General features: G+C 64.6%; 55 protein-coding genes (2 of these 55 only partly in view). 33 read left to right on the plus strand and 22 right to left on the minus strand.

What is annotated here, in order from left to right:
* The 3 genes from O0879_RS02735 to O0879_RS02745 all read right to left on the minus strand — a co-directional run.
* Positions 1–386, minus strand: partial view of a DUF411 domain-containing protein gene (locus tag O0879_RS02735; protein WP_099667723.1) — the 5' portion only. It extends 58 nt beyond the left edge of the window; only the first 386 of its 444 coding nucleotides appear in the window; it begins with the start codon at positions 384–386; its stop codon lies off the left edge, out of view.
* A 68-nt stretch (positions 387–454) separates the two neighbouring features.
* A complete protein-coding gene (locus tag O0879_RS02740; RefSeq protein ID WP_289914509.1) occupies positions 455–841 on the minus strand; it encodes a hypothetical protein in 387 nt (128 codons plus the stop codon).
* A gap of 49 nt (positions 842–890) precedes the next feature.
* On the minus strand, positions 891–2234 hold the full coding sequence (locus O0879_RS02745; RefSeq protein WP_099667725.1) for a diguanylate cyclase: 1344 nt from the start codon (positions 2232–2234) through the stop codon (positions 891–893).
* Between the two features lie 257 nt (positions 2235–2491).
* Between O0879_RS02745 and O0879_RS02750 the strand changes: the two genes are divergently transcribed.
* Positions 2492–4105, plus strand: coding sequence for a hypothetical protein (locus tag O0879_RS02750; protein ID WP_289914510.1), 1614 nt, complete (start codon positions 2492–2494; stop codon positions 4103–4105).
* 76 nt (positions 4106–4181) lie between these two features.
* Here O0879_RS02750 and O0879_RS02755 read toward each other — a convergent pair whose 3' ends face one another.
* Together O0879_RS02755 and O0879_RS02760 are read right to left on the minus strand one after the other, a co-directional pair.
* Entirely contained in the window at positions 4182–5546 is a 1365-nt protein-coding gene (locus O0879_RS02755) for an amino acid permease (protein ID WP_289914511.1), read from the minus strand.
* Positions 5547–5699: 153 nt separating this feature from the next.
* The gene (locus tag O0879_RS02760; RefSeq protein ID WP_289914513.1) at positions 5700–6140 is read right to left on the minus strand and encodes a thioesterase family protein; all 441 of its coding nucleotides are present in this window, start codon (positions 6138–6140) and stop codon (positions 5700–5702) included.
* Between the two features lie 136 nt (positions 6141–6276).
* Here O0879_RS02760 and O0879_RS02765 point away from each other — a divergent pair, with 136 nt between their 5' ends.
* Genes O0879_RS02765 through O0879_RS02775 form a run of 3 tightly spaced genes read left to right on the plus strand, consistent with a single transcriptional unit; the run spans position 6277 to position 8457 of the window.
* Positions 6277–7005 (plus strand): GntR family transcriptional regulator, encoded by a 729-nt coding sequence (locus O0879_RS02765; protein WP_289914514.1) that lies wholly within the window; start codon positions 6277–6279, stop codon positions 7003–7005.
* A complete protein-coding gene (locus O0879_RS02770) occupies positions 6980–7747 on the plus strand; it encodes an SDR family oxidoreductase (protein ID WP_251348468.1) in 768 nt (255 codons plus the stop codon). The genes O0879_RS02765 and O0879_RS02770 overlap by 26 nt, the downstream gene beginning before the upstream one ends.
* A 17-nt stretch (positions 7748–7764) precedes the next feature.
* Positions 7765–8457, plus strand: a complete 693-nt coding sequence (locus O0879_RS02775) for an amino acid racemase (RefSeq protein ID WP_289907111.1) — start codon at positions 7765–7767, stop codon at positions 8455–8457.
* Here O0879_RS02775 and O0879_RS02780 read toward each other — a convergent pair.
* Entirely contained in the window at positions 8454–8924 is a 471-nt protein-coding gene (locus tag O0879_RS02780) for a heme-degrading domain-containing protein (RefSeq protein WP_034786432.1), read from the minus strand. The two genes, O0879_RS02775 and O0879_RS02780, sit on opposite strands and share 4 nt — an antisense overlap.
* A gap of 94 nt (positions 8925–9018) precedes the next feature.
* Here O0879_RS02780 and alkB point away from each other — a divergent pair, with 94 nt between their 5' ends.
* From alkB to O0879_RS02815, 7 genes are all read left to right on the plus strand, one after another.
* Complete coding sequence (gene alkB, locus O0879_RS02785) at positions 9019–9681, plus strand: DNA oxidative demethylase AlkB (RefSeq protein ID WP_289914515.1); 663 nt, start codon at positions 9019–9021, stop codon at positions 9679–9681.
* 91 nt (positions 9682–9772) lie between these two features.
* The gene (gene folE2 / locus O0879_RS02790) at positions 9773–10702 is read left to right on the plus strand and encodes a GTP cyclohydrolase FolE2 (RefSeq protein ID WP_289914516.1); all 930 of its coding nucleotides are present in this window, start codon (positions 9773–9775) and stop codon (positions 10700–10702) included.
* Positions 10703–10726: 24 nt separating this feature from the next.
* Positions 10727–10894: a hypothetical protein gene (locus O0879_RS02795; RefSeq protein ID WP_289897666.1), complete on the plus strand. Its 168-nt coding sequence runs from the start codon at positions 10727–10729 to the stop codon at positions 10892–10894.
* A gap of 100 nt (positions 10895–10994) precedes the next feature.
* Positions 10995–11813, plus strand: a complete 819-nt coding sequence (gene blaOXA, locus O0879_RS02800; protein WP_289914517.1) for a class D beta-lactamase — start codon at positions 10995–10997, stop codon at positions 11811–11813.
* Positions 11810–12205, plus strand: coding sequence for a hypothetical protein (locus O0879_RS02805; protein ID WP_289914518.1), 396 nt, complete (start codon positions 11810–11812; stop codon positions 12203–12205). The genes blaOXA and O0879_RS02805 overlap by 4 nt, the downstream gene beginning before the upstream one ends.
* Positions 12206–12291: 86 nt before the next feature.
* Positions 12292–14739 (plus strand): transglycosylase domain-containing protein, encoded by a 2448-nt coding sequence (locus O0879_RS02810; protein ID WP_289914519.1) that lies wholly within the window; start codon positions 12292–12294, stop codon positions 14737–14739.
* A gap of 21 nt (positions 14740–14760) precedes the next feature.
* Positions 14761–15459, plus strand: a complete 699-nt coding sequence (locus tag O0879_RS02815) for a hypothetical protein (protein ID WP_289914520.1) — start codon at positions 14761–14763, stop codon at positions 15457–15459.
* Positions 15460–15489: 30 nt separating this feature from the next.
* Here the strand turns inward: O0879_RS02815 and O0879_RS02820 are convergent, their stop codons facing one another.
* The 4 genes from O0879_RS02820 to O0879_RS02835 all read right to left on the minus strand — a co-directional run bounded on the left by O0879_RS02820 (position 15490) and on the right by O0879_RS02835 (position 17848).
* Positions 15490–16221 carry a hypothetical protein gene (locus O0879_RS02820; protein WP_289914521.1) on the minus strand — a complete coding sequence of 244 codons (732 nt, stop codon included), beginning with the start codon at positions 16219–16221 and terminating at the stop codon, positions 15490–15492.
* Positions 16221–16787 carry a hypothetical protein gene (locus O0879_RS02825; protein ID WP_289914522.1) on the minus strand — a complete coding sequence of 189 codons (567 nt, stop codon included), beginning with the start codon at positions 16785–16787 and terminating at the stop codon, positions 16221–16223. The genes O0879_RS02820 and O0879_RS02825 overlap by 1 nt, the downstream gene beginning before the upstream one ends.
* A gap of 79 nt (positions 16788–16866) precedes the next feature.
* Positions 16867–17154, minus strand: a complete 288-nt coding sequence (locus O0879_RS02830) for a putative quinol monooxygenase (protein WP_289914523.1) — start codon at positions 17152–17154, stop codon at positions 16867–16869.
* A 121-nt stretch (positions 17155–17275) separates the two neighbouring features.
* The gene (locus tag O0879_RS02835) at positions 17276–17848 is read right to left on the minus strand and encodes an NAD(P)H-dependent oxidoreductase (RefSeq protein ID WP_289914524.1); all 573 of its coding nucleotides are present in this window, start codon (positions 17846–17848) and stop codon (positions 17276–17278) included.
* 162 nt (positions 17849–18010) lie between these two features.
* Between O0879_RS02835 and O0879_RS02840 the strand changes: the two genes are divergently transcribed.
* Entirely contained in the window at positions 18011–18406 is a 396-nt protein-coding gene (locus O0879_RS02840) for a helix-turn-helix domain-containing protein (protein ID WP_289916133.1), read from the plus strand.
* 6 nt (positions 18407–18412) lie between these two features.
* On the opposite strand, the gene O0879_RS02845 is transcribed toward O0879_RS02840, so the two are convergent.
* Positions 18413–19456, minus strand: coding sequence for an AraC family transcriptional regulator (locus O0879_RS02845; RefSeq protein ID WP_289914525.1), 1044 nt, complete (start codon positions 19454–19456; stop codon positions 18413–18415).
* Between the two features lie 222 nt (positions 19457–19678).
* On the opposite strand from O0879_RS02845, the gene O0879_RS02850 reads away from it, so the two are divergent.
* Entirely contained in the window at positions 19679–21673 is a 1995-nt protein-coding gene (locus tag O0879_RS02850) for a glycoside hydrolase family 3 N-terminal domain-containing protein (RefSeq protein ID WP_289914526.1), read from the plus strand.
* Between the two features lie 369 nt (positions 21674–22042).
* Positions 22043–22795: an EcsC family protein gene (locus O0879_RS02855; protein WP_289916135.1), complete on the plus strand. Its 753-nt coding sequence runs from the start codon at positions 22043–22045 to the stop codon at positions 22793–22795.
* 130 nt (positions 22796–22925) lie between these two features.
* Here the strand turns inward: O0879_RS02855 and O0879_RS02860 are convergent, their stop codons facing one another.
* Complete coding sequence (locus tag O0879_RS02860; RefSeq protein WP_289914527.1) at positions 22926–24044, minus strand: Gfo/Idh/MocA family oxidoreductase; 1119 nt, start codon at positions 24042–24044, stop codon at positions 22926–22928.
* Between the two features lie 31 nt (positions 24045–24075).
* A complete protein-coding gene (locus O0879_RS02865; protein WP_289914528.1) occupies positions 24076–25269 on the minus strand; it encodes a phytanoyl-CoA dioxygenase family protein in 1194 nt (397 codons plus the stop codon).
* A 106-nt stretch (positions 25270–25375) separates the two neighbouring features.
* Between O0879_RS02865 and O0879_RS02870 the strand changes: the two genes are divergently transcribed.
* The 10 genes from O0879_RS02870 (at position 25376) to O0879_RS02915 (ending at position 36523) form a co-directional block, all read left to right on the plus strand.
* Entirely contained in the window at positions 25376–26419 is a 1044-nt protein-coding gene (locus tag O0879_RS02870) for a LacI family DNA-binding transcriptional regulator (RefSeq protein WP_289914529.1), read from the plus strand.
* A 65-nt stretch (positions 26420–26484) separates the two neighbouring features.
* On the plus strand, positions 26485–28293 hold the full coding sequence (locus O0879_RS02875; protein WP_289914530.1) for a DUF885 domain-containing protein: 1809 nt from the start codon (positions 26485–26487) through the stop codon (positions 28291–28293).
* Positions 28294–28353: 60 nt separating this feature from the next.
* The gene (locus tag O0879_RS02880) at positions 28354–29313 is read left to right on the plus strand and encodes a DMT family transporter (RefSeq protein WP_289914531.1); all 960 of its coding nucleotides are present in this window, start codon (positions 28354–28356) and stop codon (positions 29311–29313) included.
* Between the two features lie 86 nt (positions 29314–29399).
* A complete protein-coding gene (gene hpaR / locus O0879_RS02885; protein ID WP_251348489.1) occupies positions 29400–29855 on the plus strand; it encodes a homoprotocatechuate degradation operon regulator HpaR in 456 nt (151 codons plus the stop codon).
* Between the two features lie 380 nt (positions 29856–30235).
* Positions 30236–31414 (plus strand): porin, encoded by a 1179-nt coding sequence (locus O0879_RS02890; protein ID WP_289911448.1) that lies wholly within the window; start codon positions 30236–30238, stop codon positions 31412–31414.
* Positions 31415–31442: 28 nt separating this feature from the next.
* Positions 31443–31967 (plus strand): sorbitol dehydrogenase family protein, encoded by a 525-nt coding sequence (locus tag O0879_RS02895; protein WP_251348491.1) that lies wholly within the window; start codon positions 31443–31445, stop codon positions 31965–31967.
* A gap of 9 nt (positions 31968–31976) precedes the next feature.
* A complete protein-coding gene (locus tag O0879_RS02900) occupies positions 31977–33587 on the plus strand; it encodes a GMC family oxidoreductase (RefSeq protein WP_289914532.1) in 1611 nt (536 codons plus the stop codon).
* Positions 33584–34987, plus strand: a complete 1404-nt coding sequence (locus O0879_RS02905) for a cytochrome c (protein WP_289914533.1) — start codon at positions 33584–33586, stop codon at positions 34985–34987. The genes O0879_RS02900 and O0879_RS02905 overlap by 4 nt, the downstream gene beginning before the upstream one ends.
* A gap of 140 nt (positions 34988–35127) precedes the next feature.
* Entirely contained in the window at positions 35128–35580 is a 453-nt protein-coding gene (locus tag O0879_RS02910; RefSeq protein WP_289914534.1) for an Rrf2 family transcriptional regulator, read from the plus strand.
* Positions 35567–36523 carry an NAD(P)/FAD-dependent oxidoreductase gene (locus O0879_RS02915; RefSeq protein WP_289914535.1) on the plus strand — a complete coding sequence of 319 codons (957 nt, stop codon included), beginning with the start codon at positions 35567–35569 and terminating at the stop codon, positions 36521–36523. Before O0879_RS02910 ends, O0879_RS02915 begins: the two co-directional genes overlap by 14 nt.
* Before the next feature lie 27 nt (positions 36524–36550).
* Here the strand turns inward: O0879_RS02915 and O0879_RS02920 are convergent, their stop codons facing one another.
* Positions 36551–37318 (minus strand): SDR family oxidoreductase, encoded by a 768-nt coding sequence (locus O0879_RS02920; protein ID WP_289914536.1) that lies wholly within the window; start codon positions 37316–37318, stop codon positions 36551–36553.
* 123 nt (positions 37319–37441) lie between these two features.
* On the opposite strand from O0879_RS02920, the gene O0879_RS02925 reads away from it, so the two are divergent.
* A complete protein-coding gene (locus O0879_RS02925) occupies positions 37442–38365 on the plus strand; it encodes a LysR family transcriptional regulator (RefSeq protein WP_289914537.1) in 924 nt (307 codons plus the stop codon).
* Between the two features lie 16 nt (positions 38366–38381).
* Entirely contained in the window at positions 38382–39134 is a 753-nt protein-coding gene (locus O0879_RS02930) for a DUF4303 domain-containing protein (protein ID WP_289914538.1), read from the plus strand.
* A 3-nt stretch (positions 39135–39137) separates the two neighbouring features.
* On the opposite strand, the gene O0879_RS02935 is transcribed toward O0879_RS02930, so the two are convergent.
* From O0879_RS02935 to O0879_RS02965, 7 genes are all read right to left on the minus strand, one after another.
* Complete coding sequence (locus tag O0879_RS02935) at positions 39138–40259, minus strand: metallophosphoesterase (protein WP_289914539.1); 1122 nt, start codon at positions 40257–40259, stop codon at positions 39138–39140.
* Positions 40260–40330: 71 nt separating this feature from the next.
* Positions 40331–41845: a response regulator gene (locus O0879_RS02940; protein WP_289914540.1), complete on the minus strand. Its 1515-nt coding sequence runs from the start codon at positions 41843–41845 to the stop codon at positions 40331–40333.
* Positions 41832–43655 carry an ATP-binding protein gene (locus O0879_RS02945; RefSeq protein ID WP_289914541.1) on the minus strand — a complete coding sequence of 608 codons (1824 nt, stop codon included), beginning with the start codon at positions 43653–43655 and terminating at the stop codon, positions 41832–41834. Before O0879_RS02945 ends, O0879_RS02940 begins: the two co-directional genes overlap by 14 nt.
* Positions 43652–44737 carry an ATP-binding SpoIIE family protein phosphatase gene (locus O0879_RS02950; protein ID WP_289914542.1) on the minus strand — a complete coding sequence of 362 codons (1086 nt, stop codon included), beginning with the start codon at positions 44735–44737 and terminating at the stop codon, positions 43652–43654. Before O0879_RS02950 ends, O0879_RS02945 begins: the two co-directional genes overlap by 4 nt.
* Complete coding sequence (locus O0879_RS02955; protein WP_289914543.1) at positions 44734–45171, minus strand: ATP-binding protein; 438 nt, start codon at positions 45169–45171, stop codon at positions 44734–44736. The genes O0879_RS02950 and O0879_RS02955 overlap by 4 nt, the downstream gene beginning before the upstream one ends.
* Positions 45172–45181: 10 nt before the next feature.
* Entirely contained in the window at positions 45182–45544 is a 363-nt protein-coding gene (locus tag O0879_RS02960) for an STAS domain-containing protein (RefSeq protein WP_099667758.1), read from the minus strand.
* Positions 45545–45551: 7 nt separating this feature from the next.
* Positions 45552–46445 carry an STAS domain-containing protein gene (locus O0879_RS02965; RefSeq protein WP_289914544.1) on the minus strand — a complete coding sequence of 298 codons (894 nt, stop codon included), beginning with the start codon at positions 46443–46445 and terminating at the stop codon, positions 45552–45554.
* Between the two features lie 227 nt (positions 46446–46672).
* On the opposite strand from O0879_RS02965, the gene O0879_RS02970 reads away from it, so the two are divergent.
* The 4 genes from O0879_RS02970 to O0879_RS02985 all read left to right on the plus strand — a co-directional run bounded on the left by O0879_RS02970 (position 46673) and on the right by O0879_RS02985 (position 50448).
* Positions 46673–47086 (plus strand): hemerythrin domain-containing protein, encoded by a 414-nt coding sequence (locus O0879_RS02970; protein ID WP_099667760.1) that lies wholly within the window; start codon positions 46673–46675, stop codon positions 47084–47086.
* Between the two features lie 45 nt (positions 47087–47131).
* On the plus strand, positions 47132–48328 hold the full coding sequence (hmpA, locus tag O0879_RS02975) for an NO-inducible flavohemoprotein (protein WP_289914545.1): 1197 nt from the start codon (positions 47132–47134) through the stop codon (positions 48326–48328).
* Between the two features lie 129 nt (positions 48329–48457).
* Positions 48458–48766, plus strand: coding sequence for a DUF485 domain-containing protein (locus O0879_RS02980; RefSeq protein WP_099667762.1), 309 nt, complete (start codon positions 48458–48460; stop codon positions 48764–48766).
* Complete coding sequence (locus tag O0879_RS02985) at positions 48763–50448, plus strand: cation acetate symporter (protein ID WP_289914546.1); 1686 nt, start codon at positions 48763–48765, stop codon at positions 50446–50448. Before O0879_RS02980 ends, O0879_RS02985 begins: the two co-directional genes overlap by 4 nt.
* 64 nt (positions 50449–50512) lie before the next feature.
* Here O0879_RS02985 and O0879_RS02990 read toward each other — a convergent pair whose 3' ends face one another.
* Positions 50513–50968 carry an Rrf2 family transcriptional regulator gene (locus O0879_RS02990; RefSeq protein ID WP_251348507.1) on the minus strand — a complete coding sequence of 152 codons (456 nt, stop codon included), beginning with the start codon at positions 50966–50968 and terminating at the stop codon, positions 50513–50515.
* A 465-nt stretch (positions 50969–51433) separates the two neighbouring features.
* On the opposite strand from O0879_RS02990, the gene ppc reads away from it, so the two are divergent.
* The 3 genes from ppc to pyk form a co-directional block, all read left to right on the plus strand.
* Entirely contained in the window at positions 51434–54187 is a 2754-nt protein-coding gene (gene ppc / locus O0879_RS02995; protein WP_289914547.1) for a phosphoenolpyruvate carboxylase, read from the plus strand.
* A 32-nt stretch (positions 54188–54219) separates the two neighbouring features.
* Positions 54220–55230 (plus strand): type I glyceraldehyde-3-phosphate dehydrogenase, encoded by a 1011-nt coding sequence (gap, locus tag O0879_RS03000; protein WP_099667765.1) that lies wholly within the window; start codon positions 54220–54222, stop codon positions 55228–55230.
* 91 nt (positions 55231–55321) lie between these two features.
* Positions 55322–56253: the 5' portion of a pyruvate kinase gene (gene pyk, locus O0879_RS03005; protein ID WP_083292642.1), read on the plus strand. Its footprint extends 529 nt past the window's final position; 932 of the gene's 1461 nt are visible here — the first part of the coding sequence; the start codon lies at positions 55322–55324; its stop codon lies beyond the right edge, outside the window.

Genomic DNA, 56253 nt, shown 5'->3' on the forward strand with positions numbered 1-56253 from the left:
TACGCATCCTTGCGCGGTCCTTCCATGCCTGGCGAGCCCATCGGCATTGCCGGCACGGCCAGGCCTTTCGCCTTGGGTTTGTCACGCAGCAACTGCTTGATCTCGCTGGCCGGTACATGGCCTTCGATGGCGTAGCCGTTGACGAGGCCAGTGTGGCAGGAGCCGAGCGCGTCGGGAATGCCGGCCAGCTTGCGGTATTGCGCCGGCATCTCGACATTTTTCGCACGGACCGTAAAGCCGTTCGCTTCCAGGTGCTTGATCCAGTCGGCACAGCAGCCGCACGAGGCGCTCTTGTAGACTTCGATGACGGGCAGGGCCGCCATGGCGAACGTGGGCAGGCCCAGCATGGCGGCGAAGGCGCCGCGCAATAAGAAATGTTTGATCATGTGTTGCTTTCAGACGGAATAGGGCTATCGTGGCCACCTTGGTGGCTTGCTTGGGACGAGCTTGGAATTTAAGCGGAAAGCGGCCGCGGCGGCCGGCGCGGGCCGTCGGGAATGAATCCCGTCAGCAAGGTGGCCGTTGCGATGGTGACTTGTTGTGCGCCGCTGCAGGCGGCGGCAGGCAGGGCGAGGCCAGGCGGCATCAGCGCGCCCAGGCAAAAGCTGGCGCAGGCGCCGCACGCGGGGTGCTTGGCAGGGGGCTTGTCGTTTTCCGGCGTGCCGGCGCTGTCCGCGACAGCGGATGAGCGCGCAGCGTGATGCTGGCAAGCCGCTGTCATCGCGACGGCAGGCTCGTCAGCGAGCGGCGCGCATAGCCGCGTGGCGCCCGCAGCGGCCGCTTGCAGCGGCACCGCCGCGATCAGCAGCAGGATCAGCCATGTTTTGAAGAGTCTTAGCATCGCCGGAAAGTATAGCATAGGGGCAACTGCCGTCAGGAGCGGGCGTCCGCTAGCGCGAGGCGGCGGCCAGCATTTTCGATGCATACATGGCCCGGTCCGCATGGCGCAGCAGCAGTTGCATGGTATCGCCGTCTTCCGGATAGTGGGCCACGCCGATGCTGACGGCGATCTGCAAATGCTGTCCGTTGCCCAGGTGCAGCGGCGCAGCCAGGGCCGCGTGGATCTTTTGCTCGATCAGGCTGACGTCGGCCGGCGCGGCATTGCTTTCCAAAAGCACGACGAATTCATCGCCGCCCATCCTGGCCAGGGTGTCGGTTTCGCGCATGCAATCGCGCAGGCGGCTCGCCACCGTCTGCAGCAGCAGGTCGCCGCAGGCATGGCCGTGGTCGTCGTTGACCCGCTTGAAGTTGTCGAGGTCGAGGAACAGCAGCGACAGCCGGCCTTCCTGGCGGTGCGCGCGCGCAAAGGCCGTGTGCAGGCGGTCGTGGAACAGGCGGCGGTTCGGCAGGCGGGTCAGTTCGTCGTGCATGGCCATGAATTGCATCTGCGTCTGCAACTGCCGGCGTTCGATGGCGGTGGCAAGTTGCTTGGCGACAAATTGCAGCAAATCCTGGTCCTGCTCCGTGCCGATGACGGCATCCTGGCCGCCTTGCAAGGCCAGCGCGCCGATGCTGCCCAGGGAAGAATACAGCGGCACGGCCAGCCAGCACGAGGACAGGGCGCAGGCCGCCGTTTGCAGCGCGGCCGGCAGGCCGGCCAGTTGTCCCGCCTGCAGCAGCAGGGGGCGGCCGCTGCGCAGGACTTCGTCGCACAGCAGGCTGGCCAGCGATGACGTGGGCTGCGGCGCGCTGTCGTCGGCATGCGAGGTCATGGGAGGCTGGGCGCCGTGTTCGTCATGCAGCAGCAAGGTCAGGCTGCGTGTGGGCAAGTGTTCGCCGATGATGTGCTGGATGCGGTGCAGCAAGGCGGACAAGTCTTGCGTCGCCTGCATGGCTTCGGAAATGGCGTACAGCGCGGCCTGCTTTGCCTGCGCCTGTTTCAGCAGGGTGACGTCGCGCGCCACGGCCACGCGCAGCTGGTCGGCGGCGGACCAGCGGGCGGACCACATGATGTGCGCCAGGCTGCCATCCTTGCGCAGGTAGCGGTTCTCGAAGTGCGTCTGCGCATGGCCATCCATGATGGCGCGCGCGGCGGCCAGGGTGCGCGCGCGGTCGGCCGGGGCGACCATGTCGAGCATGAGCTTGCCGATCATTTCCTGCTGCGTATAGCCGAAGATGCGTTCGCAGGCGGCGCTGACGAAAACGAAGCGCCCCTCCACGTCGACCATGCACACGGCATCGAGCAACAAGTCGGTAAAGCTGGCCAGCGGCGCGCGCAGAATCTTGTGTTCCATGGTGGCATTTTAATGGACATTCCCGGCGGTGATTCAACTTGTTGGGGGTAGGCGAGGTCGGCGGCATGAAAATGTTTCATTTCCCCGACGCTCATGCTTTTCCGTTTCTTGCCGTTAATGCAGTATTGCCATGCAGTACTTGCCATCACGCCAGATAACGTGACGCAAGGTTTGCCTGGCGCCAGGTAATTGCAAAATACTTAACCATATCGAACTTTTATGATGCATCTTCTCTTCATTTGCAAGGTGACAGCGCCATGACCTCCATTTCTCCACTGTCCAGCTGGAACAGCGCCCCGTCGCGGGCTGCCGCCGCCACGTCGAACCGCGCGGAGGCGGCAGCGCCGTCGCCCGTATCGACGCCATCGTCCATCGTTGCTCTCAGCCCGGAAAGCGTGAACGACGGCAAGCCGGCGGCGTTCGTCAAACCGCCGATGGTGTGGGAAAGCGCGACGCGCGACAAGGTGAGCGAGGCGATGACGAAGAGTTTTTCTTCGTATGCGTTTGGCGGCCGCTTCAGCGGCCTGGGCGCGGCCATGCTGGGACAAGCCAAGCTGGGAAACTACAATTTCTCGCAGGCGATGCGGCAGCCGCCGCCGAGCACCACGCCGAACATCTATGCGGCGTCCGGCATCGCGCCCGGCAGCCTGCATGGCAATGGCGAAGACCGGGTTTCCCTCAGCATCACGACGAAGAGCGGCGTGGAAGTCAAGCTGTCGCTCGACAGCCAGGGCGACGGCCTGGCCGTGAACATGACGACCAGCGGCGACCTCAGCGATGCTGAAGCGAGCGCCCTGGGCGAGCTGGCAAAAGGTTTCCAGGAAGCCATCGACGGCTTGGGACAAAGCACGCCGAAAATCAAGCTGGAAGGTTTGATGCAGTTCGACCAGCGAGTGCTCGAGTCGGTGAAGCTGCATGCGGAAGTCAAGGTGCGCGGCGAAACGGAAAGTACCCAAACCCTGGATTTCCAGGCCGATGGCGCGCAGCGCAAGGTCAGCTTCAGCGGCGAGGCCGGCAGCCTGGACCTGAAGGTCGATACCAGCGCGCTCAATACCCTGGGCAGCCCCGAGCGGCAAGCCAAGGCGCTGGGCAGCTATATGAAGCAATTCGACCAGGCGGCGTCGCGCGGCCATGGCGACGCGGGCCTGGTGGCCATGCTCAAGGATAGCTTCACTGCCTTGCACAGCAATACCGCCGCGCCGCAAGTGGCCACGGACAATCCCGAGACGGGCAAGTGGCGCCTGGCGGCCGAGGACAAGTCCATCTTGACGGGGCTGGCCGATTTCAGCGCCTCCGTGTCGCAGACCGTGAAATTCAGCAATCCCATGCGCAGCGCGGAAAAGGATGGCTTCAACTATGAAGTGTCGCAAAAGACGGAACAGGCCGGCCCCCGCCAGGACGAGCGGTCGATCAGGCAGCAGCAGCAATCGAAGCTGAGCGCCAGCTACCACCAGACGCTGGTCCCCGGCGTGCCGCTGCGCCTGCTGGACAACACGGAATCGCAGAACTATACCTACCACCAGATCGAGGATACGGCCAGCAGCGAGGCGCAAGTGGCCTACAAGGATGGCAAGATGGTGAAGGCGAGCTTGCGGCAGGAGGGCAGCCAGTCCGAACACGTCATGAAGTATTTCCTGGGCAAGCTGCAATCGGACAAGACCACGCCGGGCAATTTCTCCGTGCTGCGCGACTTGCTGCCCGTGCTGGGGCCATACAAGTCGGGCGAGAAGGAGATGACGCCCGAAGCGCGGCTGGAACAGCGCAAGCAGGCGCTGCTGACCTTGAGCGACGACGTGCTGCTGCAGTCGTATGCGGGCCAGACCATCAGCCTGTGGCAAGCCGATGTGCCGCCCGAGGAGGCGGTCCGTTAATTGCCCCTTGCCTCATATTAAAAAAAGCCCGTCTTCCTGCGAAGACGGGCTTTTTGTTTGATGCGGCGCAAACAGCTTACGCTTTGGCCTTGCTTTGCTTGATCCAGTAACCGACGCCCAGCGCGGCGAGCCACACGGGGATCAGGTAGACGGAGATGCGCAGGCCCGGCGTCAGGTACATGATCACCAGGATGCCGGCCAGGAACGCCAGGCACAGGTAGTTGGTGAACGGGTAGCCCAGACTCTGGAACAGGGTCGTCTTGCCTTCGATTTTTTTCTGTGCGCGGAAGCGCAGGTGGATCCAGCTGATCATGGCCCAGTTGATGATCAGCGCCGACACCACGAGTCCCATCAGCACTTCGAACGCTTCGCCCGGCATGAAGTAATTGACCACCACGCAGGCGCCCGTCGCCAGGGCCGACACGCCCAGCGCGACCAGCGGCACGCCGCGGCGGTTCAGGTGCAGCAGCGCGCGCGGCGCATTGCCTTGCTTGGCCAGGCCGAACAGCATGCGCGTGTTGCAGTACACGCCGCTGTTGTAGACGGACAGGGCGGCCGTCAGCACCACCACGTTCAGGGCCGTGGCCACCAGATTGCTGTCGAGCGCATGGAAGATCAGCACGAAGGGGCTGCCGCCGGTGACGACGTTTTGCCACGGGTACAGCGACAGCAGGATGCCGAGTGCGCCGATATAAAAGATCAGGATGCGGTAGATGGCCTGGTTGGTGGCGCGCGGGATCGTCGTGCTCGGGTCATCCGCCTCGGCCGCCGTGATGCCGACCAGTTCCAGGCCGCCGAACGAGAACATGATGACGGCCATGGCCATCACCAGTCCCTGCCAGCCATTCGGGAAGAAGCCGCCGTGCTGCCACAGGTTGGCCACCGACGCCTGTGGGCCCGCGTCGCCGGAGGCCAGCAGGTACGCGCCGAAGACGATCATGCCGATGATGGCGACCACCTTGACGAGGGCGAACCAGAATTCCATCTCGCCGAAGGCTTTGACATTCAACAAGCTGATGGCGTTAATCACGCAAAAGAAGACGAGCGCCGACACCCAGGTGGGCACGGCCGGCCACCAGTACTGCACGTAGATGCCGACGGCCGTCAGTTCGGCCATGCTGACGAGCACGTACAGCACCCAGTAATTCCAGCCCGACAGGAAGCCGGGCAGGTGGCCGCAATATTTGTCGGCAAAGTAGCTGAAGGAGCCGGCGACGGGTTCGTCGACCACCATCTCGCCCAGCTGGCGCATGATCAGGAAGGCGATGACGCCGGCGATGCCATAACCCAGCAGCACTGAAGGGCCGGCCATCTTGATGGTTTGCGCGATGCCCAGAAACAGGCCGGTGCCGATGGCGCCGCCCAGGGCGATGAGCTGGATGTGGCGGCTTTTCAGGCCGCGCTTGAGCTCTTGTGGTTCGGTAATCCCGACTGCCGTCATATGTTTTATCCTGTTTTTACGGGGCTGAGGTCGCTGATTCTAAAGCATGAATGGGCAAATCAGGAGCGAAATGCATGTTGCACTGCGGAGGCGCAAGAAAAGCCCCGCATCTTCGCCGAACGGCGCGCAAAACGGCGGCCCAGGCGTCCGCTTTTACGCGCCGGCCGCGACGATGGCCGGTTCGTACATGGCCAGGAACTCGGGCGGCAGGCGGCGCGCGCGGCCGCTGCTCAATTCGATGCAGATCAAGTCCCAGCGTCCGCGCACGACGGTGGCGCCGTCGCTGTCGCGGACCAGCTGGAAGCGCCGCTCCATGCTGGAACGGCCATCGCTGGCGCACAGCCAGGTGGCCAGGGTCAGCGCTTCGCCGGCCCGCGTCGGCAGCAAATAGTCGTATTCGCCGCGGCGTATCGCCATGGCCCGGTCCAGGCGCCGGTAATCGTCCAGGTCCAGCCCCAGGGTGGCCGAATGGTGCCAGGCGATATGCTCGCACCAGCGCACGTAGACGGCGTTGTTGGTGTGCTGCAAGCCGTCGATGTCGCCCGGTTCTGGCGTGACGGGCAGGGTGTGGGCGTGCGGATAATCCCAGTTCAAGAGCATTCCTTTCGATACGGTGGCGGCTGATTGTACGGTCTCGCGGCGCTTCCTGTCTGCGGCGCACGCGTGGAAAAACACTGTTTTTCACATTGATGTATGATGCATCATAATTTGTCAACGATCAGAAACACGCATGAACCATCCATTGGACACTCTGCTGCACGTCAATCTGGGCAAGTCCGTGTACGCCATGCTGCGCGAAGCGCTGGCGGCCGGGCGCTTCCAGCCGAATGACCGGCTGCGCATCCGCGAATTGGCGCAGCAGCTGGGCACCAGCGTCACGCCCGTGCGCGACGCCATGCTGCAGCTGGTGCAGGAAGAGGCGCTGGTGCTGCGCTCGCCGCGCGACTTCCGCGTGCCCGTGCTGAGCGTGGCGCGCTACCTGGAAATCCGCGCGCTGCGGCTGGAGCTGGAAGGCCTGGGCGCGGCGGAGGCGGCGCAGCGCATCGACGCCGCCACCCTGGCCGACCTGGAGCGCCTGCTGCAGGCGAATGAAGAGGCCATCGCGCGGCACGACCTGGCCGCGGCGCTGCAATGCAACCAGGCGTTTCACCTGGGCCTGGCACAGGCGGCCGGCATGCCGACCTTGAAACGCTTCGTCGACCATCTGTGGATGCAGACGGCGCCCCTGATCGCCGCCGGCTATGCCAGCTTTTCGCCCGACATGCGGGTCGGTCACCATCACGCCATCATCAGCGCGCTGCGCCAGCGGGACAGCGGGGCCGCGCGGCGCGCCATCGAGCAGGACATCCTCGACGGCGGCACGCAGATGCTGGCCTACGTGATGCGCCAGGAGCGCATCCACGCCGGCACAACCGAAGAAGACAAGGAAGAACATGACGCACATCAAGCACAAGATTGAACAGAACATGGAACAGAAAACCGCCATCGTCACGGGCGCCAGCCGCGGCATCGGCCATGCCGTCGCGGAACGCTTCCGCAGCCTGGGCTGGAGGGTCATCACCGTCTCGCGCAGCCCGATTCCCGGCGGCTGCCCGCGCAGCCAGGAGCACAACACGCATGTGTGCATGGATTTGTCGGACCTGAGCCAGATCGGGCAGATGGTCGAGACGCTGCGCCCCATGCTGGGCGACGCCAAACTGCACGCGCTGGTCAACAATGCGGGCGTGTCGCCGAAGGGGCCGGGCGGCTCGCGCGTCAATTCGCTCACGACGGACATGCAGACGTGGCAGGAAATGTACAACACGAATTTCTTTGCGCCGCTGGCGCTGACGCGCGGCTTTGCGCAGGAATTGTCGAACGCGCGCGGCTCCGTCGTGAATCTGTGCTCGATCGCCGGCTACCGCGTGCATCCGTTTGCCGGTTCGGCCTACGCCAGTTCGAAGGCGGCGCTGGCGTCGCTGACGCGCGAAATGGCCAACGACATGGCGCCGCTGAACGTGCGCGTCAACGCCATCGCGCCGGGCGAGATCGACACGGCCATCCTGTCGCCGGGCACTTCGCACATCGTCGACACGCAAATCCCCCTGCGCCGCCTGGGCACGACGGCCGAAGTGGCGGACCTGGTGGAGTTCCTGTGCAGCGAGCGCGCCTCGTACATCACGGGCGCGGAAATCCCCATCGATGGCGGCCAGCGTATTTAATTGAAAAGGAAGATCGCATGACACAACATATCGGCATCGTCGGCTGCTCGGCCGAAGGCGCGGCCCTGTGCTACCGCACGATCTGCGAAGAGGGCGCGCATGCGCTGGGGCCATATGAACACCCGGAAGTATCGATGCACACGCCGTCGCTGGCGCGTTACGTGGATTGCCTGAACGGGGGCGACCTGGCAGGCGTGGCCGAACTGATGCTGGCGTCGGCGCGCAAGCTGGCCGCCGCCGGCGCCGATTTCCTGATCTGCCCCGACAACACCATCCACCAGGCATTCGAGCTGATGGCGCCCCGTTCGCCGCTGCCATGGCTGCATATCGCGGACGTCGTGGCCAGCGAGGCGGCGGCCCGCGCTTACCAACGCGTCGGCCTGACGGGCACGCGCTGGCTGGTCGACAGTGCCGTGTATCCGGACAGGCTGGCCGCGCGCGGCATCGCCTGCGTGCGGCCCGGCGAGGACGAACGCAGCGAGATCAACCGCATCATCATGGAAGAGCTGGTGCCGGGCGTGGTCAAGGGGGACAGCGTGGCGCGCTTCCAGGCCATCATCGCCGGCCTGCGCGAGCAGGGCTGCGACGCCGTCATCCTCGGCTGCACGGAGATCCCGCTGATCATCAGCGACGCCAATTCGCCGCTGCCGACGCTCGATTCCACGCGCTTGCTGGCGCGCGCCGCCCTGCGCCGGGCGCTGGAAACCTAGCGTTCCAGCTGCGCCTGCAGCGCGGCCACCACCAGCGCGTGGTCGTCCGCCTGCGCCAGGCCGGAAACGGTGACCGTGCCGACCAGTCCCACGCCGCGTATCAGCAGGGGGAAAGCGCCGCCATGGCCCGCGTACTCGATGTCATCGAGGTATTTCACGTCTTCGAAGGTGCTGCCGCGGCTCTTGTACGAGATGCCCATGTAATAGGAGCTGCGGCAAAAGCGCTGCACCGTGTTGTTCTTGCGGCGTATCCAGTCCGCCTGGTCCGCCGTGGCGCCCGTCATGGCGTGGTGGAACAGGATCTGACCGTTGCGCGTGATGTTCACGGTGACGGCCTTGCCCCGCTTGCGCACTTCCTCGACGATCCATAGGCCCACGGCCAGCGCGGCGTCGTTGTCGAAGCGTTCGAATTGCAGGGATTCTTCCTGTTGCGCCAGGGTTTGCAGCAAGTCGGCGTAATGATCCATCGTGGAGGAGGGCGGTAGTGGCTGGAAGCGCTACTGTAGCGCACCATGGGCCGGCCGCGCGCGCTTTTTCCGTGGCGCGGCTAAAATAACCGGCATGAACCTGTCCCTGTTTGCCGATGAAGACCAGATCCCGGCCGGCCCGGCGCCGCTGGTGCCAGGCTCGCGCGCGTCGGTCCTGCTGCGCGGTTTTGCGCTGCCGTACCTGCACGAGATGCTGCCGGCGCTGGACGCCGTCGTGCTGGCGGCGCCCCTGCGCCACATGGCCACGCCGGGCGGCTTGCGCATGTCGGTTGCCATGAGCAATTGCGGCCCCCTGGGCTGGGTCACGGATGGGCGCGGCTACCGCTACGCGCGGCACGATCCGGTCAGCGGCCTTCCCTGGCCGCCCATGCCGCCCGTGTTCCTGCGCCTGGCGCGGCAGGCGGCGCTGGAGGCCGGCTATCCGGACTTCACGCCCGACGCCTGCCTCGTCAACCGTTATGCCCCCGGTGCGCGCATGGCCCTGCACCAGGACCGCGACGAATGCGACTTCACCGCGCCCATCGTTTCCGTCTCGCTGGGGCTGCCCGCCACTTTCCTGTTCGGCGGCGCGGAGCGGGCCGACAAGGCGGCGCGCATCGCCTTGCTGCATGGCGACGTGGTGGTGTGGGGCGGGGCCGACCGCCTGCGCTTCCACGGCGTGGCGCCCCTGAAGGAAGGCGAACACGCGCTGCTGGGCGCGCAGCGCATCAATTTGACCTTTCGCAAGGCCAGCTGATCCGTCAATACGCCCCATTAATGCAAGGTACTTGCAAATGCGACCGTTTTTCTCCATGATATGCAACTTGTTTGCATATGGAGTGTTCAGCATGAAGCGCGATCCGATTTCCTCGCCCCTGCCCGACGTGGCGGCCGGCCCCCATCTGGGCAATCCCTTGCCGCTCGAGTGGGTCGGCATGCAGGGCATCGCCTTGCCCCTGTGGCTGGAGGAAGGCGGGCAGGCGCAGCAAGTGCATGCCTGGGCCGACGTGCAGGTCGACTTGCCCGACCCGCACGTGAAGGGCATCCACATGTCGCGCCTGTATCTGCTGCTCGACGCGTTCGCCGCCGCGCAGCCGCTCGATGCGGGCGCGCTGGCCGCCGTGCTGCGGCGCATGGTGGACAGCCACGCCGATTGCTGCAGCACGCAGGCGCGCCTGGCGCTGGCGTTCCCCCTGCTGCGGCGCCAGCCGGCGCTGCTGACGGCAGGGCTGTCCGGCTGGAAATCGTATCCCGTGCGCCTGCAGGCCAGTGTTTCGCCGCAGGGCTTTGCCCTATCCTTGACGGTGGAGGTGGGCTACTCGTCGACCTGCCCGTGCTCGGCAGCGCTGGCGCGGCAATTGCTCGCCGACGCCTTCGCGGCGCAGTTCGGCGCGGGCGGCATCGACGGCACGGCTGCGCGTGAATGGCTGCGGGAACACGCGAGCCTGGCCACGCCGCACAGCCAGCGCAGCACGGCGACGGTCACCGTGCCCTTGACGGAACAGGCGGAACTGGACCTGTTTCCCCTGATCGACGTGGTGGAAGCGGCGCTGGCGACACCGCTGCAGACGGCCGTGAAACGGGCCGACGAGCAGGCGTTCGCGCGCCTCAATGGTGCTAACCTGATGTATGTGGAGGATGCGGCCCGCCGCGTGCAGGCGGCGCTGGCGCCATTGGTGCCACCGTATGCGCAGGCGCGTGTTACCGTACGGCATATGGAAAGCCTGCATCCGCACGATGCCGTGGCGCAGGCGGGCAAGCTTGCCGGAGATTGGTAGTCAACCACCGTGGAGGAGGGCAACATGCCGGAGAAAATCGAGCGGGACGTCAACGATGACAGCCTGGAAGAGGAACTGGAGCGCGAACGGCGCGAGCATGCGCTGATCGACGAGGAAAAGCTGGGCATGGACGAGCTGGAAGAGGAGCACCTGAAGCGGGAACGCCAGCCCGGCGGGCCAGCGGGGCGCTAGCGTCTGGCGCGGGAGTCAAGGCGGCGCGATCATCGCTGGCATCGCGCGGCGCTGCCCGGTACAATTTCGCTTTGTCCTGCTCCCCCAACCCCGGAGGCCCATGAAATATCGCGCATTTTTCCCGTTCATCCTCGGCCTGACAGGCGCCGTCCTGGCCGCCTCGCAAGCCCAGGCCGCCACCATCTGCACCGCCATGGCGGACGCCAAAACGGGCACCGTCTTGCTGCAAGAGGGTAATTGCCTCGACCGCGTCACCCCCGCCTCCACGTTCAAGATCGCACTCAGCCTGATGGGCTATGACGCCGGCTTCCTCAAGGACGAGCACAAGCCGACCCTGCCGTTCCGCCAGGGCTATGTGGACTGGGGCGGCGAAGCGTGGCGCCAGGATACGGACCCGTCGCGCTGGATGCAGTATTCCGTCGTCTGGTATTCGCAGCAGATCACGCAGGCGCTGGGCGCCGAGCGCTTCCAGAAATATGCGAAGGCTTTGCGCTATGGCAATGCGGACGTGTCGGGCGATCCGGGCAAGGACAATAGCCTGGAGCGCTCGTGGATCAGTTCTTCGCTGAAGATCTCTCCGCTGGAACAGCTGGGCTTTTTGCGCAAGCTGGTCAACGATCAGTTGCCCGTCAGCAAGCAGGCGATGGAGCAGACGCGCCGCCTGACCCGCCTGGCGGACGTGGGCGGCTGGCAAGTGCATGGCAAGACGGGCGCGGCCTTCCCGCGCAAGGCCGACGGCAGCTTTGACGAAGCGCATGGCTACGGCTGGTTCGTGGGCTGGGCCAGCAAGGGTGAGCGCAGCATCGTGTTTGCGCGCCTGGTGCAGGATGAGCAGAAGGGACAGCAGTCCGCGGGCTTGCGCACGCGCGACGCCATGCTGAAGGAATTGCCGGCCCTGCTGGAGCAGGCGCAGAAGTGACGGCCAGCATCGTCGCCGCCACCTTCATCGCTTCCGACGGCGAGTACCTGGAAGCCGTCATCGAGGTGGAGGGCCAGCGCCTGCACGTGATGGACGAGTTCGGCGGTGGGCAACTGGCCGCCGGCACGCAAGTCCGGCTCGAATTGTGGCCCATGATCAGCGAGCTGGACGATTGGGACGCCATCTTCGGCGCCAACCCCGGCTGCGTAAAGGGCGTGCGCCGGCTCGATGGCTGGCGCTACCTGGCGCTGGGCGTCGTGACCCAGGTCGATCCCGTCATCTGCGATTGCGGCTTGCTGCAGCTGGAAAACCCGTTTACGACGCATGATGCGCGCTGCGTGGGCGCGTACGTGGGCGTCACCCTGGCGCGCCTGGATGCTTGCCTGGCGTAAAATCCGGCCCGCTTTGTTGCCCGCCCTATATACTTGCTGAAACGGATCATCCGGCATCAGACAAGGTTACAAGCATGGCATCAGGCATGGAGCAGTTTCAGGAAAAAGCACGGCAGGCATGGACATGGACGCGCGCGCAAGCCGTGCGCGTGGCGGGAGTGGCGTGGACAAAGGCGGTGGTGCTGTACCGGCGCGGCCACGCGCACCTGATGACCTTGCCGCCCGTGCGGCGCGCGCTGGTGCTGGGGCTATGGTCGTTCCTGGCCGTGCTGGCGCTGGTGATCCTGTACATGCTGCTGCTGATCCCCCTGACACCGAGCATCCACGACTTGCGCCAGGCGCGCGCGGCCGCGCCCAGCACCATGGTCAGTGCGGACGGCGAGGAACTGGCCCGCTTCGACCAGGGCTTGCAGGAACGGGTCACCTTAAAACAGATTTCGCCGAACGTGATCAGCGCGCTGATTTCGACGGAAGACCACCGTTTCTATGAACACCACGGCATCGATTTCACGCGCACGGCGGGCGCCGTCCTGCATACGGCGGGAGGCAACCCCCAGGGCGGCTCCACCATCACGCAGCAACTGGCGCGCAATATGTTCCCTGAGGAAATCGGCCGCTCGCGCAACCTGAACCGCAAGCTGAAGGAACTCATCACGGCGCTCAAAATCGAGGCCACCTACAGCAAGACGGAAATCCTGGAAGCCTACCTGAACACGGTACCCTTCCTGTACAACACCTACGGCATCGAAATGGCGGCCCGCACCTACTTCGACAAGCCCGCGTCGCGCCTCGACATCCTGGAAAGCGCCACCCTGGTCGGTATGCTCAAGGGCACGAATTACTACAATCCCGTCGGTAATCCCGAACGATCCTTGCAGCGGCGCAATGTGGTGCTGGGGCAAATGCGCAAACATGATGTCATCGACGAGGCGCGTTACAGGCAGTTGATCAAGCGTCCCCTGCGCCTGCATTTCGAGCGCCAGAGCGAGCGGGCGCAATCGGACAGCCATTTCACGGCGTATGTGCGCAAGTGGCTGATCGACTGGGCCGACGAGAACGATTACAACCTGGAGCGCGACGGCTTGATCGTGCACACCACGCTGGACCAGGATTTGCAGCAGGCGGCCGAGCGCGCCGTCGAGCGCCAGGCGAATGCCTTGCAGGCGATCGCCGACGTGGAATGGAGCCGCGCCGGCGTGCCGTCATCCACCTCGACAGGCATGTATGCGGGCATGCAGGGCGGCAGCGTGCCATTCGATTATTTCTGGAAATCGCATCCGGCCCTGCTCGACGCCTTCGTGCGCGAGTCGGGCGACTACCGCAAGCTGACGGCGGCCGGCGCCACGCCGGACGATGCGCTGGCGCAACTGAAGGGCGACCGCGCCTTCATGGCGGCCTTGCGCAAGTCGAAGACGCGCCTGGAAGCGGGCTTTGCGGCCATGGACCCGGCCACGGGCGCCGTGCGCGCCTGGGTGGGCAGCCGCGACTTTGCGCGCGAACAATTCGATCACGTGTCGCAGGCGGCGCGCCAGCCCGGTTCCACCTTCAAGCCCATCGTGTATGGCGCGGCGCTGGAAAAGGGCCTGAGCCCCGAGCACGTCTACCGCGATGCCGTGATGGATATCAAGGCGTCCGACGGCACGATATGGCGCCCGACGGACATGAGCGGCACCACGGGGCGCGACATGACCATGCGCGACGGCCTCGTATACTCGAAAAACACCATCACGGCGCAAGTGATGCAGGACGTCGGCTTGCCGCCGATCATCAAGCTGGCGCGCGCGCTGGGCATCCGCGACAGCAAGCTGGAAAAAGTGCCGTCGCTGGCGCTGGGCACCAGTCCCGTCACTTTATTGGAAATGGTCAACGCCTACGCCAGCATCGCGGCCCAGGGCGAGGCGCGCCTGCCGTTCGTCGTCACGCACATCACGGATCGCGAAGGCAAGCTCATCGCCCGCTTCGGCGAAGACAAGCCCAAGCGCGCCATGAAAGAAGAATCGGCGGCCACCCTGACGGACATGATGCGCGGCGTCATCGACCGCGGCACGGGCACGGCCATCCGCAGCCGCTTCGGCATCCGCTCCGACGTGGCGGGCAAGAGCGGCACCACGCAAAACAATGCGGACGGCTGGTTCATCCTGATGCATCCGGAACTGGTGGGAGGCGCCTGGGTGGGTTTCAATGACGCGCGCGTCACCATGCGCAGCAATTACTGGGGCCAGGGCGGCCACAATGCCGTGCTGGTGGTGGGCGACTTCTTCAAGACGGCGCTCGACACGGGAAAACTGTCGCGCGACGCCATCTTCCCCGGCGGCAAGCCGCCACCGCCGCTGCGCCACGTGGAGCCGGTCGACGAGCCCGCGGACGAACCCGTGGAAGAGCCGGGCGATTTGCTGCAGGAAGGCGCACCGGCCGCGCCGCTGGCCATGCCGGCCGAAGGCGAGGGCGGACAGGAATCGCATGGGAAGGCGGTGCCGGAGGCGGCGCCTGCGCCTGTTCCGCAGCCTGCGCCCGTGCCCGTGCCGCAGGGTTAAAAGGATCCAAGGGAGCATCCCATGCTTAAAAAACTGCTGCCGTTGATGCTGTGTTGCGCACTTGATTCCTCTGCGGAAGAATTGATCCAGGTCGGTTCGCCAACGGGCTATATTGAGCTAGCTCAAGTCGTCGAGAGCTCTTCCCTGGTGGCGCGGGTGACGGTCGTGTCCGCGACGGTGGTGCCGCACGAGGATGCTGCGGATGGGAAACACTGTGGCATTGTCTACCGGGCAAAAGTCGTGCAGGCATTGAAGGGCAGCCAGGACGGTGATGTGCAGTTTTTCCTGCCTGTGGAGACTTCTCCTCTCCAAGCGGGTCTCAAGTACCTGGTGTTCTTGGAACATCGAAACGAGCGCCAGGCCAGAGACCTCTTTGCGTCCCTGAACGTGGCCTTGCCTTATGCAGAAAGCAAGCGTTTGAAGTGTAAATTTCCAGCGGGATATTACGTTTCCCTGCATGCGGCCCCCCTGGTATTTGATGCAGATGCCGGGAGACAATTTGGTGGTGAGTGGCTGAGCCTGGGAAGAGGCGGGGTGCCATCGGGCCTCGTGCTTTGCGAAGTACCTGTAACCAATAGCGCTAACGTGGAAAGCCGGCACCATCGACAAAAAAAATCCGGCGGCGCGGTGGTCAGCTGGATTGAAATGGCCCGCCTGATCAAAAGGGCCGATGGCGTGTTGAGCTTCTTGAACAGGGGACTCGATGCGTGCGGCCAGTAAGCCGTGCCGCCGCCCGTTCCAGTCTCGGATTTAGGGCGTATTGCGCCTCAACCCCGCTTGCCGCACGAACACTTGCAGCGCGGCCATGGTCTGCTCGTGCAGCGCTTGCAGTTCCGCTTCCAGTGCTGGCGTGACGGCCAGGCTGCCATCCGCCTGCCGGCGCACGGGCAGGCCCAGCGCTTGCGCCATTTCTACCGGGTAATTCGTGAAGTTGCCATACGGCCGCTTGCCGTCCACGGACGGGGTGGGCCAATAGCCTTCTGCCAGGTAGTCTTCCGCCGCCATGCCCAGCATTTCCAGCGGCATCCACGCCTGTTGCCGCAGCAGCGTCAGGTGCCGCGCGGTCAAGGTGAACGGCGTTTTGGCGTTGGCATAGCTGCCCGGCTTCAGGTCGGCCATCTGCACGAAGTGGGGCAGCAGCAGCGATGCTTCCATCAGGCGCTGCGCGGCCAGGGCCGCATCCTTGCCGGCGATCGCTTGCATGGCCAGTTGCAGGGTATCGCCATTGCCCAGCGGGTGCTCCGGATTGAGCATGGGCGCGCCGCTTTCCACGGGCGACCAGCCGATGTTGAAGCGCCGTATCAGCGCCAGGTGGTGCACATTGAGCACCTTGGGCAGCGGAGCGTCGAGGGTGGCCAGGATGCGCTGGCGCACGGCGCGCGGCAGGCCGTCGTCGGCCGCGCGCGCGAGCATGGGCGAGCACAGCAGGGCGCTGGCGAGGCGCAGCAGTTGGCGCCGCAGGGGCTGGACCAGGTCCGGCATCACGGCGCCGTCAAGTCCTGGCGCTGGAATTCGATGCGGTTTTCTTGATAAGCCCACTTGGTGTAGGGGCCGAACACGCGCCGGTTTTCCTTGCTGTCGGCATTCGACACTTCGCGCTTCATGCGCCGCACGAGGGCGGGGTCCGTGAGCGGCGCCGTCGTGGCGGCGAACACGTCGTGCCGCACGCTCTGTTTCGCGTCGGCGCCGCGCGAGATGATGGTGAGCTTGCGCGAGGCGGGATCGAAGTACACACGCATGGCGAAGGTATTCATGTCCTGCAGATATAGGCCGTCGTCGCGCTGCTGGGCATAGAAATAGTCGCCGCAGACGGCTTTCGGCTCGCGTTTCCACTCGCACGACAGGACGATCATCAGATGCTGGTCATCGAGTTGCTTGACCGAAATGCGTCCCTTGGAATAGCCCCAGGTGCTGGCCGGCACGGTCGCCGACGAGGCCAGGTTGTAGTCGCCCACGAGTTTGGTCAGGGGAGCTTGCGCCGAGGCGCCCGCGCAGAAAGTAAAGGCGGCGGCCGCAAGGGCGCCTTGTAACTTGGAAAAGGATGTCATGATGGCCATAAAGAAAAGTTGCCATATTATAGATGGCAACTTGCCAAGATGGCCGCGCGCTTGAACGGCGCGCCGGCCGTTACTTCAGCTTGCTTAATTCCGCCACGTCGATCTTGACGGCCTTGCCGTCAGTGGCGGCCACCAGGGTCAGGAAGTGGGGCGTCGCGTAGTGCGCCGTCAGGGCCGCCTTGTCGGTCCATTCTTCCAGCATGATGAAGCGCGTGGGAATCTGGTTGTCGAGGTGCAATTCGTAGCGCAGGCAGCCGCTTTCGGCGCGGCTGGGCGGCACGACGGCTTCCAGGGCGGCGCGCACGGCGTCGGTATGGTCGGCTTGGGCATCGATGGTGGCGACGACGGTCAGGGTCATGGTGGTCCTTGTGTAGTGGTGGGGCGGATGCAGCTTAGCGCATCCTGGACTTTCATGCCTGTCATGTCCAGTCTGGCTGCGCCGAAACAGTTTCCGTCGCAGCCAGAAAATCCGCCGCCGCTTACGCTGCCTGCAGCGCGCCGATCTGTTCAAACGCGGTCGTCAACGCCTGCGCCCTGGCGGCGTCGCTGACCTTGACGCCTTCGGCGCGCACGATTTCGATCTGCGTGACGCCGAGGAAGCCGAAGAAGGCGCGCAGATGGCTTTCCTGGTGTTCCAGGGCGGCCATCGGCGTGTCGGCGCCGTAATAGCCGCCGCGCGTCGAGGCGATGATCACGCGCTTGCTGCCCAGCAAGCCTTCGGGGCCGTTGGCGCCATACTGGAACGTTTTTCCGGGCACCGCCAGCGCGTCGAGCCACGATTTGAGCTGGCTGGGGATGGCGAAGTTGTACATCGGCGCGCCGATGACGATGACGTCGGCCGCCAGCACTTGCTCCAGCGCGCCGGACAAGGCGGCAGCGTCGGCGGCGCCGGGCGCGGCCGTAAATTGCGGCAGCGGCTGCGCAGCCAGGTCGCGGTAGTGGGCGGCGGCGCCCGGCGCGGCCGCTTGCAGGCGGGCGACGATGGCGGCGGACAATTGGCGGCTGAGGGAATGCTCGCCGAGGATGCTCGAATCGATGTGCAGGATGTTCATGTGGACCTTCTTGGGTGGTATGATCGGGTGGTATGTTTTTGTAACCGAGTTAAATATAGTGACTATCAAATGAACGCACAAGAAGGCACTTTTTCCACACTGGGGCACATGGATGTGACTATTGGCGACGCCGCCGCGCAAGGAGCGGAGCTGGAACGGCGCATGCGCGACGAGGGCGGCCATGCGGGCGTGGCCGCTTCCTGCCGCCCGATCACGGATATCCTGACCCGCGTGGGCGACAAATGGAGCGTGATGGTGGTGATATTGCTGGGCAATGGCACCAAGCGCTTCAACGAGATGCGCCGCCTGATCGGCGGCATCTCGCAGCGCATGCTGACCCTGACCCTGCGCGGGCTGGAACGCGACGGCCTGGTGACGCGCACCGTATTTCCCACCGTGCCGCCGCGCGTCGACTACGCCTTGACGGACCTGGGCCGCTCGCTGTTGATCCCCATCAGCGCGCTGGGCGCCTGGGCCCATGGCCACCGCGACGCCATCGATGCGGCGCGGCTGGCGTTCGATGCCAAGGGCGCAGTCCAGCCGCCTTCGGGCGACTAGCCCCGTTCAGACGGCGGTACGGGCGCCTTGCATGTCTTGCCGGTAGCGCGCCGGCGGCAGTTCGAACTGGGTCTTGAAGAAGCGGGTGAATGCGCTTTGCGAGGAAAAGCCCAGGCGTTCGCTGATTTCCACCACGCTCAGGCTCGTTTCGCGCAGCAGGCGGCGCGATTCGCGGCTCTTGGCGCGCAGTTCCAGCGCGCGGAACGAAGTTTTCTCCTGCTGCAACTGGCGCTGCAGGGTCCAGCGGTTCATCGCCAGGCCGTCGCACAGGGCGGGCAGCAGCGCGGCGCCATCGGCGTCGGCTTGCTGGCCCAGCAAATCGATGATGGCTTGCTCCACGCGGGCCGAAAACAGCTGCGCACCCTGCAACTGCTGCAATTGCCCCTGCGCGTGCCGCAGCGCATGCGGCGCCAGCATGGCGTTGAACTGGGCGAAAGGCCGGTCCAGCGCGGGCGCGTCAAACGTCAGCGTGTTGCGCGCCTGGCCAAACGTGGCGGCGGCGCCGAAGCACTCGGCAATGGCTGGCGCGAACCACGGCGCCTTGCCCTGGAAACCGGCATGGAAGGCCGTGGCCGCGCCATTGTCGTAGGCGCGCGCCACCAGCGACAGCATGCGGAAATTGGCCAGCGCCTGCATGGCGCCCCCCAGCGGGCAAAACTCGGACAGGTATTCGATCTCGATGCGCGTCCCATTCTCACTCATCAGCATGAAGTCGAATTCGCCGATCAGGCCCCGCAAGTGCAGCAGCTCGTGCAGGGCGCTGCGCAGGGTGGGGCGGTTGAAGCAGACGTGGGCGATGCCCGAGTAATGGGCGAACCAGTGCGTCACGTCGAGGTCGAGCAAGCCGCGGTGCTGCGGCAGCTGCTGAGCGTAGGCCGTCATGCGGCGGTGCCGCTCGGCGTTGATGCGCCCGCCAGGTTCCTCGAGCTGCGCCGGCGTGATGCCCGTTTGCCGGAAAAAGTCGGCGGGGTCGTGCCCATCGGCTTGCATGGCGCGCGCGCATTGCTGCGCGATCCGGTTCGAAACCGTGCGCGTATCGGGTTTGTGCAAGGGTGTCTCCTGCTTGTTGTAGTAATTTTTCACAAATATTAGCACTTTGTAGGAGATTGTTGGTTGTCGTGCCGTCTAACCAAAAATTGTTCTCGCGGGTATAAAACGCGTGCTGTGCGGTCAAGAAACTCACGCATTCTCACGCTATATTGATTTCGGGCTGGCCCTGATGCCACCCGGATACCTACAAAAACAGTCTTGGAGATAATGATGAATTGCACTATGAAACCGATGGCCCGCATGGTCGCCGGCTGCGTCGCCACGCTTGCCCTGGCCGCCTGCGGCAACGACACCGTCAGCGAGGAATACACGCAGCCCGTGTTCGGCGCCACCACCTATAGCCAGCTCAAGGTCGACGGCTATACCTTCAAGGACATGAACCGCAACGGCAAGATCGACCCGTACGAAGACTGGCGCCTGTCCGCCGAGGCGCGCGCCGACGATTTGCTGTCGCGCATGAGCCTCGACGAGAAGGCCGGCTTGATGATGCACGGCACGGCGCCCACCGTGTCCGACCCTTCCGGCATCGGCCTCGGCGGCGCATACGACTTGACGGCCCTGCAAGACCTGATCGTCAAGCAGTACGTCAACACCTTCATCACGCGCATGGCGGGCGATACGGCCAACATGGCGTCCCAGTACAACAAGGTGCAGGAAATCAGCGAAACGTCGCGCCACGGCATTCCCGTATCCATCAGCACTGACCCGCGCCACCATTTCCAGTACACGGTGGGCGCCAGCGCCGGCACCAAGGGATTTTCCCAGTGGCCGGAAACCCTGGGCCTGGCCGCCATCGGCGACGATGCGCTGGTGCGCCGCTTCGGCGACATCGCGCGCCAGGAATACCTGGCCGTCGGCATCACGCAAGCGCTGTCGCCGCAGGCGGACCTGGCCACCGAGCCGCGCTGGTCGCGCATCAACGGCACCTTCGGCGAAGATGCGGACCTGGCCAAGCGCATGGTGCAGCACTATATCGAAGGCTTCCAGGACGGCAATACGGGCTTGCATGACGGCAGCGTGGTGGCCGTCGTCAAGCACTGGGTCGGCTACGGCGCCACGAAAGAGGGTTTCGACGGCCACAATTACTATGGTCGCTACATGACCTATCCGGGCAACAACTTCGCCTACCACGTGAAGCCGTTCGAGGGCGCCTTCACGGCCAAGGCGGCCTCCGTCATGCCTACCTACGCGTTGCCGGATGGCAATATCACCATAGCCGGCATCACCCTGGAACAGGTGGCGGCCGGTTTCAGCAAGACCATGCTGACGGACTTGCTGCGCGGTAAATACGGCTTCGAGGGTGTGATCCTGTCCGACTGGGGCATCACTTCCGACTGCGACGCCAATTGCCGCAACGGCACGCCGGCCGGCGTGGCGCCTTCCTTCATCGGCTTCGGCACGCCGTGGGGCATGGAAAACGCCACCAAGGCCGAGCGCTACGTGAAAGCCGTCACGGCCGGAATGGACCAGTTTGGCGGCGTGACGGAAGCGCCGTACCTGACGCAAGCCGTGCAGCGGGGCCAGCTGACGGAAGCGCGCATCAACGCGTCGGCGCGGCGCATCCTGATCCAGAAATTCAAGCAAGGCCTGTTCGAACACCCGTTCGTCGATGCGGCCAAGGCGGCGGCCACGGTGGGCAAGGCGGACTTCATCGAGGCGGGCCTGGAGGCCCAGCGCCGCTCGCTGGTCTTGCTGGAAAACAAGGACAAGGTCTTGCCGCTGGCAACCACCGTCAAGAAGGTCTACCTGTACGGCATCGATGCGGCCGTGGCGAAGCAGTATGGCTACACGGTGGTCGCCACGCCGCAGGAAGCGGACGTGGCCCTGCTGCGCGTGGCCGCGCCGTATGAAATCCTGCACCCGAACTACATCTTTGGCAGCATGCAGCACGAAGGGCGTTTGAACTATGTCGATGGCGACGCCGACTACGAAGCCATCAAGAACGCGGCGAAGTTCGCGCCGAAGACGGTGGTGACGGTCTACCTGGACCGCCCGGCCATCCTCGGCAACGTGCAGGACAAGGCCAGCGCCATCCTCGCCAACTTCGGCGTCAGCGACGGCGCGCTGTTCGATGTCTTGACGGGCAAGGCCAAGCCGCAAGGCAAGCTGCCGTTCGAACTGCCATCGTCGATGGCCGAAGTGCAGGTGCAGAAATCGGACGTGCCGTATGACACGGCCCATCCGCTGTACAAGTTCGGTTACGGGCTGGGGTACTGAGGTCCATGCATCGCACCTGTCAGATGTCGGCTACACGGCTGACAACTAGCGGCTCTTAGATTCAAAACAGTTTTCAAAGCCTGCTGCTTGTCGTATTTTTTGATCCGATGCCTATGTGCCTTTGTAAAGCTGTGCCTAACGAGTAGGACTTTTTTCGGCTCGTTTTGATTTTTAATGTACCGAAATAAAAATGGGCGACAGCAATTGTTGCCCATTTTTATTCGACAGCTACTTCAGCAACATTGCAAAACACCTCAAATATCATGTTGTATTTTTACGGAAATGCGCGAGAAAGCAGATAATTCCATCGCAGCAGCATGATTTTCAAAAAATATTTTTTATGAATGGAAGAATGAATCTGCATTGAAAATGCAAGGCCAGTTTTCTTTCGTGCTTGAGAAGTTTGCTGTGTTGCATTTTGGAAATTACTATGTTAAATTCGCAAAATCATACTCAATGAAAGAAGATCTCGTGGCTAATGATTTGACGCATGGAAAAATAATGCAAGCGCTGGACTGGGCCTATGATAAGGCGGTTAATGGTGTTCCCGGCCTTGACTCCGCGGGTGAAATGGCGGACGAATATTTGGCAGGAAGTGGTACACTAGAAGAACAAATCAATTCGCTGATCCGTTGGCAAAACACGAAGGCAGGAACATCCGGTTTCATTACTGGTCTAGGTGGCATTATCACCATGCCAATTACCATTCCTGCAAATATCGCATCCGTAATGTACGTCCAAATTAGAATGATTGCAGCGATCGCCAAAATGTGCGGGCAGGATTTGCATAGCGATAGGGTAAGGACGCTGGTGTACGCATGTCTGGCAGGCGAAGCTGCGAAAGATATTTTAAAGGATGCCGGCATTCTAGTGGGGACCAAGCTGGCTATGAGTGCAATTAAGAATATTTCCAGCAAAACCATAACGACAATAAATCAGAGAGTTGGCTTTCGTTTGCTCACTAAATTCGGCGAGAAAGGGGTAGTCAATCTGGTAAAAATCGTTCCATTTGTTGGTGGAGTGGTTGGCGGGACTGTTGATGCGGTGACAACTAATTTAATTGGTAATTTTGCCAGAAACACGTTTATTGATTGCGTCGAGTTGCAAGCATCCGCAGTGTAAAGGCTGGCGATATTATTGTGCTGTATTGCTTTGTTAACTCCGAGAAACCGCAGCCTCGGTTCTTACCGCAAAGTTATTTGCTAAGGGCAAGGCTGCAATTTCATACGTAATTTGATAAAGAGATGACTTCTCAGCGAATTTGAATCCAGCTGCGCTCCTGCACGGAGCGCAGCGCCGCGGCTATCAGCCGGTCCACTTCGTAGCCGTCGCGGAAGGTGGGCCAGACCGGCTGGCCGCCGGCGATCGCCTGCAGAAAATCGCGCGCCTCGATGACGATTTGTTCGTTGTAGCCCGTGCCGTGCCCGGCTCCCTGGCTGAACGCCAGGTAGTCGGGGTGGGCGGGTCCCATCAGCAGGCGCTGGAAACCCTGGCGTTGCGCGGGGCGGCTGGCGTCGTACAGCCACAGCTCATTTTGGCTTTCCTGATCAAACGCAATGGCGCCTTTCGTCCCCGTGATACGGTAGGTGTAGCCCATCTTGCGCCCGGCCGCCACGCGGCTGAAGGTCAGCGCGCCCAGCGCGCCGCTGGCAAAGCGCAGCATCAGATTCCCCTGGTCGTCGTTGTCCACCGCTTCCATGCCATGCGGGCCGTCGCGCCGCGCATGCACGGTATTCATGTCGGCCACCAGCGAGTCGACGGGGCCGCCCAGGCGCAGGGCCAGGTTGAGCAGGTGCGAACCCACGTCGGCCAGCGCGCCGGCGCGCGTTGCCGTGGCTTCCCGCGTGCGCCAGGAGGCGGGTGCGCGCGGGTCGTGCAGGTAGTCTTCCACGTGCTCGGCGGCGACGTGGATGATGTCGCCGATTTCCCCCGATTCGATGATCTGCCGCGCCAGCTGGCTGGCGGGCGTGCGGATGTAGTTGTAGCCGACCATGTTGGCCACGCCCGCGCTTTCCGCCGCCTGCGCCAGCAGCAAGGATTCGGCGGCCGTCATGCCCAGCGGCTTTTCGCAAAACACGGGTTTGCCCAGGGCCAGCGCCGCCAGCACGATGTCCTTGTGCGTGGCGGGCGGCGTGGCGACGACGATGGCGTCGATGGCGGGGTCATTGACCAGTGCGCGCCAGTCGCCGGTGGACCTGTTCCAGCCCAGTTCCCGCGCGCTGCGCGCCGCGCCTTCTTCGCTGCTGGTGGCGATGCAGGCGCAGACGGGGTTGCGGGCCGTGGGAAAGATGCTGCGCACGGTCTTGTAGGCGATGGTGTGGGCCTTGCCCATGTAGCCGGCGCCGATCAGGCCGATGTGGATGTCTTGCATAGGGAGTCTCCGAGGGTGACGCGTAGGGGATTCAGGCTTGCTGGCGCCAGGCGTGGCTGTCCAGGGCGTCGAGGAAGCGGGCCGCGGGCCAGTCCTGCGCCAGCGCTTCGCGCATGAGCTGCTGCTGCGTGGGCGGCGCCATGCCATCGATGGGCTGGTCGCGGTCCAGGTTGCTGGGAAAGGCATAGCCTTCGGCGCAGGCGGCGATCGCGTGGCCGACGCCAGCGTCATCCAGGGTGCCCTGCGCGCGCAGCGCCTGCAAGGCGGGATATAGCGCGGCGCTCATGGCGCGGCGGTCCAGCGTTTCCATGGCGCGCCCGAATGGCGACGACACTTGCAGCAGGTTGGCCATGCGGCGGATGTCGGGCGAACGGTTATGCCCGGCCGCGTGGAACAGGGCGGGATTGAAGAAAACGGCGTCGCCTTTCGACAGCGGCAGCTGCACGCAATACCGGGCAAAATAGTCGCGGAACGGCCGCTGCTGCCACGCGAGAAAACCGGCCCGGTAGCGCTGCGAATAAGGCAGGTACAGGGTGGGACCGGATTCCAGCGGCATGTCGCAATGGGCGACGGCGCCCTGCAAGGTCAAGAGGGCAGACATCTGGTGCACGGGCGCGGGATAGGCGGCGCAGGCGGCGGCGCTCTGGAAGCCCAGGTGATAGTCGCGGTGCGGCGCCTGGGCGGCCCCGCCGGGATTGACGACGTTCACTTGCGCCGTCATCTGGTAGGAGGGACCCAGCCAGGCCTCGGATATCCAGGCGAAGACGGGATTGGCGTAGTAGCGCGCGAACGTTACGGGCGCGCGCAGGCAAAGCTTTTGCTGGGCGTTCCAGATGCGGTCATTCGCGCCCGGCCTGGCGAAATGGTCGCCGCCCGCCTGGCCGCTGGCATGCTGTCCGGCGATCAGGTCGCGGAACACGCGATTCGCCTGTTCCAGCGTCTCCATGTCGGTGACGGCCCGTTTGAGCACGATGACGCCGGGACCGTCCATCAGCGCCTTGCCCCATTCGGCCTGCAGCGCGCGCAGCGAGGCCGGATTGGCAGCCAGTTCGCGCACGGCGTCGCAGTCGTAGACGAGGATATTTTCCTGCACCGCGGCGGCGTGGGGATAGTCGGCCAGCGCCGTGCTGCGGCTGACGGTGCCGATGAAGTCTTGCAGGTCGCAGCTTTCCGGCGTCAGCCAATACGGGGCGGGCGGCGGGGCGCCGGCGTTGGTGGTGTGCATGCGGTGTCTCCTGATTATTTAAGTTGTAGAATCAGTATAGGGATGAAAATCCGCATTTTTCATCAGAAAATCCATCAAAAAACCATCAATTCGAAATGGAGAGCACGTGACGCATCCTTTCCCCGTCAAGGTCGTGGCGCTGCAGGCCGGCGTCAGCGTGGCCACGGTCGACCGCGTGATCAAGCAGCGCGGCGGCGTGCACGCCAATACGGTGCGCCGCGTGATGCAGGCGCTGGATGAACTGGCGCGGCAAAGCACGCAGGTGGGCCTGTCCGGCAGAAAATTCATGCTCGACGTGCTGATGGTGGCGCCGCGCCGCTTTACGGATGCCGTGCGCGCCGCGCTGGAGGCGGAGCTGCCGTCGCTGCATCCGGCCGTGCTGCGTTCGCGCTTTCACCTGCATGAAACCCTGGAGGTGGACGGCATCGTCGACCTGCTGGAGCGCATCCGCAAGAACGGCAGCCACGGCGTGCTGCTCAAGGCGCCCGACTTGCCGCCAGTGGCCGAGGCGGTGAACCGGCTGGCGGCGGCCGGCATCCCCGTGGTGACCCTGGTGACGGACTTGCCGGCTTCCGCGCGCCGCAGCTATGTGGGCATGGATAACCGGGCGGCGGGCGAGACGGCCGCTTACCTGGTCGGCCAGTGGCTGGGCAGCGTGAGAAAAAAACAGCAGGTGCTGGTGACCCTGAGCAGCAACCGCTTTCATGGCGAGGAAGAGCGCGAGATCGGCTTTCGCCGCGCGCTGCGCGAACGACATCGGCACTTGAGCGTCGTCGAAGTGAGCGAAGGCCACGGCATCGACGGCGCCACGGGCGCGCTGGTGCGGCAGGCGCTGGCCGACCATCCGGGCATCGCCGCCGTGTATTCGATCGGCGGCGGGAATGCCGCCATCGTGCGGGCCTTTGCCCAGGCCGGCCGGCGCTGCCAGGTCTTCATCGGCCATGACCTGGACGCGGACAATGTGGCGCTGCTCAAGGCGGGCGCCATCCACGCCGTGCTGCACCACGACCTGGGCCAGGACATGCGCCGCGCCTGCCAGGAAATCCTGCGGGCGCAGGGCGCGCTGCCGGCATTGGCGCAGCCGGCCTGCCTGTCCGCCATCCAGATCGTCACGCCGTGGAACCTGCCCGCCCTGAATGGCCTGAATTGACAGGCATGCGAGGCTGGCCGATACTCGCCGCTTCGCTCATCGCTCACCTTTGAAGGAATCCCCCGATGTCCGTCATCCCGCAATTGCATCAGACCGTGCTTGCCGCCTTGCTTTCCACCGCGTTTGCCATGCCGGCCATGGCCGCCGCCCCCGCAGCTGCGGCAGCCCCGTCGGCCTGGGTCGAGGCCAGCAACCGCAACGCGGCCATCGTGCTGGCGGCGCAGGCGCAGTTCTCGCCTGAAAACGCTTCCGACACGGGCCTGGTGCAGTACGACGGCCTGGCTGCCGACCTGGGACCCAATATTGTCGAACGCCAGGTGGCGGCCATGCAGCAGGCGCGCGCGCAATTGCAGCAAAAGCTGGAACTTGAACGCGACGAACGCATTCGCCAGGACCTGGAGATTTTGATCGGCGCCGTCGACCAGGAAATCGCTGGCACCCAGCTGGAAGCCAAGTACGCCTTGCCGTGGGTTGATGTGCCGCAAATGGTCTTTGGCAGCATGCAAAGCCTGCTGCAGGAACAGCGCCCGGCCGCGCGCCGCGCCAAGGCGCTGGAACGGCTGCAGCGCTATGTCGGGCAATACCCGGGCAGCACGCCGATCACGCAGCAGGCGAAGGCGCGCTTCACGGAGCAAATCGGCAAGCCCGGCCTGGCGGGACCCGTGCGCCTGCAGGTGGAGCAGTCGCTGGAAAACGTGCCGACGTATGTCGCCGGCATCCGCAAGCTGTTCGCCGACATGCAGATCGCGGGCGCGGAGAGTGCGCTGGCGGCCATGGAACAGCAGCTGACCGAGTATGCGGCGTGGGAAAAGCAGGTGGTGCTGCCCCTGTCGCGCACGGATTTCCGCATGGCGCCCGAGCTGTATGCGTTTCGCCTGAAGCAGGTGGGCATCGATATCGAGCCGCGCGCGCTGGTCGAACGGGCGCAGGTGGCTTACCTGGAAACGCGCGCCGCCATGCAGGCGCTGGCGCCCGTCGTGGCGGAGAGAATGTCGCTCAAGGGTGTCGACGGCAGCGATTACCGCCAGGTGCTGCGCGCGCTGAAAAGCGCGTCGATTCCCAACGAGCAGCTCGAAGCGCATTACAAGGGCGTCAATACGCAGCTCGAAGAACGCATCGCCCGGCAGCGCGTGGTCGATATTCCTGCGCGCGCCATGACCATGCGCCTGGCGTCCGCCGCCGAATCGGCGGCCCAGCCGGCGCCGCATATGCGTCCGCCTCCGCTGATCGGCAATATGGGAGAACACGGCCAGTTCGTCCTCCCCGTCAGCAATCCCGCCGCCAGCGGCAAGGGCGAGGCGTATGACGATTTCAATTTCGCGGGCGCCGCCTGGACCCTGAGCGCGCACGAGGGCCGTCCTGGCCACGAGCTGCAGTTCAGCGCCATGGTGGAGCGGGGCGTGTCGCAGGCGCGCAGCCTGTACGCGTTCAACAGCGTCAACGTGGAAGGCTGGGCGCTGTACGCGGAAGCGGAGATGATTCCCTACGAGCCGGCCGAAGGCCAGTTCATCGCGCTGCAGTTCCGCATGCTGCGCGCGGCGCGCGCCATGCTGGACCCGATGCTGAACCTGGGGCAGGTCACGCGCGAAGAGGCGGGCCGCATCCTGACGGACGAGGTGATGCTGTCGAAACCGATGGCGCGCCAGGAACTGGACCGCTACACCTTCAATATGCCGGGCCAGGCGGGCAGCTATTTCTATGGCTACACGCGCATCCTGCAACTGCGCGCGGAAACGGAGCTGGCGCTGGGAGACAGATTCGACCGCCTGGCCTTCAACAACTTCCTGCTGGGCCAGGGCTTGCTGCCGCCGGACTTGCTGGCCAGGGCCGTGCGCGAACACTTCATCCCCGCACAGAGAAAAGCCGGGGGCTGACGGCGGTCTCCTGCGCATGCCATACTGTTGCCCTTGAATGAAAACGTGAGAGTGGCAGGCATGTGGCGTGGGATCGTATGTGGTGTGCTGGCCGGCGCCTTTTGGGGCGCCGTTTTCATTGTGCCCGTCTTGCTGCCGGATTTTTCCCCGGTCGAGCTGATGGTGGGCCGCTACATCTGCTATGGCGCGCTGGCGGCGGGCCTGATGCTGCCGCGCCTTGTGCCCCTGCTGCGGCGCTTGCGGCGCAGCGACTGGCTGGCCATGCTGCGCCAGGCACTGGCCGGCAATGTCGTGTATTACCTGCTGCTGGCCTACGGCGTCAAGCTGGCCGGCGTGGCGCCCACTTCCCTGATCATCGGCTTGCTGCCCCTGAGCGTCACCATCCTGGGCCGCAAGGACCACGGCGCGCTGCCGCTGCGCCAGCTGGCCTGGCCGCTGCTGGTGGTAGCGCTGGGCATCGCCTGTATCAATGTCGATATCTTCAGCCATGCAGGCGGCGCGGGCGGCGCCGGTCTGGCGCACAAGCTGGCCGGCGTGCTGTGCGCCGTTGGCGCGCTCGCCTGCTGGACCTGGTATGCGCTCGACAATGCCCGTTTCCTCAAGCGCCACGCGCATTTCAGTTCCGTGGAATGGACCATGCTGTATGGCCTGGCCAGCGGCGTCATCGCCCTGGCCGTTGGCGCCGCGATGCTGGCGCTGCAGCAGGCAGGCGGCGCCGACGACGCGCCGGCGCGCGACTGGCACCGCTACTGGCTCGTGTGTTTGCTGCTGGCGCTGGGCGCTTCCGTGATCGGTAACTACCTGTGGAACCTGGCGTCGCGCCTGGTGCCGGTCACCTTGTCGGGCCAGCTGATCCTGTCGGAGACTTTGTTCGCGCTGCTGTACGGCTTCGTCTACGCGCAGCGCATGCCGCGGCCCCTGGAGTGGGCCGCCATGGTCTTGCTGACGGCGGGCGTGCTGTGGTCCGTGCGGCGGCATGCGCAGGAGGAGGGAGCAGGGCAGGAGGCAGGGTGGACGTAGCGAAAAATACATCGTTGCCGGCCTGCCGTTTGCAGTGGCCGGGCCGTATAATTACGCTAATTTTCCGCCCACCCAGGGAGTTCCGCTTGCAGCTACCGATCCGTTATCCGAACATGCCGCAACTGCTGCTGAAGGCCCGCGACAGCCTGCTCCAGCATTTCCGCCCCATCCTCAACCACTTCGGCGTGACGGAGCAGCAGTGGCGCATCATGCGCGCGCTGAACGAAAGCCCGACCCTGGAACCGCGCGAACTGTGCGAGATTTGCCAGATTTCCAGCCCCAGCATGAGCGGCATCCTGGCGCGCATGGAAGAAATCGGCTTGATCGGGCGCAGCAAGTTCGAAGGCGACCAGCGCCGCCGCAAGGTGCACCTGTCGGAAGCGGGCGCCAGCCTGCTGCTGCAGATGGGCAAGCTGATCGACCTGCAATATGAACACCTGGAAGCGGCCTACGGCAAGCAAGTGTTCGAAGACATGCGCCGCACCCTGGAAGCCTTCATTGCCCTCGAAACCCTGCCGGTGGCGCCCGCCATCCTGCGCTGACCGTCCCGCTTTCCCCGTTTTCCCGCCTGCCTGACTAGCCACCGGGCGCGTGTTTTTCGACACGCGCCGTCGCTGCTTTCCCCATGCCTGTTCCGCGTATTTCCGCATCCTGCCGGGCTTGTGTCCGCATGCCTGACGGTTTTGCTATAAGACACAAGAAAGTTTTGCTATAAGACTACGCCTTACAGTCAATTACTTACATGTGAGTAAATAAGCGTATAATTTGCTCCACTTGATCCAAATCAAGAAGAAAAGCGGACGCCCCACGCGCTGTATGGGGCCGCAACGCGGCGCCTCGCCAGTATGTCGCCATCACGGCGGCAATGCCGGCCGGGCGTACTATAAAACAGGAAAGTCAGGAAAAAATGAACACTACATGCATGCGCGCTGCGGCGCTGGCCGTCTCCACGCTCATCGGCGCAAACGTTTGCGCCCAGAGCAATGTCAGCATTTATGGCGTGGTCGACGCGGCCATGGCGTACACCAGCAACCAGGGCGGCAATTCGAACACTTACATGCGCAGCGGCAACTTGTCCGCCAGCAAGATCGGCTTCCAGGGCGTGGAAGACCTGGGCGGCGACCTGAAGGCGCTGTTCCTGCTGGAAAACGGCTTTGAAAGCGACACGGGCGCGCAAAGTTCGGCCAGCTCCCTGTTCAACCGCCAGGCTTACGTGGGCTTGCAATCGACAGCCTACGGTACCGTCACGGCCGGCCGCCAGTACACGCCATACTATCTGCTGGTGGGTTCGCTGGCGTCGAGCAACGTGTTGACGGGCGCCACCGGCGCCCATCCTGGCGATATCGACGGCCTCGATACGACCGTGCGCATCAGCAATTCCGTCACCTACAGCATGCCGGCCTGGCGCGGCCTGCAGGCCAGCGCGCAGTACGGCTTTGGCGAAGCGGCCGACGGCAACGCCGTGGGCAGCAGCTTCAGTGCCGCCGTCAAGTACAGCACCTCGCCAGCCGAATTCGCGCTCGGCTACCTGAAACTGAAAAACGGCCAGAACAATGCCAGCGCCATGGCCATGAGCACCCAGGGCGGCTGGAACAGCAATGCTTCGGGCAGCTTCGGCATTTCCGCCATCAACCAGGGCTACGCCTCGGCAGAAAGCGTGCAATTCATCGCCGCCAGCGCGCGCTACACCATGGGCAAGTGGATGGTGGGCGCCAACGCCAGCAACGTGCAATACGAGGCGGGCAGCCGCTCGGCCTTCCGCGACACGGCCATCTTCAACACGGCCGGCCTGATCTCCAGCTACCAGTTGACGCCGCAGTGGTTCCTGGCCGCCGGCTACAGCGACACCTTCGCCAGCCACGCCAACGGCATCGCCGACCGCGCGCGCTACCGCCAACTGTCGTTCGAACAGACGTATGCGCTGTCGAAGCGCACCGCCATCTACCTGATCGAGGCGCGCCAGCTGGCGCGCGGCCAGACCCTGGGCCAGGACGGCGCCATCGTCAACGCCGTCGCCTCGGTCGGCGATTCGCAAAACGGCACGCCGTCGTCGACCGGCGGCCAGTCGGTGGTCATGGTCGGTCTCAAGCATTCTTTCTGAACGGTTGCTGAACTCACGGGAGCTTCAAGTGGACGCTACACATCACAAGGAGGGCCGCGGCCCTCTCAATCCCGGCCGCCGCATGGTGCTGGCCGGCTTGCTGTCGGCTTCGGCCGCGGCGCTGATTCCCTGGGCGCTGGCCGAACCGGTCGCCAATGCGGAGCAGGGCGCCTTCCTGGGCGTGTCGGCCATGCTGGTGGGGCGGCAAGTGCTCGACCCCGTGCTGGCCAGGCGCCTGTATGACGCGCTGGTGGCGCAGGATACGGCCTTCCCGGCGAAGGTGCGCGCGCTGCTGGCGCTGATCAATGCGCAGGGTTTGCAGGCGGCCGGCCTGCAGGAAGCGCTCGACGGGCTCGACCCGGCCCAGTCGCCGCTGGCCGCCTTGCCGCGCCAGATCGCCAGCGCCTGGTACCTGGGCATCGTCGGCACGGGCGAGGCGGCCGTCTGCGTCGCCTACGAGCAGGCGCTCAACGCGGCCGTCGTGGCCGACGTGCTGAAACCTCCCACGTATTCCTACGGCGCCTACGGCAGCTGGGCCAGAAAACCAATTTAAGGAGCCATCATGGCTGAAGAACTCTCTGCCGATTACCTCGTGATCGGTTCCGGCATCATCGGCTCCCTGGCTGCGCGCAAGCTGGCGCTGGCCGGTGCCTCGGTGCTGATCCTGGAAGCGGGACCGCGCGTGTCGCGCGGCGAAATCGTCGCCCGTTTCCGCAATACGACGCGCCGCAGCGACTGGATGTCGCCGTATCCGTCCGTCGCCACGGCGCCGCACCCGATCTACCAGCCGACCGATAACGGCTACCTGGTGCAGGCCGGCCCGTATCCATACCCGGCCGAATACATTCGCCAGTTCGGCGGCACGTCGTGGCACTGGGCCGCGCAGGCGTGGCGCAATGTGCCGAACGATTTCCGCATCCATACCCTGTATGGCGTGGGCGTCGACTGGCCGATCAGCTATGCAGACCTGGAACCGTTCTACCAGGAAGCGGAAGAGATCATGGGCGTCTCGGGTGCCGAGAACACGGGTTCGCCGCGCAAGCAGGCGTTTCCGATGGACCCCGTGACGGAGCCGTACGCCATGCGCCGCATCCGCGAGCGCCTCGACCCTGCGTTCAAGGTCGTCGGCAACACGGTGGCGCGCAACAGCGTCAGCTACGATGGCCGCCCGGCTTGCTGCGGCAATAACAGTTGCCAGCCGATCTGCCCCATCGACGCGCAATACCACGGCGGCATCGCCGCGCAGCAGGCGGAGGACGCGGGCGTGAAGATCGTCTGCAACGCCAACGTCTACAAGCTGGAACACGACGCGCAGGGCCGCATCACGGCCGCGCTGTACTACGACGTCGACAAGAAAAGCCACCGGGTCACGGCCAAGACTTTTATCCTCGCCGCCAACGGCATCGAAAGCCCCCGCTTGCTGCTCGTTTCCGCCTCGGACAAATACCCGAACGGCCTGGCCAACAGCAGCGACATGGTGGGCCGCAACCTGATGGACCATCCGAGCACCTCGATCACCTTCGACGCCGATGAAGACTTGTGGCTGGGCCGGGGCCCGCAAAGCCCCAATTCCATCAACACCATGCGCGACGGCGACTTCCGCAGCGAGCACTCGCCGTACCGCCTGGATTTCACGAACATCTCGCGCGTCGACGGCGCCACCAGGGAATTGATCGGCAAGGGCGTGTTCGGCGAGGCATTCGAGCAGCAGCTGCGTTTCCGCTCGGCCCGCGAAATGAGCCTGAAAAACGTGCTGGAAGTGCTGCCGAACCCGGAAAACCGCATTGCCTTGAGCAGCGAAAAGGATGCCATGGGCATCCCCAAGCCGCAGGCGCACTATTCGATCGACGAGTATACGAAGCGTGGCCACGAGCGCTCTAAGCAGGATTTCGAACAGATCGCCAAGCTGATGGGCGGCACCAATCTGCGCCACAGCAAGGAAGGCGTGTTTGCCAACAACCAGCACATCTGCGGCACCCTGTCGATGGGTTCCGACCCCGCCAAGGCCGTGTGCGACCAGTGGGGCCGCACCTTCGACCACGCCAACCTGTTCCTGTGCAGTACCGGCGTGCTGCCCACGTCCGGCACCTGCAATTCGACGGAAAACGGCCTGGCCGTTGCGCTGCGCACCGTCAAGCACATCCTCGACGAACAACAGGGAGGCACAGCATGATGGCGGCCTTCAGACTGACGGCGGGCGCCGTCTTGCTGTCCCTCGCGGCCATGCCCGTGCTGGCGGCCGACAAGGCCGTGCCCGATGCGGCGGCGATCGAACGCGGCCGCTACCTGGCCACGGCCGGCGACTGTATCGCCTGCCATAGCGTGCCTGGCGGCAAACCGATGGCGGGCGGGCTGTCCCTGGCGACGCCATTGGGCGCCATTGTCGCCACCAATATCACGCCGTCGACAACGCACGGCATCGGCAACTACACGCTCAAGCAGTTTTCCGACGCCGTGCGCCATGGCGTGCGGGCCGACGGCGCCAACCTGTACCCGGCCATGCCCTACACGGCCTACGCCAAGGTGACGGACGAGGATACGGCGGCCCTGTATGACTACTTCATGCACGGCGTGGCGGCCGTGGATGCGGCGCCAGCGCAAAAGACGGACTTGCCGTTCCCGTTCAACATCCGCCTGTCGATGGCGGGCTGGAACATGCTCTTCCTCGACAAGAAGCCCTTCGTCGCCGATACGGCGAAAAGCATGGAGTGGAACCGGGGCGCCTACCTGGCGCAAGGCCTGGCCCACTGCACCACCTGCCACACGCCGCGCAATGCGCTGATGGCCGAACAGCTGTCGAAGGAGCTGGGAGGCGCTGACCTGGGCACCTGGCATGCGCCGAACATCACGTCGGATATCAACAGCGGCGTGGGCGGCTGGAGCCAGCAGGAACTGGTCGATTACCTGCGCACGGGCCGCACCGCCAACAAGGCGCAGGCCGCGGGACCGATGGCCGAAGCCATCGACCATAGCCTGAAGCACCTGAGCGACGCGGACTTGCACGCCATCGCGCACTACGTCAAGAGCGTGCCGGCCATCCGCGACAAGGCCGACACGCAGCCGGTGACGCAGTGGGGCAAGGCGGGCGACGAGCTGGCCAGCATCCGCGGCGTGCCGCTGCCGCAAAACCTGAACAAGATGTCGGGTGCGCAGCTGTACGATGCGCAGTGCGCGAGCTGCCACCAGGCCAGGGGCGAGGGCAGTTTCGACGGCAGCCTGCCGCCGCTGTTCCACAATTCGGTGACGGGCCGCAGCAACAGCAACAACCTGGTGATGGCCATCCTCGATGGGGTGGAGCGCCAGGATGGCAAGGGGAATCATGCTGCGGGACACCTGATGCCCGCCTTCCGCCAGACCCTGTCGGACGAGCAGATCGTCACCCTGGGCAATTACGTGCAGAAGATGTACGGCAATCCCGCCATCAAGGTGACGGCAGAGCAGGTGACGACCCTGCGCAACGGCGGCGCGCCGTCCAACCTGATCGGCCTGGCCCGCGCGGGCATCATCGTCGGCGTGCTGGTGCTGCTGGCATTGCTGCTGTGGTGGCGGGGACGCCGGCGCAAGCAGGCGTAGAAGCAGTCGCGAATAACAGGCGCTGAAGTACAGACGCTGAAGTACAGGCAGGGGCCGGGCTGAATAGTCCGGCCCCTTTTTCATGCCCCAAAATTGCAACTGGTTTGCATCTGTGTAAATTATGTACTATCATTAGTTACATGAGACGCGACAGCAAACTATCATCGATCCTCCATGTGCTGCTGCACATGGCCCACGCGGGACGCCCGATGACGTCCGAGGAACTCTCCGCTTACCTGGATACCAATCCCGTGCTGGTGCGGCGCGTGATGGCCGGCTTGCGCGAGCGGGGCTATGTGGCTTCGGTCAAGGGGCATGGCGGCGGCTGGCGCATCGTCTGCGACCTGCACCGCGTCACGCTGCACGACATTTACGTGGCCGTGGGGTCGCCCACCGTCTTCGCCATGGGCAACCGCGTCGATCAGCCGGGCTGCCTGGTCGAGCAGGTGGTCAACCAGTCGCTGGCCGGCGCCTTCGACGAAGCCGAGGCGCTGCTGATCCGGCACTTTGGCGCCGTTACCCTGGCCGACCTGGCCGAACGTTTCAGCCAACAATACGCCACACACCAAGGAGCACCGCATGACCATTCCTGAATCCCAGGGCGGCGCCACGCCTGCCGCGGCATTCGACGCCCCGTTCGACGTCATCATCGTCGGCGGCAGCTACGCGGGCCTGTCGGCCGCCACGCAACTGGCGCGCGCCCGCCGCCGCGTACTGGTGGTCGACGGCGGCCGCCGCCGCAACCGCTACGCCAGCCATTCCCACGGCTTCCTGACCCGCGACGGCAGCGGGACGGCCGCCATCGCGGCCGAGGGCAAGGCGCAACTGCTGGCGTATGCCACCGTCACTTGGCTGGATGGCACGGCCGTGCAGGCAGCGGCCAGCAGCGCTGGCGATGGCTACGACGTGACCCTGGCGGACGGCACGCTCGTGCGGGGCCGCCGACTGGTGCTGGCCACCGGGGTGATCGACGAATTGCCGCCCGTCGATGGCCTGGCCGAGCGCTGGGGCGGCAGCGTCTTCCACTGCCCGTATTGCCACGGCTATGAGCTGGAGCAGGGCGCCATCGGCGTGCTGGCCACCGGCCCCCTCTCCATGCACCATGCGCTGATGCTGCCCGACTGGGGCACGGTCACTTTTTTCCTGAATGGCGCGTTCGAACCCGATGGCGCGCAGCTGGAGCAGCTGGCCGCCCGCGGCGTCACGGTGGTGCGCGCGCCCGTGGCGCGGATCGCCGGCGTGGCCGACGTGGTCATGCAGGACGGCAGCCGCCATGCGATGGCTGGCCTGTTCGTGGCGACCCGCACCCGCCTGGCCAGTTCCCTGGCCGGTGAGCTGGGCTGCGCGTTGGAAGAGGGGGCCATGGGGCCGTTCGTGCGCACCGACGAGCAAAAGGCCAGCAGCGTGCCTGGCGTCTTTTGCTGCGGCGACGCGGGGCGCATGGCCGGCAGCGTGGCGTTCGCGGTGGCCGATGGCGCCATGGCTGGCGTGGCAGCGCACCGCTCGCTGATGTTCGGACTGACCCCGGCGGCGTAATGCCGGGGCCGTGGTGCGTGCTGGCGCTCAGGCGGCAAAACCGCCATCGATCTTCAGCCCTGCACCCGTGACGAACGCGGCTTCCGGGCTGGCCAGGTAAGCGACCATGCCGGCGATTTCATCGGCCGTGCCGTGGCGGGGCAGGGCCATCAGACCGTGCATCAGGTCGGCGAAGTCGCCCGTCGGCGGGTTCATGTCCGTGGCGACGGGGCCTGGTTCCACGTTGTTGATAGTGATGCCGCGCGGACCCAGGTCGCGCGACAGGCCTTGCGTCAGGCCGCTCAGCGCCGATTTGCTCATGGCGTAGGCGGCCGCCCCGCCGAACGGCATGCGGTGCGCATTCGTGCTGCCGATGTTGATGATGCGCCCGCCCGTCTGCATGTGGGCCACGGCTGCCTTGATGGCCACGAACACGGCGCGCACGTTGACGGCCACGGTCTTGTCGAAGTCTGCCAGCGAAAAGTCGTCGATGGCGCCGGGCAGGAATACGCCGGCGTTGTTGACGAGGATATCGACGCGGCCAAATTGCGCCGCCACCTTGTCGATGGCCGCCGTCAGGGCGGTGGCGTCAGCCGCATCGGCTTGCACGCCCAGGGCCTTGCCGCCGCTTGCCTCCACCGTGGCGGCCAGCGCCTGCGCTTCGGCGGCCGAGCTTTGATACGTGAAGACGACGTTGGCGCCTTGGCTGGCCAGGCGGCGCACGATGGCGGCGCCGATGCCGCGCGAGCCGCCCGTCACAAAAGCGATCTTGTCTTGCAGTGGCAGGGAGGTGCTGGTGGCGGTTTGGGTTTGCATGGTGTGCTTTCTAAGTGAGGAATCGAGGAGTTCAGTATCTGCCTTTCATTCCTGCCGCGCTAGCCATGAATCGCTACAATCACTTTCAACCATTGGTATCAGCTGAGCGGGTAGAATAGGCGCATGGACGCCCTCAATCACTTGCAATCCTTCGTGCTGTCTGCCGAGTTGGGCAGCTTTTCCGCCGCCGCGCGTCGCCTGGGACTGACGCCGGCAGCCGTCAGCAAGAACGTGGCGCGCCTGGAAGCGAGCCTGGGATTGCGGCTGTTCCAGCGCAGCACGCGGCGCCTGACCCTGACGGAAGGGGGCGAGCGTTTCCTGCAGCAGATAGGCGGCGCCCTGTCCACCCTGCGCGAGGCGATCGCCGGCGTGGCGGAAGAGGGCGGCCAGCCGGCCGGCATCCTGAAAATCAGCATGGCGCCGTCGTTCGGGCGCAGTTACGTGGTGCCACTGCTGGGCGACTTCATCGCGCGCCACCCGGGCGTGGTGCCCGACTGCCATTTCGACAACCGGCAAGTCGACTTGATCGGCGAAGGCTTCGATGTCGCCATCGGCGGCGGCATCGAGCTGACGCCGGGCGTGGTGGCGCGCGAGCTGGGTCACGCCCACATCGTCGCCACGGCGTCGCCCGCCTTCATGCAGGGCAAGGCCATGCCCAGGCATCCGTCGGACCTGGCGCAATTCGATGGCGTGGCGCGCCGTTCTGCCGGCAGCGGCAGGTTGCGCAGCTGGATATTGCGCGACGGCGCGGGCGGCGAAGGCGTGGCCGAATGCCGGCCGCGCGCCATCTTCGACGACCCGGAAGCGATGGCGCAGGCAGCCATCCTGGGCGTCGGCGTGGCGCTGCTGCCCATGCCGCACGCGCTGGCCCACTTGCGCAGCGGCGCGCTGGTACGCCTGCTGCCAGGCTGGCACGCCGATTCCGGCCCCCTGTCCGTGTACTATCCCAGCAAGAAACTCTTGCCCGCGAAGACGCGCGTGTTCGTCGATTTCCTGCTGGAGCAGTTCCGCCAGCGCGATTTCGCCGCGCAGATGCGGCCCGATTAACCGATAAAGAATTCCGATGCATAGCAATTACAGCCTGTTTTACACCTTCGACGGCAACCGGCCGGCCCGCTTCCGGGAAGCGCGCGTCTTCGGCACGACCGTCTGGACGGCCAGCGGCACGGCCATGACCTGGGGCGAGGAGACGCGCAACGACTACGCCAGCGAAGCCGAAGCGTACGCCGTCTACCTGGCGCATGGCCGGGCCGCGCTGGCCGACGGCTACGTGCTGGCGCGCGAAAGCGTCATCGACCCGGCCGTCTTCGATTTCGCGCTGCTGCAAACCCTGGTGGCGGATGCCGCGCGCCTGGCTGTCGAAGCCGCGCGCCGCGCGCATCCCGACCAGCACATCGACGCTTTCGCGCTGGTGAGCGACGACGGCGCCATGACCATCGGCCCCATGGCCAACAGCCGCGAAGCGCTGGCCGCCTCGGAATACGGCGAGGAAATGCTGTGGAATCCCGCCGAATGGGCTTTCGAGGACGGCGGCGAATATTTTGACAGCGCCTACCGATTGCTGCTGCAGGCGCACCGCGACTTGCCGTTCGACGTCGATTTCGCCGCCTTGCGCAGCGGCGTGTTCGACGCCTGCATCGCGGCGCTGGCGCGGCTTGACGCCGAGGGGGTATTCGGCACGGGCGCCCAGCGTGACGAGAGCGTGCTGCTGTTCGAGGTCAGCGACAGCGAACCGGTGGAAGGCGCGATGGCGCGTTTGAATCCGCCGGCGGTGGTGGCGCGGTTCGAGGCGTGGATGGCCAGCTGGGCCGACTAGGTTCTAGGCCGCCACCAGCCTGAGCCTCGTAATCTCCGCCGGCGCGCCTATGCGTTTCGGCGGCCCCCAGTAGCCCGTGCCGCGGCTCACATAAATCCACAGGCGGCCTTGCCGGTGCAGGCCCGCCACGTAGGGCTGTTGCAGCGGCACGAACAGGTTCCACGGCCAGAACTGGCCGCCGTGCGTGTGGCCCGACAATTGCAGGTCGTAGCCGGCCGCTTCCGCCTCGGGGGCGCTGCGCGGCTGGTGCGCCAGCAGGATGCGGGGGATGCCGGCCGGCGCGCCGGCGATGGCCGCTTGCGGGTCGCTTTTCTGCGCCGGATCGAAGGCGGTCGCGTTGAAGTCGGTGACGCCGGCCAATGCCAGGCGCGCGTCGTCGCGGTCGAGGACGACATGTTCATTCATCAGCACGCGCAAGCCCAGGCGGCGAAATTCCGCCACCCATGGCGCGGCGCCCGAATAGTATTCGTGGTTGCCCGTGACGAGGAAGACGCCGTGGCGCGCGCGCAGCTCGCCCAGCGGCGCCGTGTGGCTGCCCAGTTGCGCCACCGTGCCGTCGACCACGTCGCCCGTGATGGCGATGAGGTCCGCCTGCAAGCAGTTGGCGCGCGCGACGATGGCCTGCACGTAGGCGCGCTTGATGGTGGCGCCCACGTGGATGTCGCTCAGTTGCACGATGGTATAGCCCTGCAGGGCGGCCGGCAGGCCCGCGATGGGCACGTCGACCTCGCGCACGCGCGCCACCCGGCGGGCGTTGATGAAGCCGACGACGGTGGCCAGCAGCGCCAGGAGCAGCACAAGCACGGCGGATGCCTGCGCGTGCGGGCGGGTGGCAGGAATCAGCATCAGCAGTGCGCGCAGCGCGGTCAGCACGAACAGCGAGGAAAAAAAGCCCATGCACAGCGAACCGGCCCAGCTCAGACGGTCGGCCAGGCGCGCATCGTTGGTGACGGCGCGGGCGAAGATGGTCATCGGCATGAGCATGGTCGACGCCAGCAGGACCAGGCCGCCCAGCAGCCAGCCGGCCAGGCCGACGGGGAGCGACGGCAGCAGCAGCCAGCCCAGGAGGGCGTGCAGGGCGCCCAGTATCATGGTGATGCGCAGCAGCGGCGTGCGGGTTGTCATGTCATGCTTCCAGAGGTGAGGCGGCCGCCGATTATAGCCGACGCCTTGGCCGCAGGCAGCCGCCACCCCGCTCAGGGGGCGATATGCAATCCCAGCATGGCCAGCTTGCCGAAATCGACGGGTTTGGCGAAGTGTTCGTTGAAACCGGCCTGCAGGGCCGCCTGGCGGTCGTGTTCCTGGCCGTAGCCGGTCAGCGCGACGAGCAGGAATTGCTGCGGTATCGGCAACTGGCGCATTTTGACGGCCACGTCGTAGCCGCTCGTGTCGGGCAGGCCGATGTCGAGAAAGACGATGTCGGGCTTGAATTCCAGCGTGCGCTCGGTGGCTTGCGCGCCCGTGTAGGCCGTGCGCACCATGTGGCCGTACATTTCCAGCAGTTCGGCCAGGGTGTCGGCCGCATCGCGGTTGTCGTCGACGACGAGGATGCGCTGGCTGCCGCCGGTGGCGGCCAGCGGCGCCGGCACGGCCGCCACCGGCACGTTGGCGTCGAGCGGCAGCAGGACTTCGAAGGTGCTGCCCAGCCCTACGCCGGGGCTGCGCACGCTGACCTGGCCGCCGTGCAGGGTCACCAGGTTGCGCACCAGCGACAGGCCGATGCCCAGGCCATCCTGCACCCGGTCTGGCGAGTGGCCGCTCTGCTCGAACAGGCCGAAGATGCTGTCGATGCTGGCAGCGGCGATGCCGATGCCGTTGTCGCTGAGGCGGATGCGCACATTGTCGCCTTCGCGTTCGGCGGTAATGGCGATGCGCCCGCCCGGCGCCGTGAACTTGGCCGCATTGAGCAGCAGGTTGGCGACGATCTGCGACAGGCGCACGGCGTCGCCGCAGACCCACAGTTCTTCCCGGGGCAGGTTCACGTCCAGCGCATGGCCGCGCGCCTCGATGCTGTGCGAACTCGTTTCCAGCGCGCTGCGGATGACGCTGGCCAGGCTTACGCTTTCCCATTGCAGCGAGATTTTGCCCTGCGAAATGCGCGACACGTCGAGCAGGTCGTCCACCAGGCGCACCAGGTGATCGGTATGGCGGGCGATGGTGCGGCGCGCATTGTCCTGCGCGGCCGGCACGACGGGGTCGAGCTTGCACAGCAGGGCCAGCGCCGTGCGGATCGGGCCCAGCGGGTTGCGCAATTCGTGCGCCAGGGTGGCCAGGAATTCATCCTTGCGGCGGTCCACGTCGCGCAGCGCGCGCTCGACCCGGCCCAGGCGCAGCAGGGCCTTGACGTTGGCGATCAGCTCATCGGCCTCGATGGGCTCGACCAGGTAATTGTCGGCGCCGCCGTCCAGGGCGCGGATCTTATCGGCCGTGCCGATGCAGGAAGCCGACGTTTGCAGCACCAGGATGGTGTTCGTCTCGGCGCCGCCCTTCAACTGGCGGCACACCTCCAGGCCGTTGATGTCGGGCAGCTTGACGTCGAGCAGGATCAGGTTGGGGCGGTCGTGGCGGGCGCGCAGCAGCGCGTCGCCACCGTTCGACGCTTCGATGACCTTGAAACCGGCGCGTTGGAGGATGCGTGACTTGGCGTAGCGTGCGCCGTCGCTGTCATCGACGTTCAGGATCAGAGCATCGCTGTTGTTATCCGGTAGCATGCGCATTGTCCCAGGTGGTTGTGCCTTGCGGCGGAACCGGCTCTTGCCGGTGGTGTGGATTGCCGATCAGCGCGCGCAGGGTCGCCAGTAATTGCTGGCGCGGCAGCGGCTTGACGTAGTAGGCGTCGGCGCCCAGGGCCAGGCCCTTGCGCACGTCGTCGATCTCGGTGGCGACGATGACGGGCACCTGGCGCCGCAGCGGGTCGTTTTTCAGCTCGGCCAGCCAGTGCCAGGCCGTTTCACCGTGCAGCAGGATATCGAGGATGACGGCGGCGGGGCGCTGCTGTTCCCAGCGCTCCTGCGCCTCGCGCACGCTGCGTGCGGGGACGACGCGAAATTCGCTGCCGGCCAGGAATTTTTCATACAGCAGGCGCACGGGCGGATTGTCTTCCACCACCAGCACGGCGATGCGCTGGTCGTTGCCATTGTCGTTGGCTGGCGCGCACGGGGGCAGGCTGCCTTCGGGCGCGTGGTAGCTGGCGGGCAGGACGACGGAAAACAGCGAGCCGTGGCCCGGCGTGCTTTCCACGCTCACCGTGCCATTGAGCAGGGTGGCCAGGTTGCGGCACAGGGGCAAGCCCAGACCCGTGCCCTTGACCTTGCGCTGCATGTGGTTTTCCACCTGGCTGAATTCCTCGAAGATCATCTGCACGTCTTCGGCGGCGATGCCCAGGCCCGTGTCGGAGACGGAAAAGCGGATCGCGTCCTGTTCCGGCAAGGGCGTGGCGCTGACGATGATGGCGCCCGCTTCCGTGAACTTGAGGGCGTTGGAAATGAAGTTGCGCAGGATTTGCGACAGCTTGCCTTCATCCGTGTGGATATGCAGCGCCGGATCGGGGTCGATGAAGGTCAAGGTGAGCGCATCGGACACCAGCAGCGGGCGCAGCATGCCGCGCAGGGCGCTGAACAGGTCGGCGACCTGGAAACTGTTGGCGTGCACATCGACCTTGCCCGCCTCGATCTTGGCCAGGTCCAGCAAGTCGTTCACCAGGTCGCTCAGGCTGACGGCGCTTTGCAGGATGAACAGCACCTGCTTTTCCTGTTCCTCCGACAGCTCGCCGTCGATGCGGTCGAGCAGCAGCTTGGACAGGGCGCGGATGGAGCTGAGCGGCGTGCGGAATTCATGGCTCATGTTCGACAGGAAGCGCGATTTCATCTGGTCGGCGCGGCGCAGGTGGTCGGCTTTTTCGTCCAGTTCCGCGAACAGCGCCACTACGCCGCGGTTGGTGTCTTCCAGTTCGCGCGTCAGCTGCAGCAGGTCGTCCTGCCGCGTCTTCAGTTCGGCCAGGGTGCTCAGCAGCTCGCGGTTCTGCTGCTGCACTTCCGACAGCGTGATGTCCGACGGCAGCGCCTGCAGGCCGCCGGACAGCGTGCCGATCTTGCCGCCGTCGAGCAGGGGCGCGTCGCGCGGGAACAGCTTGTGCAGGGTGATCTGCGTGCCGTCGCCTGGCGCGCTGCGGATATGGCAGCGGTCCATCAGGCGCTGGGCGCCCAGGATGCCCAGGCCCATGCCCGTCGGCGAGCGGTAGGTGCCGGCCAGTATCTGGTCGAGCTGCGCGATGCCGGGGCCCTGGTCCTCGATGCGGATGCTGAGCACCTGCGGCGCCGTCTGGCCATCGATGGCGAAATGCACCTTGCCGCTGCCGGCGTAGTTGTAGACGTTGCGCGCCAGTTCCGACACGGCCGTGGCGATGCGCACCTGGTCCTGCACGCCGAAGCCGCACAGGGCGGCGATCTGCCGCGCGCGCTGGCGCGCGCCCACCACATCGAGTTCGCTGCCGATATGGGCCGTCAATATGCGTCGTGTCATGTTGTTTCGCTCCTTTCCCCCGTCACGGCCTGCTGTTCCTCATGCTCGCGCAGCACCACCACCGTGACGTCGTCGCGCCCGCGCGCAAAGTCGCGGTACAGCACGGCGGCGACGAGGCTGGGGTGGCAGTGCGCCAGGCCCGGATACTGTTCCAGGTCCCAGCGCGTGTGCAGGCCGTCGCTATGCATGATCAGTGTTGCGCCAGGCTGCCACGGATAGCAGAATTCCTGCACCTTGCGCAGGTTGCTGCCGACGATGCCGTTGTACGACAGCAAATGCCGGCGCTGCCGCGCATCGAAGGCGCAGGCGGCGATATTGCCCACGCCCGCGTAGCGCAACTGGCGGCGCGCGCTGTCGATATGCGCCAGGGCCAGGGCCGCGCCGCGCGTGGCGCGCAGGGCGCCGTTGGCCAGCTCGATGAAGGGGGCGGGCAGCGGCGGCAGTCCCGGCGTGTCGTGTTCCAGCAGGGCGCTGGCGCGTTCCGAGGCGCGCGCCGCCAGCGGGCCGTGGCCCAGGCCGTCGGCCACCATCAGGCTCAGTTCATGGCCTTCGCAGACCACGTTCCAGGCATCGCCGCATACCTGTTCCGAGGCCAGCGGCAGGCAGACCGCGCCGATCTGCCAGTTCGGGCTGGCCGGGATGGCGCTGCTGGCGTTCGGCCCCCAGACCACCATCATCAGCACCGTGCCCTTGCCGGGCGCCGTGTACAGGTCGAATTCCTGGCTCAGGCGGCGTATCGCGCCCAATCCCACGCCGTAGGTGCCCGTGGTGGAATGGCCATCCTGCATGTGCTGGCGTACATTCGCCATGCCGGGGCCGTTGTCGATGGCCAGCACTTCGATGCCGCTGGTGCCGCCGCGCAGCACCTTGCGCAGCAGGATTTCGCCGCGCTGCGCGTGCTTGACGATGTTGGTCGCCGCTTCGCTGATGATGATGGCCAGCTGGCCCGTGCGCACGTCGTCGAAGCCGATGTGGCGCGCCAGTTCGTTGCCGGCGCGGCGGGCCGTGGCGATTTCGCTCGGTTCGCCGACGGAAAAACGGCGTTGCCTGGCAATGTCAGGGGCTTGCTCGAGGTGGTTCAAAACAGCTTCCATTTCGCGATGGTGACAGTGGTGCCCGCACCGGGCGCCGTGTCGATGTGAAAGGCGTCGGCCAGGCGCTTGGCGCCGCCCAGCCCCAGTCCCAGCCCGCCGCCGCTGGTATAGCCATCGGTCAGCGCCAGGGGAATATCGTCGATGCCCGGTCCCGCATCGACAAAGCGCAGTTCCAGTCCCTGGCGCGCGCCATCGCTGACGCGCGCGATGCGCGCTTCGCCGCCGCCGCCGTAGCGCAGGGTGTTGCGCGCCAGTTCGCTGGCCGCCGTGATGATCTTGGTCTGTTCGATCAGGCCAAAACCCATGGCGACCATGCTGTCGCGTACCTGCTTGCGCAGCCGCACGACGTCTTCGTCGCTGTGCAGGGGCAGAATCTGCTGCACTCCGGCCTGCGCCCGCTCCTGTGCCTGCGCGCCTAGCACGGCGCCCCCGTCATGCGCATGCGCCGCCCCGTTCCAGCAGCTTGATCCCCCGTTCCACGTTCAGGGCCGTGCTGACGCCTTCCAGGGTCAGGCCCAGTTCCACCAGGGTGATGGCGACAGCCGGCTGCATGCCGACGACGACGGTGCGCGCGTCGAGGATTTTCGCCATCGCCGCCGTGTTGCTGATCATGCGGCCGATGAAGGAATCGACGATGTCGAGCGCGGAAATGTCGATCAGCACGCCCGTGGCGCGGTCTGTCACGATGCGGGTGGTCAGGTCGTCCTGCAAGGTCATCGCCAGGCGGTCGTGCATGTCCACCTGGATCGTCACCAGCAGCAGCCGGCCCATGCGTAAAATGGGGATTCTTTCCATAGGCGCCTCAGTGTGCTTGCTGCTGGTAGGTGATGCTGGAGCCCGTGCGCTTCAGGGCCACGACGAAGGCGTCGGCCAGCGTAGCCTTGGTCATCACGTCTTCCAGGTTCACGCCCAAGTGCACGATGGTTTGCGCGATCTGCGGGCGGATGCCGCTGATGATGCAGTCGGCACCCATCAGGCGCGCGGCGGCGATGGTTTTCAGCAGGTGCTGCGCCACCAGGGTGTCGACGGTGGGCACGCCCGTGATGTCGATGATGGCGATCAGCGCGCCCGTGTCGACGATCTTTTGCAGCAGGCTTTCCATCACCACCTGCGTGCGGGCGCTGTCGAGGGTGCCGATCAGGGGCAGGGCCAGCACGTTTTGCCACAGCTGCACCACGGGCGTGGACAGTTCCAGCAATTCCTGCTGCTGGCGCAATATCACCTGTTCGCGCGCCTTCTGGTAGATGGCGATGGTGAGCAGGCCCAGCTCGTCGAACAGCTTGCTGGTGCTGACGATGGCGTCGCCCAGTTCCTGCGGCTGCGCCGTGATTTCCTGGCGCAGGTAGGCGAACAGCGGTTCCTTGAGCGAGAACATGAAGCTGGCCGTGTCGATCGGCGAATAGCCCTGGCGCACGCGCGACTGCGATATTTCCGCCAGCAGCTGGCGCGTGTCGTCCCAGGCGCCGCCTTCGATGTCGAACGAGTCGCCGTTTTCCAGCGCGCCCGCCAGCAGCGGCAGGAATTGTGATGCCTGCTGGCGCAGCTCGTTTTCGGCGATCTTGTCGCGCCGCACCAGGCGGGCGATCAGGCCGGCCATCCAGCCGTCCAGCAATGCCGTGTGGTGTTCGTTGATGATGCCGGCCAGTTGCTGCGCCTGGCTTGTACCCGTCTTGACCGTGTCCGTCTTCATACTCATGCTCATCCTTGGCTGGAGTGGAGGGTGCGGCGCGGCCGTAAACGGGCACGCGCTGTGATGAATAAATTATAGGCAGGCGTGGCCATAGCTTGTGTTCTGTGCCGCACATAGTGGCGCATGTCGATGTACATTCTTGTGGGAAACATTGGCGTCTTTAAAGATGCATGTAGTTTGCATGTTTAAGCGAATTCCGCTACACTGGGAACACTCAACAAGAGAAAAACATCATGAATATCGACAAATTCAAACAGCAGCACCTGGCCATCCTGGCCGCCATCGATGATTTGCGCCAGCTGGCGCGCGGCGGTGTCGGCGCGCAGGCGCAGGCCATTGCCGACCAGATCATCGCCATGAGCGGCTTGATCAAGCTGCACCTGGCCGTCGAGCAGCGCTACCTGTATCCGGCCGCGCAAGCGTGCGGCGTGGCCGAGGTGGCCCGGCTGGGACGCCAGTACGAAAACGAGATGCACGGCATCGCCGGCGCCTACCTGGATTTTGCCGGCCGCTGGAATACGCCCGTGCGCCTGGAAGCCGAACCGGAAGCCTTCCGCAGCGAAGCCAATACCGTGCTGCACGCGCTGTTCCAGCGCATGCGGCGCGAAGACCACGATCTGTATCCCGCCATTGAATCGCTGGCCTGACACCGCTTACTAATAGATACACTAATAGATACACAGGAGTTTTACATGCTGACCCAAGAACAACGCGCCATCATCACGGCCACCGTCCCCATCCTCGAGCAGGGAGGCGAAGCGCTGACCCGCCATTTCTACAAGAATCTGTTCCGCGACCATCCCGAAGTGCTGCCGTACTTTAACCAGGCGCACCAGCACAGCGGCGACCAGCAGCGCGCGCTGGCCAATGGCGTGCTGATGTATGCCAAGAATATCGACAAGCTTGCCGCGCTGGGCGACCTGGTGGCCACCATCGTCAACAAGCACGTGGCCCTGCAGATTCGCGCCGAGCACTATCCGCTGGTGGGCGCCAGCCTGCTGCAAGCCATCCGCGAAGTGCTGGGCGAAGAAGTGGCCAGCGACGCCGTCATCGATGCCTGGGGCGCGGCTTACGGCCAGCTGGCCGACATCCTGGCCGGCGAAGAAGGGCGCATCTACAAGGCGCAAGCGGCCGCGCCAGGCGGCTGGAGCGGCGCGCGCGATTTTTTAGTGCGCAGCAAGAGCGTGGAAAGCGCCGAGATCACGTCCTTCCTGCTGGCGCCGGCCGATGGCCAGCCCGTGCTCGACTTTGCGCCAGGTCAATACATTGGCGTGGTGGCCACCGTCGATGGCGTGCCCATGCGCCGCCAGTATTCCCTGTCGGCCGCCAGCAATGGCCAGACTTACCGCATCAGCGTCAAGCGCGAAGAGGGCGGCAAGGTATCGAATTTCTTCCACGACCACGTGCAGGCGGGCGACACCGTGCAGCTGACGCCGCCATCGGGCGACTTCGTGCTGACGGAGAGCGACAAGCCGCTGGTGCTGATCAGCGGCGGCGTGGGCATCACGCCCACCCTGGCCATGCTGACGGCGGCCCTGCGCGGCAAGCGTCCCGTGCACTTCATCCACGCGGCGCGCAACCACGGCGTGCATGCATTCCGCGCGCAGATCGATGCACTGGCCGCGCAGCACCCGCAGCTGCAGCGTTATTACTGCTACGCGGAACATGGCGGCGAACACGATGCGCCGGGCGCCGCCGCGCCGGATGCCGTCGGCTTGCTGAATAAAGAGCAGTTGAATAACTGGCTGCCGGTCTCGCGCGACGTCGATGCCTACTTCCTGGGGCCGCAGCCATTCATGCGGGCCGTCAAGCAATACTTGCGCGAGCTGGGCGTGCCGGAACAGCAGACGCACCACGAGTTCTTTGGACCGGCTGCCGCACTGAACTGATTTTTTGCCCGCCTTGTGTTGTCCCTGCGAGAAAAAACGCTGCCGTAAGGGGCGGGTAAGCCTCGCACTGTACTGTGAGTCCAAGCTCGAAAACAACAGAGCAGCTTTTACATAACAGGAGGCAACACAATGCATGACGATCTCGTTCAAAAAATCAAGAGCGACCCCAACTATCACCAACTGGTCAAGGTGCGTTCCCGCTTCGGTTGGGCGCTGACGGGCCTGATGATGCTGGTGTACTACGGCTACATCCTGCTCATCGCCTTCAACAAGGAATTCCTCGCCACTAAGACGGGCACCGGCGTGATGACCTGGGGCATGCCGATCGGCCTGTTCGTCATCGTGTTTACCGTGCTGGTCACGGGCATCTATGTGCGCCGCGCCAACAAGCAATTCGACGACCTGAGCAACGCCATCCAGGCACGGGTGCAAGCATGAACGGCACCACATTGACGCAACGCAAACTCGCCTGCCTGGCAAGCCTGGCCTTGCTGGCGGGCGCCAGCAGCAGTGTGCTGGCGGCCGGCGCCGACCTGGGCCAGGCAGTCAAGCAACCGACCAACTGGACGGCGATCATCATGTTCGCCGCCTTCGTCATCTTCACGCTGTTCGTCACCAAGTGGGCGGCCGCGAAGACCAAGTCGGCTTCCGATTTCTACACGGCCGGCGGCGGCATCACGGGCTTCCAGAATGGCCTGGCCATCGCGGGCGACTACATGTCGGCCGCTTCCTTCCTCGGCATTTCCGCCGCCGTCTTTTTGAACGGCTACGATGGCCTGATCTACGCCATCGGCTTTCTCGTCGGCTGGCCCGTCATCACCTTTTTGATGGCAGAGCGCCTGCGCAACCTGGGCCGCTTCACCTTTGCCGACGTGGCCGCCTACCGCTTCAAGCAGGCGCCGATCCGCATTTTCTCCGCGTCCGGCACCCTGGTCGTCGTGGCCTTTTATCTGATCGCGCAGATGGTGGGCGCGGGCCAGCTGATCAAGCTGCTGTTCGGCCTGGAATACTGGATCGCCGTCGTCCTGGTCGGCACCCTGATGATGATTTACGTGCTGTTTGGCGGCATGACGGCCACCACCTGGGTACAGATCATCAAGGCCGTGATGCTGCTGGGCGGCGCCACCTTCATGGCCGTGGCCGTGCTGGCGCAGTTCAACTTCAGCCCGGAAGCGCTGTTCGCCAAGTCGGTGGACGTGCACGCCACCAAGGAAGCCATCATGGGCCCCGGTTCCTTCATCAAGGATCCTATTTCCGCCATTTCGTTCGGCATGGCGCTGATGTTCGGCACGGCCGGCTTGCCGCACATCCTGATGCGTTTCTTCACGGTGCCCAGCGCCAAGGAAGCGCGCAAATCCGTGTTCTGGGCCACCACCTGGATCGCCTATTTCTACATTCTGACCTTCATCATCGGCTTTGGCGCCATCGTGCTGGTGAGTACCAATCCCGAGTTCAAGGATGCCGCAGGTAAATTGCTGGGTGGCAACAACATGGCGGCCGTGCACCTGGCCAAGGCCGTGGGCGGCAATGTCTTCCTCGGCTTCATGTCGGCCGTCGCGTTTGCCACCATCCTGGCCGTCGTGGCGGGCTTGACCCTGTCGGGCGCGTCGGCCGTGTCGCACGACCTGTATGCCACCGTCATCAAGAAGGGCAAGGCCACGGGCGCCAATGAATTGAAAGTGTCGCGCGTGACGACGATCGTGCTGGGCATTATCGCCGTGGTGCTGGGCATCGCCTTTGAAAAGCAGAACATCGCCTTCATGGTTTCGCTGGCTTTTGCCATTGCCGCCTCGGCCAACTTCCCCGTGCTGTTCATGTCGGTGCTGTGGAAGGATTGCACCACGCGGGGCGCCACCATCGGCGGCTTCCTGGGCTTGATCACGGCCGTCGCGCTGACGGTGGTGTCGAAGTCCGTGTGGGTCGACGTGCTGGGCCATGGCGAAGCGCTGTTCCCGTATGCCTCGCCGGCGCTGTTCTCGATGACGGCCGGCTTCGTCGGCATCTGGCTGTTCTCGGTGCTCGACAAGAGCCCCCGCGCACGCATCGACCGCGCCGGTTACGAAGCGCAGCAAATGCGTTCGGAAACGGGCATCGGCGCGGCAGGCGCCAGCGCGCATTGATGTAAACAGGAGTTGCTGAAGGAAACAATGCCCGGTTCGCCGGGCATTGTTGTTTTTGGCGCGCTTACTTTGCCACGCGCAGGGGGATGACGCCCGCCGCCAGCGCCGGCGCGCCCGGCGTCGCGTCGAGTATCGATGCCAGGGTCACCGTGTCGAGCACGGCGAGGAAGGCGGCCGTGGCCTGGCCCAGCTTGGCCTTCAGCAGGCAATCGGGCGTGAGCGGACAGGTATTATTTTCCTTGTTGAAACATTCCGCCATGAAAAAATCGTTTTCCGTTTCGCGCACGACGGTGCCGATATTGATCTCGGCCGGGTCGCGCGCCAGGCGCAGGCCGCCATTTCTCCCACGCACCGTTTCCACGATGCCCGACAGGCCCAGCTGGTGCACCACCTTCATCAAATGATTTTTCGAGATGGAGTGCAGGTCGGCAATGTCCTGGATGGTCACGAGCCGGTCGCGGTGCACGCCCAGGTACATCAGGGTGCGCAGGGTGTAGTCAGTGTAGGCAGTCAGTCGCATGGGAGAAGGGAGTAAAACACCCGACAAACCTGCTGCGCGTCGCGACTTGCGGCCTCCGATGCTCACTGTGCATCCGCACAGTTCCGCTTCTCGGCCACAACTCACATCCGCTCGCTACGGTTTTGTCCGGCGTGTGAAAGATGTGGATTACATCCTTGTTTCAGCCGCCAGCATACAGGAGAGCGCCGGCCATGTGTGTTGCGCCGTCACTTTTCAGCCTCGAAAGACAAAAGTTGATTGCCTTTCGCTTAAATGCGTAGTAAATTTTCATATTGTTGCCCTGGCAAACAGCTCGTAAGCCCTTGTCGGCCCTTTGGATATGATTTTTATTGATGGAAATCAAGAGGATGGTGAAGCAATAAGGTAAATTTACTACAAATTCGACGATGGGCGTTTCCCGGGCCGGGAAGCGCGTACTACGCAATCTGTGCGGTGCCGCCGTGGCCGCCCCAGGAAATGAATACCATGCAAATGAATGAAGTGAAAGACGAGCTGCTGAGCAGCGATATCCGCCAGCTGGGCCGTCTGCTGGGCGACGCCATCCGCAACCACCTGGGCGACCCCGCCTTCGAACGCATCGAACATGTGCGCCAGCTGGCCATCCGTTTCCGCCGCGACAATGATGAAGCGGCGCGCGCGCAGCTGTCGGACGCGCTGCAAGCGCTGTCGCAGGAAGAAACCACGCAATTGACGCGCGCTTTCAGCTATTTCTCGCTGCTGGCCAATATTGCGGAAGATCAACATCACATCCGCCGCACGCGCGCCCATCTGATCGCCGGCTCGCCGCCGCGCCAGGGTAGCCTCAGCCATGCCGTCGGCAATGTGTTTGACGCGGGCAAGGCCGATGCGCTGGAAACGTTCTTCGAAGATGCATTCGTCAGCCCCGTTTTCACGGCGCATCCGACGGAAGTGCAGCGCAAGAGCATCCAGAATTGCCAGATGGCTATCGCGCGCCTGTTGAGCGAGCGCGACCGCGTGCAAATGACACCGGAAGAAGCGGAACAGAACGAAGAAGCGCTGGGCCGCGGCATCGTCACCCTGTGGCAGACGCGCCTGCTGCGCACGAGCAAGCTGTCCGTCATGGATGAAGTGGCCAATGGCCTGTCGTTCTATGACCACACGATCTTGCGCGAATTGCCGAAATTGTATTCCTCGCTGGAAACCATGCTGGCCCAGCGCGATGCCCGCTGGGAAGATGCGGAATTGCCCAATTTCATGAAGGTCGGCAGCTGGATAGGCGGCGACCGCGACGGCAACCCGTTCGTCACGGCCGACATCCTGCGCAGCACCCTGCAGACGCAGGCCGACAAGGTGCTCGATTTTTACCTGGGCGAATTGCGCAAGCTCGCTTCGCAACTGTCGCTGGCGCAAATACTCAATGCCTGCAGCGAGCCGCTGCGCGCGCTGGCAGAACGCTCGGCCGACGCCTCGCCGCACCGGGTCGACGAGCCGTACCGCCGCGCCTTGCACGGCATCCATGCGCGCCTGGACGCCACGCGCGTCGTGCTGTCCGGCAAGGGCAAGCAGGCAGACGGCGTGCAGCCTTACGCCGCGGCTGCTGACCTGCTGGCCGACCTGGACGTGGTCCAGCATTCGCTCGTCAGCAATGGCTTGCGCGCGCTGGCCCGTGGCCGGCTGCGCCAGCTGCGCCGCGCCGTCAAGGTGTTCGGCTTTTCGCTGGCGCCGCTCGATCTGCGCCAGAATTCCGACGTGCACGAGCGCGTCGTGGGCGAACTGTTCGCGGGCGCCCAGCCTGGCCTCGTCTACCTGGACCTCGATGAAGAGCAACGCATCAGCTTGCTGTTGGCCGAGCTGGAGTCGCCACGCCTGCTGACGTCGCCGTATGCGCAATACTCGGAGGAAACGACGTCCGAACTCGACATCTTCCGCGCCGTGCGCGCAGCCCATGTCAAATATGGCAAGGAATCGGTACCGAACTGCATCATTTCCAAGGCGGCCAGCGTCTCGGACTTGCTGGAAGTAGCCTTGCTGCTCAAGGAAGTGGGCTTGCTGCGCCAGGACAGCCGCGAAGTGGACGTCAACATCATCCCCCTGTTCGAAACCATCGACGACTTGCGCGCCGGCCCCGCCATCATGGCGCGCGCCTTTGGCTTGCCGTTCTACCGTGGCCTGCTCGAATCGCGCGCGGACCAGCAGGAAGTCATGCTCGGTTACTCGGACAGCAACAAGGATGGCGGCTTTTTGACGTCCGGCTGGGAACTCTACAAGGCCGAGATCGAGCTGGTGACGGTCTTCAAGGAATATCACATCAAGCTGCGCCTGTTCCACGGCCGCGGCGGTTCCGTGGGACGTGGCGGCGGACCCAGCTACGAAGCCATCCTGGCCCAGCCGGCCGGCGCCGTGCAGGGACAGATCCGTTTGACGGAGCAGGGCGAAGTCATCACGGCCAAGTATGCGAACCCGGAAGTAGGGCGCCGCAATCTGGAAGTGCTGGTGGCCGCCACCATCCAGTCGACCCTGCTGCCGCAGGCGCAATTGCAACCGAAAGCTTCGGCCGGCGCGGGCCATTTGGCTGCCATGGAAGAGCTGTCCGGCACGGCCCTGAACGCCTACCGCGACCTCGTGTATGGCACGGAGGGCTTCGAGCAGTATTTCTGGGAATCGACGGTGATCGCGGAAATTGCCGCGCTGAATATCGGCAGCCGTCCCGCCTCGCGCAAGAAATCCACGTCCATCGAGGATTTGCGCGCCATTCCCTGGGTCTTGAGCTGGGCGCAATGCCGTTTGATGCTGCCGGGCTGGTTCGGTTTCGGTTCCGCCGTGCAAGCCTACCTGGCCGCCCATCCGGCCGACGGGGCAGACGTGCTGCGCGGCATGTACACGGACTGGCCTTTCTTCACGTCCCTGCTGTCGAACATGGATATGGTGCTGGCCAAGAGCGACATCGCCATCGCCGGCAAGTATGCGGAACTGGTCAAGGACAAGGCCTTGCGCGACGCCATCTTCACGCGCATCCGCGCCGAATACGCGGCCACGCTGGACGCCTTGAAGCTGATCACGGGCCAGGAAGAGTTGCAGCAAGCCAATCCGCTGATGCAGCGCTCGATACGCAACCGTTTCCCGTATATCGACCCGCTCAACCACGTGCAGGTGGAATTGCTGAAACGCTTCCGCGAGGGCAAGCAGGACGCGGCGGCGCGCACGGGCATCCATTTGTCGATCAATGGTATCGCGGCGGGACTGAGAAATAGTGGTTAAGTAAGTCATTCAAACAATATCAAGGAGACAGCATGACCATCAAAGTTGCCATCAATGGCTATGGCCGCATCGGCCGCAATGTCTTGCGCGCGTTTTATGAAGGCGGCAAGCAGCAGGATATCGAGATCGTCGCCATCAACGACCTGGGCGACGCCAAGTCGAATGCGCACTTGACGCGCTACGACACGGTGCACGGCAAGTTTCCCGGCGTCGTCACCATCGACGGCGACAATATGCTCGTCAATGGCGACCGCATCCGCGTCTTCGCGCAGCGCGACCCGGCCCTGATCCCCTGGGGCGAACTCGGCGTCGACGTGGTGCTCGAATGCACGGGTTTCTTCACCACCAAGGAAAAAGCCTCGGCGCATTTGAAGGGCGGGGCAAAGAAAGTCATCATTTCCGCGCCGGGCGGCAAGGACGTGGACGCCACCATCGTGTTCGGCGTCAACCAGCACGTCTTGAAAGCCTCGGATACGGTCATTTCGAATGCTTCGTGCACGACGAATTGCCTCGCGCCCTTGGTGAAACCGCTGAACGACGCCATCGGCATCGAATCGGGCCTGATGACCACCGTGCACGCCTACACGAATGACCAGGTGTTGTCCGATGTGATGCATGAAGACTTGCGCCGCGCCCGTTCGGCCACGCATTCGATGATCCCCACCAAGACGGGCGCGGCGGCCGCTGTCGGCCTCGTCTTGCCGGAACTGAATGGCAAGCTCGACGGCTTTGCTGTGCGCGTGCCGACGATCAACGTCTCGCTGGTCGACCTGTCCTTCATCGCCAAGCGCGATACCACGGTCGAGGAAGTCAACGCCTTGCTGAAAACGGCGTCGGAAGGCGCCTTGAAGGGCATTCTCACGTACCAGACGGAACCGCTCGTTTCCATCGATTTCAACCATAACCCGGCCTCGTCGAACTTCGATTCGACCCTGACCAAGGTTTCGGGCCGCCTCGTGAAAGTGTCGTCGTGGTACGACAACGAGTGGGGCTTCTCGAACCGCATGTTGGACACCACGGTCGCCCTGATGGCGGCCAAGTAAGAACGTAGTACCGCTGATCCAGCGCACCAGGACGGCCGGCCCACAAGGCCGGCCCTTGTAGCAGCACGAACTTTATAGAAAGCAGCACACCATGACCATGCAAGTACAGCAACGCGCCACCAAGATCGTTTCCACCATCGGCCCCGCTTCGAACGATATCGATACCCTGGTCCGCATGTTCAAGGCCGGCGTCGACGTCGTGCGCCTGAACTTTTCGCATGGCAAGGCGCAAGACCATATCGACCGCGCCCGCATGGTGCGCGAAGCGGCAGCCCTGTGCGGCCGCGAAGTGGCCATCATGGCCGACTTGCAAGGCCCGAAGATTCGCGTCGGCAAGTTTGAAGAAGGCAAGATTTTCCTGGAAAACGGCGCCAAGTTCATCCTCGACGCGAAATGGGGCGAAAACGGCGAACTGGGCAACATCGAGCGCTGCGGCCTCGACTACAAGGAATTGCCGCGCGACTTGCGCGCCGCTGACGTATTGTTGCTCAACGATGGTCTCATCGTCTTGACGGTGGACAAGGTCGTCGGCAGCGAAATCCACACGACGGTGAAAATCGGCGGTGAATTGTCGAACAACAAGGGCATCAACCGCCAGGGCGGCGGCTTGTCGGCCCCGGCCCTGACGGCGAAAGACATGGAAGACGTCAAGACGGCGATGAGTTTCCAGGCCGATTACGTGGCCGTGTCCTTCCCGAAAAACGCCACCGACATGGTCATGGCGCGCCAGCTGGCCAATATCGCGGGCGAAGCGTGGGACCACAAGCCGATGATGATCGCCAAGATCGAGCGCGCGGAAGCTATTCCTGCGCTGCAAGAAATTCTCGACGCGTCCGACGGCATCATGGTGGCCCGCGGCGACCTGGCGGTCGAGGTGGGCAATGCGGCCGTGCCGGCCCTGCAAAAGCGCATGATCAAGATGGCGCGCGCGTCGAACAAGTTGGCGATCACGGCCACGCAGATGATGGAATCGATGATCGTCAACGCCGTGCCGACCCGCGCGGAAGTGTCCGACGTGGCCAA

Origin of the sequence: Janthinobacterium sp. SUN120, from assembly GCF_030397735.1 — a bacterium.
Lineage (GTDB): Bacteria > Pseudomonadota > Gammaproteobacteria > Burkholderiales > Burkholderiaceae_D > Janthinobacterium > Janthinobacterium kumbetense.

What these genes read in the sequence shown, in the direction of transcription:
- O0879_RS02910 (WP_289914534.1), top strand. Translation starts at nt 35,128, where the DNA reads ATGAGACGCGACAGCAAACTATCATCGATCCTCCATGTGCTGCTGCAC.
- O0879_RS02900 (WP_289914532.1), top strand. Translation starts at nt 31,977, where the DNA reads ATGGCTGAAGAACTCTCTGCCGATTACCTCGTGATCGGTTCCGGCATC.
- O0879_RS02875 (WP_289914530.1), top strand. Translation starts at nt 26,485, where the DNA reads ATGTCCGTCATCCCGCAATTGCATCAGACCGTGCTTGCCGCCTTGCTT.
- ppc (WP_289914547.1), top strand. Translation starts at nt 51,434, where the DNA reads ATGCAAATGAATGAAGTGAAAGACGAGCTGCTGAGCAGCGATATCCGC.
- O0879_RS02795 (WP_289897666.1), top strand. Translation starts at nt 10,727, where the DNA reads ATGCCGGAGAAAATCGAGCGGGACGTCAACGATGACAGCCTGGAAGAG.
- O0879_RS02765 (WP_289914514.1), top strand. Translation starts at nt 6,277, where the DNA reads ATGAACCATCCATTGGACACTCTGCTGCACGTCAATCTGGGCAAGTCC.
- O0879_RS02830 (WP_289914523.1), bottom strand. Translation starts at nt 17,154, where the DNA reads ATGACCCTGACCGTCGTCGCCACCATCGATGCCCAAGCCGACCATACC.
- O0879_RS02935 (WP_289914539.1), bottom strand. Translation starts at nt 40,259, where the DNA reads ATGACAACCCGCACGCCGCTGCTGCGCATCACCATGATACTGGGCGCC.
- O0879_RS02940 (WP_289914540.1), bottom strand. Translation starts at nt 41,845, where the DNA reads ATGCTACCGGATAACAACAGCGATGCTCTGATCCTGAACGTCGATGAC.
- O0879_RS02980 (WP_099667762.1), top strand. Translation starts at nt 48,458, where the DNA reads ATGCATGACGATCTCGTTCAAAAAATCAAGAGCGACCCCAACTATCAC.
- O0879_RS02850 (WP_289914526.1), top strand. Translation starts at nt 19,679, where the DNA reads ATGAAACCGATGGCCCGCATGGTCGCCGGCTGCGTCGCCACGCTTGCC.
- gap (WP_099667765.1), top strand. Translation starts at nt 54,220, where the DNA reads ATGACCATCAAAGTTGCCATCAATGGCTATGGCCGCATCGGCCGCAAT.
- O0879_RS02820 (WP_289914521.1), bottom strand. Translation starts at nt 16,221, where the DNA reads ATGCCGGACCTGGTCCAGCCCCTGCGGCGCCAACTGCTGCGCCTCGCC.
- O0879_RS02855 (WP_289916135.1), top strand. Translation starts at nt 22,043, where the DNA reads ATGCAAGGCCAGTTTTCTTTCGTGCTTGAGAAGTTTGCTGTGTTGCAT.
- O0879_RS02825 (WP_289914522.1), bottom strand. Translation starts at nt 16,787, where the DNA reads ATGACATCCTTTTCCAAGTTACAAGGCGCCCTTGCGGCCGCCGCCTTT.
- O0879_RS02890 (WP_289911448.1), top strand. Translation starts at nt 30,236, where the DNA reads ATGCGCGCTGCGGCGCTGGCCGTCTCCACGCTCATCGGCGCAAACGTT.
- O0879_RS02860 (WP_289914527.1), bottom strand. Translation starts at nt 24,044, where the DNA reads ATGCAAGACATCCACATCGGCCTGATCGGCGCCGGCTACATGGGCAAG.
- blaOXA (WP_289914517.1), top strand. Translation starts at nt 10,995, where the DNA reads ATGAAATATCGCGCATTTTTCCCGTTCATCCTCGGCCTGACAGGCGCC.
- O0879_RS02840 (WP_289916133.1), top strand. Translation starts at nt 18,011, where the DNA reads ATGCGCGACGAGGGCGGCCATGCGGGCGTGGCCGCTTCCTGCCGCCCG.
- O0879_RS02925 (WP_289914537.1), top strand. Translation starts at nt 37,442, where the DNA reads ATGGACGCCCTCAATCACTTGCAATCCTTCGTGCTGTCTGCCGAGTTG.
- O0879_RS02865 (WP_289914528.1), bottom strand. Translation starts at nt 25,269, where the DNA reads ATGCACACCACCAACGCCGGCGCCCCGCCGCCCGCCCCGTATTGGCTG.
- O0879_RS02750 (WP_289914510.1), top strand. Translation starts at nt 2,492, where the DNA reads ATGACCTCCATTTCTCCACTGTCCAGCTGGAACAGCGCCCCGTCGCGG.
- O0879_RS02905 (WP_289914533.1), top strand. Translation starts at nt 33,584, where the DNA reads ATGATGGCGGCCTTCAGACTGACGGCGGGCGCCGTCTTGCTGTCCCTC.
- folE2 (WP_289914516.1), top strand. Translation starts at nt 9,773, where the DNA reads ATGAAGCGCGATCCGATTTCCTCGCCCCTGCCCGACGTGGCGGCCGGC.
- O0879_RS02915 (WP_289914535.1), top strand. Translation starts at nt 35,567, where the DNA reads ATGACCATTCCTGAATCCCAGGGCGGCGCCACGCCTGCCGCGGCATTC.
- O0879_RS02815 (WP_289914520.1), top strand. Translation starts at nt 14,761, where the DNA reads ATGCTTAAAAAACTGCTGCCGTTGATGCTGTGTTGCGCACTTGATTCC.
- O0879_RS02755 (WP_289914511.1), bottom strand. Translation starts at nt 5,546, where the DNA reads ATGACGGCAGTCGGGATTACCGAACCACAAGAGCTCAAGCGCGGCCTG.
- hmpA (WP_289914545.1), top strand. Translation starts at nt 47,132, where the DNA reads ATGCTGACCCAAGAACAACGCGCCATCATCACGGCCACCGTCCCCATC.
- O0879_RS02920 (WP_289914536.1), bottom strand. Translation starts at nt 37,318, where the DNA reads ATGCAAACCCAAACCGCCACCAGCACCTCCCTGCCACTGCAAGACAAG.
- O0879_RS02740 (WP_289914509.1), bottom strand. Translation starts at nt 841, where the DNA reads ATGCTAAGACTCTTCAAAACATGGCTGATCCTGCTGCTGATCGCGGCG.
- O0879_RS02985 (WP_289914546.1), top strand. Translation starts at nt 48,763, where the DNA reads ATGAACGGCACCACATTGACGCAACGCAAACTCGCCTGCCTGGCAAGC.
- alkB (WP_289914515.1), top strand. Translation starts at nt 9,019, where the DNA reads ATGAACCTGTCCCTGTTTGCCGATGAAGACCAGATCCCGGCCGGCCCG.
- O0879_RS02970 (WP_099667760.1), top strand. Translation starts at nt 46,673, where the DNA reads ATGAATATCGACAAATTCAAACAGCAGCACCTGGCCATCCTGGCCGCC.
- O0879_RS02930 (WP_289914538.1), top strand. Translation starts at nt 38,382, where the DNA reads ATGCATAGCAATTACAGCCTGTTTTACACCTTCGACGGCAACCGGCCG.
- O0879_RS02810 (WP_289914519.1), top strand. Translation starts at nt 12,292, where the DNA reads ATGGAGCAGTTTCAGGAAAAAGCACGGCAGGCATGGACATGGACGCGC.
- O0879_RS02965 (WP_289914544.1), bottom strand. Translation starts at nt 46,445, where the DNA reads ATGAGTATGAAGACGGACACGGTCAAGACGGGTACAAGCCAGGCGCAG.
- O0879_RS02770 (WP_251348468.1), top strand. Translation starts at nt 6,980, where the DNA reads ATGACGCACATCAAGCACAAGATTGAACAGAACATGGAACAGAAAACC.
- O0879_RS02880 (WP_289914531.1), top strand. Translation starts at nt 28,354, where the DNA reads ATGTGGCGTGGGATCGTATGTGGTGTGCTGGCCGGCGCCTTTTGGGGC.
- O0879_RS02835 (WP_289914524.1), bottom strand. Translation starts at nt 17,848, where the DNA reads ATGAACATCCTGCACATCGATTCGAGCATCCTCGGCGAGCATTCCCTC.
- O0879_RS02745 (WP_099667725.1), bottom strand. Translation starts at nt 2,234, where the DNA reads ATGGAACACAAGATTCTGCGCGCGCCGCTGGCCAGCTTTACCGACTTG.
- O0879_RS02945 (WP_289914541.1), bottom strand. Translation starts at nt 43,655, where the DNA reads ATGACACGACGCATATTGACGGCCCATATCGGCAGCGAACTCGATGTG.
- O0879_RS02990 (WP_251348507.1), bottom strand. Translation starts at nt 50,968, where the DNA reads ATGCGACTGACTGCCTACACTGACTACACCCTGCGCACCCTGATGTAC.
- O0879_RS02780 (WP_034786432.1), bottom strand. Translation starts at nt 8,924, where the DNA reads ATGGATCATTACGCCGACTTGCTGCAAACCCTGGCGCAACAGGAAGAA.
- O0879_RS02960 (WP_099667758.1), bottom strand. Translation starts at nt 45,544, where the DNA reads ATGGAAAGAATCCCCATTTTACGCATGGGCCGGCTGCTGCTGGTGACG.
- O0879_RS02775 (WP_289907111.1), top strand. Translation starts at nt 7,765, where the DNA reads ATGACACAACATATCGGCATCGTCGGCTGCTCGGCCGAAGGCGCGGCC.